Source organism: Geosporobacter subterraneus DSM 17957 (genome assembly GCF_900142145.1).
GTDB lineage: Bacteria > Bacillota > Clostridia > Peptostreptococcales > Thermotaleaceae > Geosporobacter > Geosporobacter subterraneus.
Genome location: NZ_FQZV01000025.1, coordinates 1 through 57,671 on the forward strand (window position 1 = coordinate 1; position 57,671 = coordinate 57,671).

Below are 57,671 nucleotides of genomic sequence, written 5' to 3' on the forward strand. Positions count from 1 at the left end.
TAAATACCTAGATTTTGTACAAACAAGACCATAGCATTTTCCTAAGTTTACCATGGCAACATTACCAAAAAACAACTAAAGGTGAGAATACCCCGCCCATAGAAGTATTTTTTATCCAAAAAAAACTCTAAGAAAGGCGGTATCTCACCTATGAAAAGTATATCATTCAAACTAGATGAGAATAAAGTGGTAAATACTTCTGCGTGGCTTGTTTCCTTAATTCAATTTGCTAATAAACTTAACTTCTTTGATGCTTTTAAATATTTCAACCTAAAAATGAAAAGCGTCAACTATACAAATCTGAACAGATTACAAACACTAGTAGCTTCCATTGTAATGGGGTGCAACTACACTAGTGATATCAATGAAAAATTAGTTCCTGATACAACGGCTGCTAAACTCCTAGGAATGAATAAGTTTCCTGATCAATCTCAAATTAATCGTTTCTTGAGTAGGTTTGATGAGACTAATATAGATCAACTAGAATTCATTCATCACAACTTCTTTATGGAAAATGCCCTAGCTCTATCAAGTAAAGATCCTGTCATTGTAGACTTTGACATGAGTGGCCTTGTAGCTTCTGGCAGAACCTATGAATTAGCTGAAAAAGGCTACTTTCCTAGAAAAAGAGGCGAAAAGGGCTATCAACTATCTACTGCTTTTGTAGGGGATACAGGTGAAACCGTATCTATGTTCCTTGACCCAGGTAATACCTCCTGCACCAGTAGATTTGAAGATTTATTAAAATCAACTACCCTTAAATTCAGGGAACATGTATCTAAAGATAACTTGATTATTCGAGCTGATTCAGGCTATGGCTCCTTTGAAAATATCCAATTACTTAAAGCTACAGGAGCCAAATTTGTAGTAAAGGGCTTTTCAACTCAGCAATCTAAAAACCTTGCAAAATCAGTGCAAAAACACCAGTGGCAAAAAATTAATATCCAAGTACACGTTGCAGAAATCCCTAGCTCTACAGGTTTAAGAATTATTGTTTGTGAATTCGTTGGTAAGGATGGAAAAATTAAATACTCTCATTTACTCACCAACATAGGCTCTGAAGAAATGGATGCTATTGAACTATTTCACTTTTACAATGAACGACAAACCATAGAAGCCTTCTTTAGAACCTGTAAAGAAGTATACGGCATTAAGAATTTAAGAACATCTAAATTTTATGGAATCTACGGATTTTTGTGGTTAGTATTCATCAGTCATAACTTGATTACTTTGATGAAAAATACAGCCTTTAGCACTTCTAAGCTTAAGGATATGGGTATTAATTCACTGATAAAAAAACTAGGGACAATTTCTGCTAAGGTAATAGAATTAAAAAATCATGTTGAGATTATTATACCTAGCCTATCAGAACTGGCAAAATTATTTGTTGAAGCATTACAGCCTAAGTATGTTCAATTAAGTTTCCATGATTTTCTAAATACAGCTTAGTTATTTGTACAAAACTTAGGTAAATAAACCTAAACTTTTGTTCCATCGAAAGTAACATTTTTTTAAAAAAAATAACCGAAATAAGTCTGAGTAGGATTCGAAGTGTATATAGGGGTAGTGGGAGCATCCTTGCAGTTATCTATACTCTGAGAAAATACTGCAAATATTCTCTTAGGATATAGATAAATGCACCTGCCTCCTTGTTGTTATAAGCAATGGATTTCATATAGCAGATGATCTGGTTCTATTGTGAGAAAGCGAATATGCTTTACTCGATAAAATTGATTGTAAGCTACGTGCTCATCAGGACTGTATTGGGCAGAGATTTCCTCCGTTATCCCAAAATGATTTTCAAAACGCATTGGGGTTCCAGGTGCTGTGGCGATATAGATATTTACCCCATAGCCTGCCGGAGTTTGAGCAGCATTAGCAGTGTAACTCAATATGAAATGAATCTTGTATTCTTCCAGCTGTTCTTTTTTTTCCGCACCAGCAAAAACGATACTGCTATTGAAGAGCTTGTTATTTGAGTGAAGAAGCTCATGGCCTATGAAAGCTTCTTTAACCCATATATTTTGGTTTTGTTTCATAAAAATTCCCCCTTATAGAAAATAGTCTATTTAGGGGGATTGAATTTATTCATTCGTAAATATTATGATTTTCTATACAGGAATAGGCTTTTTATATAGCTTGACCTATTTTCTTGCACACTCTGACGCGGAGCCCTTTAGAATTTCCAAACCGTGAGCGATGTGGGGGATGATATATTCCAAGCTTTCACGAACCGCCTTGGGGCTGCCCGGTAAATTGATAATAAGCGTATCCTTGCGGATGCCGGATATAGCCCGGGAGAGCATGGCTCTCGGCGTAATTTTGAGACTATTATAGCGGATGGCCTCTGAGATGCCTGGGGTTAATCTTTCTACTACGGTGAGGGTAGCCTCCGGAGTGATATCCCTTTTAGAGAAACCGGTACCTCCTGAGGTTAAAAGCAAATCTACTTTCAGCTCATCAGCCATGTGAATCATCTCCGCTGCCAGCAATTCCTTTTCATCTGGCAGAATTGTGTATTTCTTAAGAATATAACCCTGTTGCTCCATCATTTCCTGTATCACTCTACCGCTTTCATCTGCCCGCTCTCCTTTAGAACCCTTATCGCTGGAGATGAGAATACCTAGTGTAAACATAAAAGACCTCCCTTGTATAAATCTATAATTCGATGATTTCATATTCCTGTTCTAGGGTGTTGATAAATAGAATCTTTCTTCTCAGCAGTTCACCGCGGCCAATGATCACCTTTATGGCTTCGCTAACCTGGATGGAGGCAACCAAGGCCGGTGTAAAGGAAGGGTTGCCTAATTCCTTTTCCAACCCTTTTGCCTGGCGGTCAGGATATAGAAAGTTTAGGGTTTTGTCTCCTGGAAAAATTGTACTTACCTGACCGTACCAACCGGCAATCGCTCCGTGGATCAACGGAATATTCAATTGTTCAGCAGCTTCCTGCAGAACAAATCGGCTTTCAATATTATCCAGGGCATCCATAATCAACTCATGACCCTTTAGAATAGCTATTGCATTCTCGGAATCCAGTCTTTGCACGAAAGGTTCTACGTGGACAAAAGGATTCACTAAAGCCATTCTTTCCTTGGCTTTAACTGCCTTTGGTTGACCAAGAGAGGGTACATCAGATAGAATCTGGCGATTTAGATTAGATTCTTCAAAAACATCTCCATCTACAGCCGTAATGGTGCCTATCCCTATTCTGCCTAACATTTCGATAATGTGCCCTCCAAGACCGCCGCAGCCTACCACGCATATGCGAACTCTATTCAAGCCTTCGTTTTCAGCGTGAGAAAGCATGGACATATTTCTACTATATCTTTTCAAATCAACAACCTCCTATTTTCCCAGGATTTGTTCTGGTTTGCTTAAAACAGTAGTTTTAGAAGGGAACCACATTACCCAATTGAGGTGGTTCCGCAGTAGAAAGCTGATCTAGATCAGAACAGTCAATGCCATATTTCTCAATTTTTCTGTATAAAGTGTTCCTGCCGATGCCTAGTGCATCCGCAGTAAGGGAAATATTTCCTTTATATTTTTTGATTACTTTTAAAATATGCTGGTGCTCTACCTGATCCAGGGTGAAGATACTTTCTTTCACTGGCGCAATCGGAATCTTTTTGTGGTCCTGACCTGCTGCTATATCAAGGGGAATATATTCTGTATTAATAATTAGCTCAATGAGATTCTCTAACTCACGGATATTTCCCGGCCATGGATGGTGGATAAAATGATCCATATAAGCTGGCGGTATTTCAACAGGTCTCTTATTTAGGCGTCTGGATAAGGTTTCCATAAAGTATTCAATGAGCAGGGGAATATCATCCTTCCTTTCCCGAAGGGGTGAGAGATATATGGGCAGTACGTGAAGACGATAATAGAGATCCTTTCTGAAATGGCCTTTTTCCACCTCCTGGCGCAGATCCTTGTTCGTAGCGGCAATAATCCGGACATTTACCGGAATTTGTTTGGAACCTCCAACACGAATGACAGTACTCTCCTCGATAACCCGAAGTAAATTCGTCTGCATATCGAGAGGCATTTCTCCAATTTCATCTAGAAAAATCGTTCCTCCATCGGCCATTTCAAATTTACCTGCATTTCCTCCTTTTCTGGCTCCTGTAAAAGCTCCCTCTTCATACCCGAAAAGCTCAGATTCGATCAGGTTTCTCGGTATTGCACCGCAATTCACAGCAATAAAAGGTTCTTCCTTGCGGTTACTGTAATTGTGAATAGACTGTGCAAAAATTTCTTTGCCTGTTCCGCTTTCACCCATAATAAGAATTGTGGATTTACTGTCTGCGATTTTTTTTGCATATTCAATGGTCTGTATAAAGCGTTCATTTTTCCCGATAATTTTATCAAAGGTATAAATGGCCTGCCTGCCGATAATTTTGGTAGCTAGCTTGCGGGCTCTTTTTACTTCCTTGAATACATATGTGATTTCCCGCAAGATTCCTTCGCTGTCAAAAATTGGATATGCGCTGAGATTGAGTTGGAGTTTGTTTTTACGGGCATTTACATAAACATCTTCATCAATAAAGCTGCTCTTTCCCAAAAGATTGTCTTTTACTTGGGTCCAGCCTTCGAATAAATGCCATATCTTCATTTGATGCATTTCTTTTTCGTCGTAGCCAAAGATTTCAGTGACAGACTTATTAATAGCTTTGATTTTACCGTTCAGATCAGAGGTGAGTATGCCGGCAGGAATAGAATCAATGATGGTTTCAATATGCTTCTTTGCTATGGTAAGTTCATCGTTATAGCTTTTTGCCTCCAGCATTTTTTCAATTGCATTAGCGGCTGCTACTACCATGCCCAGGGTGTGAGAATGTACGAGATCACTATAGCCTGTCAAATCTAAGGTGCCGATGATCTCTCCCTGGGGATTGCGGATAGGCGCGGCAGAGCAAGTCCAGCGGTGATAGGCACGAATGTAATGCTCCTTGCCGGAAACCTGCACCGGCATTCCCTCTGCAATCGCTGTACCCATAGCGTTGGTACCGATATGCGCTTCAGCCATAGATGCCCCGGGGATCATTTCTAATTCAAAGGCTTCTGATAAAATCTCCTCATCACCGATAACGCTGAGAATACAGCCCTCTCCATCAGTCAAAATGGCAAAAAAGTTAGAGCCCTTTACAAAATTATATAATTGGTTCATGAATGGTTCTGCACTGAGAATCAGATTTCTGTTTTCTGCAAGTTTCTTCTGCAGAAAATCATCGGTGAGAACTCTGCTGCTGTAGATACGCGAATATTCAATACCCATCTGTCTGCACCGATGGTGAGAACGCTCAATATAGGATTTTTCAAATATAAAATTTGCATTGTTTCTCAAGGACAACGCCTCCAAAGATCATTGTAGGTTTTGTTTGATTCCATTATATCATTTTTATTGAATAGATCACAAAACAAAATCAAGCAGCTCATAGAATATATAAAATTTTCCTAAGAATTCGATAAAAATACTAAGCAGGCAGGAAATTTAAATGATATAATAAGGTTGATGCTTGTCAAATATATATCAATTTAAAGCAGAATATGAATAAAGAGGAGTATTTTACCATAAGGGGGAGGTACCATGGGTAGAGAAATTTTGACGCAGGAAAACTATTCAAGGCTGAATGAAATTATTCTTCAGCATAAGGGGAAAAAGGGAGCATTAATGCCGATTCTTCACGAAGGGCAGAAAATTTTCGGATGTCTTCCCCTGGAGGTCCAGAAAAGAATTTCTGAGGAGTTAAATGTGCCAATGGCTGAAATCTATGGGGTGGTTACATTTTATTCACAGTTTACCCTAGAGCCAAAAGGGGAGTATACCATTGGGGTATGTCTGGGAACAGCTTGTTATGTAAAAGGGGCACAGAAGATAATTGATAAGATTAAACGGGAGGTCAATGTAGAAATTGGAGCCACCTCACCGGATGGAAAGTTTTCATTAGAAGCAACGCGATGTATCGGAGCATGTGGATTGGCACCGGTTTTGACTGTAAATGAGGATGTATATGGACGACTGGTAGAAGGAGACGTACCAGGAATTATTGCAAAATACTAGGGGGAAGTCATTTTTAAAGAGGAGGGATTGGGAATGAAGTCATTAGAAGAATTAGAAAAGATCAGGGAAGAAGCTTTGAAAAAGGTAGATATCCGCCATGATCGGGAAGGGACGAGAATTGTAGTAGGAATGGCTACCTGTGGAATTTCTGCAGGTGCAAGGCCTGTTTTAATGGCCTTAGTGGAGGAAGTCAAGAAAAGAAATTTGAAGGAAGTGGTGGTCAGCCAAACCGGATGTATCGGCGTTTGCAGATTAGAGCCAATCGTAGAGGTTTATCGGCCGGGCCATGAGAAAGTAACCTATGTAGAAATGACTGTTGATAAAGCGAAGAGAGTGCTCCTAGAGCATATCGTCAACGGCAATGTAATAGATGAATATACCATTGGAGCAGTAAAATAACCAGTAAGAAATCACAGGACGAGGGAGGGTGAAACATGGAATTATATCGATCACACGTTTTAATCTGTGGTGGTACAGGATGTACTTCCTCAGGTTCTAAAAATATTGAAGAGGTTTTTCGTGCTGAGTTAAGCAAATATAATCTGACAAATGAAGTAAAACTCGTTCGAACAGGCTGCTTTGGTCTTTGCGAAGCAGGCCCCATCGTAATCATCTATCCGGAAGGAGCATTCTACAGCCATGTAAAGGTGAAAGATGTGACACGGATTACAGAGGAACATTTGCTGAAGGGCAGAATCGTTACGGATTTATTGTTCAAAGAGTCTGTAGTAGATAGTAAAGTCCGCTCCATCAATGAAGTAGACTTTTATAAAAAGCAGCAGCGGGTTGCTTTAAGAAACTGCGGGGTCATCAACCCGGAGGATATCACTGAATACATCGCCTTTGACGGGTATAGGGCATTAGGTAAAGTACTAACAGAGCTGCAGCCCGAAGATGTTATTGAGATTGTCAAGAAATCCGGTCTGAGAGGCCGCGGGGGCGGAGGGTTTCCTACAGGCTTAAAATGGGAATTCACTTATCGGGCACAGGGAGACCAAAAATATGTAGCCTGTAATGCCGATGAGGGAGACCCTGGTGCATTCATGGACCGTTCAGTACTGGAGGGAGACCCCCATGCTGTGATAGAGGCGATGGCCATCGCAGGCTATGCGGTAGGAGCCGATCAGGGATACATATATGTAAGAGCAGAATATCCTATTGCAGTCCATAGGCTTCAAATTGCCATTGATCAGGCAAAAGAATATGGGCTCTTGGGAAAAAATATTTTTGGCACCGAATTTAGTTTTGATTTGGAGATTCGCCTAGGAGCAGGGGCTTTTGTGTGTGGGGAAGAAACTGCCTTATTAAATTCCATAGAAGGAAAAAGAGGAATGCCAAGACCCCGACCGCCTTTTCCGGCAGTGAAGGGATTGTGGCAAAAACCCACACTGTTAAATAACGTAGAAACCTATGCCAACATTCCTCAGATCATACTCAAAGGACCTGAGTGGTTTGCCGGCATCGGTACAGAAAAGTCAAAAGGGACAAAGGTATTCGCATTGGGAGGCAAAATTAATAATACAGGCCTTTTAGAGATTCCTATGGGAACGACCCTTAGAGAGGTAATTTTTGAAGTGGGCGGAGGCATTCCGGATGGAAAAGCCTTTAAAGCCGTTCAGACAGGGGGACCTTCCGGCGGATGTATCACAGCAGATTATCTGGATACCCCTATAGATTATGATAATTTGATTGCATTAGGATCCATGATGGGTTCAGGTGGAATGATCGTCATGGATGAAGATAATTGTATGGTTGATATCGCCAGGTTTTTCCTGGATTTTACCGTAGATGAATCCTGCGGCAAATGTACTCCTTGCCGTGAAGGCACCAAACGGATGCTGGAGATCCTGGAAAAAATTACAGAGGGAAAAGGAACTCCTGCGGATATAGAAAAACTGGAAAGTCTGGCCAATACCATTAAATCTTCCTCTTTATGTGGATTAGGACAGACTGCACCAAATCCGGTATTATCTACTTTAAGATATTTTAGAAATGAATATGATGCCCATGTCCATGAGAAAAGATGTCCCGCCGGGGTTTGTCAAGCGCTGTTGTCTTATTTAATAATACCTGAAGCCTGTAAAAAATGTGGGATTTGTGCAAATAAATGTCCTGTTGGCTGTATTGACGGTGTTAAGGGAAAAGAGGCATATAAGATCAGACAGGAACAGTGTATCAAGTGTGGTGCCTGTATGGAGGCATGTCCTTTTAAGGCCATTGAAAGAAAATAAACAGAGGCGTGAGCAAACAATTCTTTCATAACGAAAAATATTGAAAAGGGGAAGCGCAGATGATTACCATAACCATAAATGATCAGAAGGTTCAAGTGGAAAATAGCTCCACAATCCTTCAAGCTGCTGAGCAACTTGGAATCCGGATTCCTACCTTCTGCCACGACAAAAGATTAGTACCTCATGGAGCGTGCAGAATCTGTGTTGTGGAGGTAGAAGGAGCACGCAACCTAATGACGGCCTGTACCACTCCTGTAGCTGAAGGAATGGTGCTGTACACCGATAGCGATAAGGTTGCTAAAACCAGAAAAGAAATTCTGGAACTGATGATAGAAAATCATCCGTTGGATTGTTTAACCTGTGAGAAGGCAGGGGATTGTAAACTCCAGGATTATTGCTACCAGTATGATGTTAAGGAAGGACCCTTTCATGGGGTAAAGAAAAGCTATAAGGTAGACGATACGAATCTGTTCTATACCAACAATCAAAATAAATGTATTTTATGCGGCAAGTGTGTGAGAGTATGCAATGAGCTCCAATGTACAGGGGCCATCGGTCAATTTGAAAGAGGCTTTGATACCCATGTAGGAGCACCTTTTGATAAGGGGATGGAACACTCTAATTGCGTATCCTGTGGCAATTGTGTATCTGTCTGTCCTGTTGGGGCACTGATGCCAAAGAGCAAGGAAAGATTTAGATATTGGGAAACGCAGAAAGTGAGAACCACCTGCTCCTACTGTGGTGTAGGCTGCCAAATGGATTTAGTGGTAAAAGACAATAAAATCGTAGACGTTAAGCCTGCAGAAGGTCCAGCAAATGACGGACTGTTATGTGTAAAAGGGAAATTCGGGTACAATTTTGTAAATCATCCCGATCGTCTGAAGACACCGTTGATTAAGAAAAATGGGAGATTTAAGGAAGCTACCTGGGATGAAGCTTATGCCTTGATTGTAGACAAAATAAAGAATACAAAAGACAGATATGGAGCAGATGCATTGGCAGGCCTCAGTTCTGCCCGATGTACCAATGAAGAAAACTATTTGATGCAGAAGCTGTTTAGAGCAGTAATCGGCACAAACAATATAGACCACTGTGCCCGCCTCTGACATGCAGCTACGGTTGCAGGTCTTGCAACAACACTAGGCAGCGGTGCCATGACAAACAGCATTAACGAGGTACTGGATACGAATGTAATATTTGTTACAGGTTCTAATACCACAGAGAGTCACCCGGTCATCGGGGCAAAAATCCGGCAGGCTGTTCAAAGAGGCGCAAAGCTGATTGTGGCTGAACCAAGGAAAATTGATCTGGCTAAGGATGCAGAGGTTTTTATACAGATTAAGCCGGGAACCAATGTTGCCCTTTTCAACGGAATGATGCATGTCATTTTGGAAGAAGGACTGCATAATAAAGATTTTATAGCAGAAAGAACAGAGAATTTCGAAGCGCTGGAGAAAATGCTAAAAGCCTATACACCGGAAAGAGCAGCGGAGATCTGCGAGGTTGATGCAGAAGATATCCGAAGAGCTGCCAGATTATATGCTCAGGCGGATAAGGCGAGCATCTTCTACTGCATGGGAATCACACAGCATACTAACGGCGTGAACAATGTTATGTCTATATCTAACCTTGCCATGCTGTGCGGACAGATTGGAAGAGAATCTACGGGTGTAAACCCATTAAGAGGACAAAATAATGTGCAGGGAGCCTGCGACATGGGCGCACTGCCCAATGTATACCCTGGATATCAACCAGTGAATAAACCGGAAATCACTGAAAAGTTTGAAAAGGCATGGGGTACTGGTTTATCTGAAAAGCCGGGACTAACCGTGTCAGAGATCATGAATGCCGCCGGCCACGGAGACATTAAATTCCTGTATATCATGGGTGAAAATCCTATGGTATCGGATCCCGATACAACCCATGTGAAGCATGCTCTGGAACACACAGAGTTTTTAGTGGTACAGGATATCTTTATGACAGAGACTGCACAGTTTGCCCATGTAGTATTACCGGCAGCCGCCTTTGCAGAAAAGGATGGAACCTTCAGCAATACAGAAAGAAGAGTGCAAAGAGTTCGTAAGGCTGTGGAACCCGTAGGTCATGCAAAGCCTGATTGGAAGATATTGATGGAATTGATGAATCACCTGGGATACCAGAAGATGTATAGACATCCCGAAGAAATAATGGAAGAAATTGCTTCTGTTACACCTTCCTACGGTGGTATCACCTATGAGCGTATCGATGAAAAAGGAATCCAATGGCCCTGTCCTACCCCGGATCATCCGGGAACCAAGTTCCTGCACAAGGGGAGTTTTGCCCGTGGCAAGGGACAATTTATGTCATTAGAGCATAAGCCATCTGCGGAAGAGGTGGATCCAGATTATCCGTTGCTTCTAACTACTGGACGAATCCTATATCATTATCATACGAGAACCATGACCGGCAAGGTGGATGGTTTAAACAGAATTGCACCGGAAAGTTTTATAGAGATTCATCCCCACACTGCTGCAGGGTTGAAAATCCAAAACGGCGAGTATGTGCGGGTATCTTCCAGGAGAGGCAGCATTGTTACAAAGGTTAAAGTTGTAGATACCATTGAGAAAAAGGTAGTATTTATGCCTTTCCATTATGCAATAGGCGCTGCCAATATGTTGACCAATACGGCACTAGATCCTACTTGTAAGACGCCGGAACTAAAGGTTTGTGCAGTAGTGGTAGAAAAGCTGTCCCAGACAGAACTGGATAGTTTGAGAAGCTACGCTGCAGCCGGGTTTATAGGCTAACATGATTGAGATGTCCAAAAGGACATCTCAAATTTTATCCGGTTGTCTTCTTTTGACGTAAATAAAGGGGTTTTGGTAAAATAAAGACAAGAACAACGAGGGGGTACCCTATGAAAACAACGGATACAGCCATTATTTTAGCAGGGGGAAAAAGCACTAGAATGGGCTTTGACAAACAACTGTTAAGGTTTGGAGAACAGCCATTAATCGTGATGCAAATAGAAATGCTGAAAAGAATTTTCCAGGAAATCATTATCGTTACGAATACCCCTGAGCAGTATAGACATCAATCCTGTATTGTCATAGAAGATGAGAAAAAGAACTTTGGCCCATTGGGAGGAATACATGCAGGACTAAAGGCCTCCAGCAATCAGTACAGCTATGTCATCGCCTGTGATATGCCTCATATTCACATAGAGTATATACAATATATGAAAACCTTAATCCATACAGCTGAAAAGGATCTTGAAGCTGTAGTGACAATGCTGGGTGAATGGCTGGAGCCTTTCAATGGGTTTTACGGCAAATATCTGATCCCTAAAATAGAAGAAAAGATTCAGCAGAAGGAACATAGAATTTTTAATTTGCTAAATGGAGCTGAGGTTTTATATATCCCAGAAGCTATAGCCCGAAGATTTAGTCCAAAATGGGAAATGTTTATGAATCTAAACACTGCTGAAGATGTTAAACGTTATGCAGCAGCTACAGAGGGGGATAGACCTGAATGGAGTGTACAAAAAAAGTTGAGTTGAATCGATATGATGGAGGATCGGCAGCCAGGATAGTGGATGAAGTGATCACTGAATATCCATTCACGGTTTTTGTTAATGGAGAAGAGCTGATTACTTTGCTATGTTCACCAAAAGCATTAGATTACTTGGCCATAGGCTTTTTACTGTCCGAAGGGCTTATTCATCAGAAAACTGATCTGGTACGATGGCAGGTGGATGAAGAAAAAGGAAGAATTGAAATTGAGGCTCTTGGCACAAGCTCCCTAGTCAAAGAACTTCTGGGAAAGAGAACCCTGACTACCGGTTGCGGCAAGGGCACCATTTTTTATAATGTAGTAGATTCCTTCCAAAGCAAGGGAATCCATTGTAATCTGCAGTTCTCTGCTTCTGACCTCTTACAGCTGATGAATCGATTTAACAAGGATTCAGAGCTCTTTTTAAAAACCGGCGGGGTACACAGCACCGCTTTAAGCGATGGAAAAGAGTTTTTGTTGTTTCATGAAGATGTTGGGAGGCACAATGCACTGGATAAGATGATCGGAGAAGCTTTTTTAAAGGAGATTAGCCTAAAAGATAAGATTGTACTGACCAGCGGCAGGATATCCTCAGAGATGCTGATTAAGGCCGCAAAAAGGGAAATACCTGTTATCCTATCCCGATCAGCTCCTACAGACCTGTCCATAGCCCTTGGGGAAACCTTGGGAATAACAGTGATTGGCTTTGCCCGGGGCGGGAAAATGAACGTCTATACAGGGACTCAAAGGATAGTCTTTGATGGGGTTAACAGAAAGTAATGGTTTTTTTTATAGGAGCATGTTATAATTTTCTAAAGAATCAAATAACTGAATGATTGAAATTTCCGAGTTATATCTTCTAAAGCAGAAGCCATGGAGATATAGCCGATGGGTGTAAGGAGAAATTTTTACGCCTCCCGTGATTGGAAAGGAAAACACTTTGATTATCTTATAATTATAACAATCCTTTCCAGGGTTGTTTTTTATTTTTCAGGCAGCTGATAGATTGGAGGAAGGAAAATGAAGTCTTGGAGAAGAAAAGGGAGGGTATTGACTTTAGTTGCTGTGTTTGTAGTTATTGCCGTGATAGGGTGTACAAAGCCTGCTGTTGCTCCTGGACACCTGGCAGAGCAGGAAAAGTCAGGGAAGGAAGCCGGCGGCAGTTTGATTATGGCTACCACTACCAGTACGGAGAACAGCGGGCTTTTAACTTTCCTACTTCCCAAATTTAAAGAAGATACAGGCATCGATGTGAAAGTGGTTGCAGTTGGTACGGGGCAGGCCTTGAAACTAGGAGAAGACGGAGAGGCTGACGTATTATTGGTGCATGCTAAGAGTGCGGAGGAGGATTTTGTAAAAGCCGGGCACGGCCTAGAACGGTTTGATGTGATGTACAACGATTTTGTTCTCATTGGACCAGAGGAAGATCCGCTGCAGATTAAAGAACTGGCTGGCAGAGACATCGCTGCAGCATTTCAACGGATTTATGAAGAAAAAGGAAAGTTTTTATCCAGAGGAGATGATTCGGGTACCCACAAAGCGGAGCTAAAGCTCTGGAAGGAAATAAATGTGGAACCTGCTGGAGATTGGTATTTTTCCGTAGGAAGAGGTATGGGAGAAGTCATACAAATGTCTGACGAAGTTAGGGGGTATAGCTTATCTGATAGGGCTACTTATCTATCCATGCGGGATAAGCTAGACTTAGATATTCTTGTGGAAGGGGACAGCAAACTGTTTAATCAATATGGTGTAATCGCTGTAAACCCCAATAAAAATGATAAAATCAATAAGGAAGGTGCTCAGGCTTTCATAGAATGGATTCTTTCAGAGAAGGGGCAAAATCTTATTGCTGAATTTGGAAAAGTGCAGTATGGTCAATCTCTATTTATACCTAACGCAAATAAATGATTGGAGTGAACCAGGTGAGCCAAATGTGGTTAGGATTAAAGCAGGCTTTGAACTTATTATTCTCTTTGGATCAAGAAGTATATAAAATTATCATGCTTTCTCTTTCTGTTTCCCTTACGGCCACTTTTATATCATCAATTATAGGAGCACCCCTAGGCATTTTTATCGGAATTAAGAATTTTCCCTTTAAGAGAATTTTGGTGAGGCTTCTTTATACCATGATGAGTATACCTCCTGTGATTGCAGGTCTGGTAGTGTTTCTCATTATTTCCAGAAAAGGCCCCTTTGGTTATCTGGGATTGGTATATACACCTGCTGCCATGATTATTGCACAAAGCTGTCTGATAACGCCTATTATCATGGGCATAGTCTACAATGGCACCAAAGAAAGAGGCAGTCTTATAAAGGCTTTAGGAAAAACCTTAGGTGCCAGTTCTGGGCAGGCCATGCTGCTGTTAATCCGGGAGCTGCGCACTAATATACTGTCCGCAGTAGTAACCGGCTATGGCAGGGCGGTTTCAGAAGTAGGTGCAGTGATGATTGTAGGAGGCAATATCAAGGGACATACACGGGTAATGACAACTACTATAGCCATGCTCCAGAGTATGGGAGATTATTCTACGGCTATTGCCATTGGAATTGTTTTATTGGGTATATCTTTTTTGATCAATTCCATACTATATCATTTTCAACAGGGAGCGTAGAATATGAATGTGTTACTTCGTAATATTGTAAAGGTTTACGAACAATTTCCGGCTTTAGAGATTGAGGAGTGGTCCATCAAAAGCGGAGCCCTATGGGGGCTAATAGGACCTAACGGAGCAGGAAAGAGTACCTTATCAAAAATTATTGGAAGACTGGAAGCAGCAACCGCTGGTGAAATTAGCTATGACGGCAATCCCTACACAACACAGCTTCAGAAAGAGATGACAGTGGTTTTCCAAAAGCCTTATCTATTGCGTACTACCGTTTGGGAAAACATTGCCTATCCCTTAAAAATAAGGGGCTATGGCACTAAAGAGATCAAAAATGCTGTAGAAGATATCCTATACCAGATGGAAATTGGACCAATCATGCATCAAAAATCCTGGACCTTATCCGGTGGGGAAGCACAGAAAGTAGCATTGGCTAGAGCCTTAGTATTTAAGCCAAGGCTGTTAATACTGGATGAACCAACGGCCAATATAGACCCTGCAGCAGTTGCGGTGATGGAAAAAATGATTCGACGTGCTAATGAGGAGGCGCAAATAACGGTCCTTATGGTTACCCACAGCCTGCAGCAAGCTAAACGCCTGTGCAAGGAGGTTGCTTTCATGCATAGAGGCAAGATTGTAGAAGCTGGACCAACAGAACAAATATTATATCATCCCAGCAGTGCGCTGACGAAAAAATTTGTGCAGGGAGAACTGCTGATTGACTAGGGGGAAGAGGCTATGAAGCTGTTAAAGGTAGATTCAGTTGAAGAGACGAAACGAAAAATGGATCATTATTTTGAGGGAATCAGCCTAGATGTAGAGTGGATTGATATTGCCCAAGCATTAGGAAGAATCGCTGCTGAAAATCTTTATGCGCAACGGGAAGTCCCAGAATTTCCACGGTCAACCGTAGATGGGTATGCAGTTATGGCGAAGGATACCTATGGGGCCAGTGAGAGTCTTCCTACTTTCCTTCAGCTTGAGGGGAATGTAGAAATGGGTGAAGCGGCTGCTCAGAAAATTGTGCCCGGTAAAGGGGTATATGTTCCTACGGGAGGAATGCTACCGAATGGAGCTGATGCCATGGTGATGATCGAATATGTGGAAAGTCTGGATGGGGATACCATCGCGGTTTATAAAGCCGTTGCACCGGGAGAGGGTATCATGCAACAAGGAGAAGATATTCAAAAAGGGGAGCCTGTTGTAGCAAAAGGGAAAAAACTAAAACCTCAAGATATAGGAATGTTAGCTGCTGCTGGGATCTTCAGTATTAAAGTCTTTAAAAAACCCAGAGTTTTCGTTATCTCTACTGGGGATGAACTGGTACATCCCAAAGAAGAAACAAAGCTGGGGCAGGTCCGCGATATCAATACTTATACCCTGTCTGCCATGGCATTGGCCTGCAATGCAGAAGTAGTAGGGCAGGTTATTGTTAGAGATGATTTTCAACTCTTACAGAATACCGTAAAGCATGCTATCGAAAAGAGTGACGTGGTGGTGGTCTCAGGAGGCAGTTCTGTTGGAAAAAAGGACGTGACAGCAAAAGTGATTGACAGCTTAGGGGAGCCAGGTGTTTTTATTCATGGGGTAGCTGTAAAGCCAGGCAAGCCTACCATTATTGGCAGGGTTGGCGATACAGCAGTTTTTGGCCTTCCGGGGCACCCCGTTTCAGCCATGATTATCTATAAGGTGTTTGTGGAATATATCTTAAGACGCCTGCAACAGCTTGAGGAAGCTCAGGAAGTAGTGATTTATGGAATCTGCGATGCCAATATCCATTCATCGCCGGGAAAGGAAACCTACCAGATGGTTCAACTGGAAGAGCGGGATCATCAATGGATTGTAAAACCCATATATGGAAAATCTGGAGCGATCTCATTGATGACAAAGGCTCATGGATATATTAAAATCCGGGAAAATCAAGAAGGGATTCACAAAGGTGAAGGCGTAGAGGTCATATTATTATAAAGAAGCGGGGGATGAGGCTTTGAGAAAGGACGATAGAAACTTATACTTATCTAATGTTGCTGTAGAAGAAGCACTGGGATTGTTTTTTCAAAAAATAAGACAAAGCAATGAACTGGTCAAAATAGAATATATTGAAGCAATAGCTGCTTTAGGAAGAGTGACTGCATTACCGGTTTTCGCCCGATTATCTTCACCGAACTACAATGCCTCTGCTATGGATGGCATTGCTGTAAGAGCAGAAGCAACCTATGGGGCATCTGAAAGAAATCCCTTGCAATTGAAAAAACATCAGGACTACATTACGGTAGATACGGGGGATCCCATATTTGAACCCTACACAGCAGTGATCATGATAGAAGACGTGGTGGAGATCGATGAGGAAACAGTGGAGATTATTCAGGCAGCAGCCCCATGGCAGCATATAAGGCCCATTGGAGAAGACATTGTTGCCAAAGAAATGATTCTTCCCGCAAAGCATAGAATTCGTCCTATGGACATTGGGGCTCTCCTCAGCGGAGGGATTACGGAAATAGCGGTATATAGGAAGCCCACAGTAGGTATTATGCCCACGGGCAGTGAAATCATAGAACCCTATGAGACCATGGAGATCGGCAAAATTATTGAGTCCAATTCACGAATTTTTGAAGGTCTCGTCATTGAGCTTGGGGGAAGGCCTAAAAGATACAGGCCGGTTCCCGATGATTATGGGTCCCTGAAAAATCAAATCCTAGAGGCAATTGCAGAGAATGATATACTGATTGTCAATGCCGGGTCCTCGGCAGGATCAGAGGATTATACAGTGAAGCTGATCCGGGAACTTGGCGAGGTACTGGTTCATGGGATTGCTACAAAGCCTGGAAAACCAACAATTCTTGGATTCATTCAAGGAAAGCCGGTTCTAGGGATTCCGGGCTATCCGGTATCTGCCTATTTTGTGTTTGATACCTTTGCTAAACCTTTGATTCATTATTACTTAGGACAGCCGCTGCCAGTGAGACCATCTGTAAAGGCTGTTCTATCAAAGCGGACTGTATCTTCCTTGAAGCACAGGGAGTACATTCAGGTAAAGCTGGGGCAGGTAGAGGGTCAATTTATCGCTACGCCCTTAAATAGAGGTGCAGGTGTTACCATGTCTTTGGTTAGGGCTGACGGAATATTGGTGATTCCTCAGAACAGTGAAGGGGTAGAGGCTGGAGAGGCTGTAAATATTGAACTGCTTAAACCCCTGGAAGTCATTGAGCGCACTTTGGTATCCATTGGCAGCCATGATTTAATTATGGATTTGATCGCCAATCATATGCATGACCGGGAAGATGGTTACGATTTGTCTTCAGCCCATGTGGGAAGCCTTGGGGGTATTATGGCAATAAAACGAGGAGAAGCCCATCTGGCGCCCATTCATTTATTAGATGAAAGCACCGGTGAATATAATGTTTCTTTTGTTAAGAGATACTTGCCTGGCGGAAAAATGAGCCTAATCAAAGGTGTAAAGAGAATCCAAGGATTTATTGTACAAAAGGGCAATCCCAAAAACATAAAGGATTTTACGGATCTGCAGCGAGCAGATATTCAATTCGTCAACCGGCAGCGTGGGGCCGGTACGAGAATATTGACAGATTACGAACTAAGCAAGAGAAATATAGAACCTGAAAGCATATCGGGATATGACCGGGAAATGACAACCCATATGGCTGTAGCTGCAGCTGTGGCTTCTGGTACAGCACATGTGGGAGTGGGCGTGCTGTCAGCTGCTCAAGCACTGGACTTAGATTTTATTCCTATCGGGGAAGAGGCCTATGATTTCGTAACTTATAGCAAATACCTAAATACACCAGGAGTTAGAACCTTTATTCAGGTCCTCCAATCGAAAGCACTGCAGGAAGAACTGGCGGTACTGGGTGGATATAAATTTGAAGATACGGGCAAGGTTATTGAGATATTATAGCGATGAAAACCTATGGTACGGGTCGAGGAGAGGATAAAAGTGGAAGATACCCTGGGAAGAAGTATAAACTATTTACGAATATCTGTAACGGATTTATGCAATATGCGCTGTAGATACTGCATGCCGGAAGAAGGTATAAGAAAAAAGGAACAGAATGAGATTTTATCTCTTGAGGAGATATTTCAAGTAGTAAAGGCCGCCTCTGAGTTGGGGGTTAACAAGGTGCGCATTACAGGCGGTGAACCTCTGGTTCGAAAGGATCTGCTAAAGCTCATTGAGAATATTGCATCTCTAGATGCAGTGAAAGATTTGGCATTGACTACCAATGGAACGATGCTCAAAAAATATGCCCGAGATTTAAAAGAGGCTGGTTTAAAGAGAGTAAATGTCAGTTTAGATACGCTTGATGAAGGAAAGTACAGAGAGATCACCAGAGGAGGTCATCTAAGCAATGTGCTGGAGGGTTTAGAGGAAGTCAAAAGGGTAGGTCTGCTTCCGTTGAAAATCAATGTGGTCCTTATTGGAGGGTTCAATGATAGTGAAATTAGGGAATTTGTTCAATGGACAGCAGAAGAACCAATAGATGTTCGATTTATTGAACTAATGCCCATTGGACAAGCGGCAGGCTGGGCAAAAACCAACTTTATATCCAACAATACAGTAAAGGATCGCATACCAGAATTGATGCCAATTTATACGGGGGATAAATCCAGCCCGGCGAAGTACTATCGATTGCCTAATGGAAAGGGAAAGGTAGGCCTCATCAACCCCATCAGCAGTCATTTTTGCAAATACTGCAATCGTATGCGGCTGACCGCCGATGGCCGACTAAAGCCATGTCTTCACTCCAATGAAGAAATCGATGTTAAACTGGCACTGAGAAATGGCGTAAGAGATTTAAAACAGCTTATGGAACAGGCCATTTTAGAAAAGCCGGCCCAGCATACCTTGAACGACCAGGACAATAAACCGATCTACCGCGATATGTTTCGAATAGGAGGATAGAACATGCTTACCCATATGGATGAAAAAGGAAGAGCTAGAATGGTAGAAGTAGGACATAAAGAAGAAACAAAAAGGGTAGCTGTAGCCAGAGGATCTATCCAAATGGATACTGTTACACTGGAACGAATTCAGGAAGGAAAGATCGCCAAGGGAGATGTGCTGGCGGTAGCACAGGTGGCCGGGATCATGGGAGCTAAGAAAACCAGTGATTTGATTCCCATGTGTCATAATATTTTTATTACCGGTGTAGATATGGACTTCATCATCGATATTCCCAATAATAAAATTCATATCGAGGCTGCTGTGAAGACTACTGGGAAAACCGGGGTAGAAATGGAGGCCCTACAAGCCGTATCAATTGCTGCCTTAACCATATATGATATGTGTAAGGCAATAGATAAAAACATGGTCATTTCAGACATTCGTTTAGTAAAAAAAACCGGCGGAAAATCCGGGATCTATATGAGGGAGGGTGAAGCCATTGACGGGTAAAGTAATTGCCATCAATATTAGCGAGAAGAAGGGTGTACCTAAAAGGACGATCGAGGAAGGATTTTTTGAAATTGACCACGGATTGGTAGGAGATGCTCATGCCGGCAATTGGCATAGACAGGTTAGTTTATTAGGGAATGAGAGCATCGAAAAAATGAAGGCTATAGGCATTGAAGGATTATGTACGGGAAAATTTGCAGAAAACTTAACTACAGAGGGAATTGATCTATGGAAGCTTCCAGTAGGAACAAAGCTGGAGATCGGAGAAACCTTGCAGGAGGTAACACAAATCGGAAAGGAATGCCATACAAAATGTGCGATCTTTCATCAGGTAGGTAACTGTGTAATGCCTACGGAAGGCATTTTTACAAAGGTGCTCAAAGCAGGAAAAATAAAGATAAATGACCTAATAAAAGTGATTGAAGAATAAAGAATTTAGCAGTATAATGGATAAGGTATGTCTTAAATAGACAGCCTTATCCATTTTAATTTTAATCGTAATAGATATAAACTATAGGAGGGGGACAATGTTAAGAAGGGTTCTACAGCATAATAAAAAATTTGTGGAACAGAGAAAGGACCAAGGAGACAATCAATGGATCAGTGGCCATGCTCAAAAAGAAGTGATGATCTTTACATGTATGGACACTCGATTGGTTGACCTTGTGGAGCCAGCCATGGGTTTTAAAAGGGGAGATATTAAAATCCTAAAAAATGCTGGAAATACCATCCGTGAAAACTGTGACGAAATCATTCGTTGTATTTCGCTAGGGGCAATCACAATGGGCATCAAGGAGGTTTTTGTTGTTGGGCACAAGGACTGCGGCATGTGTAAGCTAACGGAAGATGAGCTTCGGGAAAAAATGCTTAGCAGAGGCATCTCCGAGGAAGTTATCCGAGGTGTCAATCTCAAAGAGTGGGCAGGGCTTGTGACAGATGAAGCAGAGAACATAAAGAAGGCCGTAGATAAGATACATGATTCACCCTTTATACCAAAGGACGTGATTGTTCATGGTCTGATCATGGACCCCTATAGCGCAATGTTAGAAGTGATTGTGGATGGGAATCAAGGAAACCCGTCAGTACATATTGTTCCTATGGGTGCGTAAGTAGAATAGGACGACACCCTAAGACAATAGAAAGCAATTTAAACCTATAATTAGCAGAAATAATCTTATAAGCTGCAATGATGAAAGAAAGCTTGAAAGGAGCAGGAAATGGAAAAAAGAATGTTAGTTCCCAAAGAAATTGCTGAGGCAACGATCGCAACCGGAATAGTTAAATCAAAATTAACTATCCTTCAAATGCTGGTGCTAAGTATTTTTGCTGGTGCCTTTATCTCATTTGGAGCACATGGGGCGATTGTAATTTCTCAGACGTTAGCATCAATCGATGCAGGATTGGCAAAGTTTGCCTTTGCAGCTACTTTTCCCGTCGGTCTGATGATGGTTGTCATCTGTGGGGCAGAATTGTTTACAGGCAATACTTTAATGACTTTAGGCGTTCTGGATGGAAAATGCAGTTTCAGCTGTGTATTAAAAAACTGGATTACTGTATATCTTGGAAACTTTATAGGATCTATTCTTGTAGTAATCATGATCTATTACTCCGGGTTGATGACAGGACATGTGGCAGAAAAAGCAGTGGCGATCGCTGCGGCTAAGACCGCAATTCCTCTCGGTCCTATATTGATTCGAGGGATTTTGTGCAATATCATTGTTGTACTAGCTGTATGGATGGCAACGGGAGCAAAGGATGTGATCAGCAAGCTTTTTGCCTGTTGGTTTCCGATCACCCTGTTCGTATTATCCGGATATGAGCACAGTATTGCCAATATGTATTTTATTCCACTAGGCAAACTGCTGGGAGCAAATGTAACCTGGGGGCAAATGTGGATCAACAATATCATTCCTGTAACCATAGGGAACCTGATCGGTGGAGCAGTAATTGTACCATTGGTCTACTATCTGGCCTATATAAGATCTGCCAGTACAGCTGTATCGGCTCCGTCGCCAGCCCCGATCCTAAAGACATTTGCAAAAAATATATAGACAAAAAACCACCTTTTTTCAAAAGGTGGTTTTTTGTCGATTATACAGATCTTAGAATATATTTCTATAGAAGATGTGCAATCAAAGAAAGACTATCAAAGTTAAACCTAAATAAATGTAAACAAAAAAACAATAAATTACTTTTAAAAAAAGTTTGATTATTATATAAATTGTGATACAATTACATTATAAACTGGAAACGTTTCCGGTAACGATACCGAGATCGTTTCCTATGGAGGATGAATTATGGCAAACGCAAATATTAAAGATATAGCAGAGATTGCAGGTGTTGCAATCAGTACAGTTTCTAGGGTAATCAATAATCATCCCGATGTAAGTGAAGAGACAAGAAAAAAAGTAATGGAGATTATTGAGGAGATCAATTATATACCCAATAATAGTGCCAGAAATCTTAAAAGAAGCAATTCTACAGATATTGGCGTTTTGGTCAAGGGTATATACAACCCCTTTTTTGCTAAAATCGTGCAATCGATTGAAGAAGAGGTGGCTGCCCGCGGATACACAATGATTCTGCACTATAATAACGATCATGCCAACGATATTGAGGCAGCAATTGAATTTGTAAAGGAGAAAAAATTAAAGGGACTCATTTGCCTTGGGGGCAATTTCAGTAATCTGCAGGAAGCTCATTTAGAGGATTTGGATACACCTCTTGTTTTGGCCTCAACGGACCTGGAGGAGGACCGCAAAAGACCCTTCTTCTCTAGCGTTACTATTGAAAATGAAAAGGCGGCCTATGAGGCAGTAGATTATCTGTGCAGACTTGGCCACAAAAAAATAGGAATCATTACTACTGGGGAAGAGGATCAATGCGTAGGAAATCTAAGACTAAAAGGTTTCAGGAAGGCAATCGCTCATCACGGAATCTCATATGATGAGAACTATAAGGAAATCGGGGAATATACCTTTGAATCCGGGTTTGATGCACTCAATCGATTGGTTGATAGAGTTGGAGATCTGACGGCAATATTTGTTACCTCAGATATTATGGCTATCGGTGCGGCAAAGGCTATTTTAAACAGGGGGTTGAGGATACCGGAGGATATATCCGTAATGGGATTTGATGGAATTGATTATGCAAAGTTTTTTCACCCCTCGCTTACAACAGTGAATCAGCCTGGAGAATATATGGGTAAAAAGAGTGCAGATATACTCTTCGATATTATTATGAATAATAAAGCCCATCAACATATTATTTTAAAGACAGAACTACTGGAAAGCGAGTCTTGTAAAAAATTGGTATAGGAGGATGGCTATGGCAAAGGTTGTTTTGAGTCAGGTGGAAAAGGTTTACCCCAACGGGTTTAAGGCTGTCCACGGAGTCGATCTGGAAATAAAAGACGGGGAGTTTATGGTACTGGTAGGACCCTCAGGATGTGCCAAATCTACAACCTTGCGGATGATTGCAGGATTGGAAGATATCAGCGGCGGAAAGATTTTCATTGGTGATAGAGAGGTAAACGATATCCCGCCAAAGGACAGAGGCATAGCAATGGTATTTCAGAACTATGCCCTTTACCCTCACATGACAGTATATGAAAATATGGGATTTTCCTTGAAAATTAAGAAGCTGCCCAAGGACCAGATTGATAAGAAGGTGAAGGAAACAGCAAAAATCCTGGGTATAGAGGACCTGCTGCAGCGCAGGCCCAAGGAGCTTTCAGGAGGACAGCGGCAGAGAGTTGCAGTGGGTAGAGCGATCGTCAGAGATCCGGATGTATTTTTATTTGACGAACCTTTATCAAACTTGGATGCAAAACTAAGAGTGCATATGCGGGTACAGCTGTCGCAATTGCACAAAAGATTAAAAACAACCATGATTTATGTCACCCACGATCAGGTTGAGGCAATGACGATGGGAGACAGAATAGCTGTCATGCATTTAGGAAAGGTAATGCAGGTAGACTCGCCATTAAATCTTTATCATTATCCTGCAAATAAGTTTGTAGCTGGGTTTATTGGTTCTCCTTCAATGAATCTCATCGAAGGAGAATTAATTAATAAAAATAACCGTATTGCATTCAAAATGGGGGGGATTGAGCTTACATTACCGGACAGCAAGGGAGAACGCATCAAAGACCATGTTGGAAAGAAAGTTTGGTTTGGAATTCGCCCGGAGCATATTGACTTTACAGAGAGAGAAGAGACCGTACCGCTAAAGGGTAAAATTAGTGTGGTTGAACACATGGGGAATGAATCCTTTGTGCACTTTAGCCTAGGAGATATGCAAATCACAGCAAAACTGGACTCTATGGACTCTATGGGTCTTAGCTACGATGATGAAAAGCACTTTTGCTTCCACATGGATAAGTGTCATATCTTTGATTATGACAATGAATTAAATCTAAGTTTATAAGGATCATAAGAGGGGGATTTCAATGAAAACAACAAAAAGAATAATTGCATTCAGTATGATGGTGATTTTTGTATTGTCCGCTTTCTTACTATCTGCCTGCACTCCAAAGGAGCCGACGCCGCCTGCAGCAGGTGATCAGCCTCCTGCAGCTGAAGAGGTAACACTTAATATCTTCCAATTTAAAGTAGAAATTGCTAAGGAATTAGATGAAGCTGCCAGAGCTTATGAAGCAGAGCATCCAAATGTAAAGATCAATATCCAGACCGTTGGGGGCGGGGATGATTATGGTGCTGCTTTAAGGGCTAAGGTTCAGTCCGGGGAAGAGCCAAATATTTTCAATATCGGCGGACCGCAGGATGTGGAAGATTGGATGACAAGACTCGAAGACTTATCAGACCAGCCTTGGGTAGGGCAGGCACTGGAAGGGGTATTATCCGGAGTAACAGTTGACGGAAAAGTATATGCACTTCCTTTCAACATAGAAGGCTATGGATTTGTATACAATAAGGCAATCTTCGAAGCTGCTGGTATTAATGCTGCGGATATTAAAGATTTCGCAAGCTTAGAAGCTGCCGTAAAGACATTGGATGGTAAGATTAAAGCTGGGGAGTTAAAGGATAAATTCCCGAACTTAAAAGCAGCTTTTGAAGTAGCAGCAAGAGAGACATGGGTAACAGGTTTGCATGCATCCAATACAGCCTTCTCACAAGAATTTCCTAGTTCCCTGGATGCTTATGCAGCTAAGAGTATTGAGTTTAAACATGCAGATGCATTGAAGGCATTATTGGATCTGCAAGCAGATCATTCACCAAATGCAAAATCTAAAGCTAAGTTAAATGCTGTAGACTATGCGACGCAGGTTGATCAGGGAATCGCCATTGAACGCGTAGCAATTATTCAGCAGGGCAACTGGATTTATGGGGGTGTAAAGGCCGTCGATGAAACAGTAGCTAATAATCTTGATATTTTACCAATGCCTGTAAAGGGTGTTAAGGAAGATTCAATCCCAGTGGGAGTACCTATGTATTGGGCAGTAAACAATAAAGGGTCCGAGGCTCAAAAGGCAGCTGCAAAGGACTTCTTAAACTGGCTCTATACCTCTGAAAAAGGTAAGGATTTTATTGTAAATAAGTTTTTCTTTATTCCTCCCCTAAAAGGATATGAAGGCTTAGAGCCTAAAGATCCACTGGGTCAAGCAGTGAAGCGATATGCAGAAGCCGGAAGAACTATGCCTTGGGTTTTCATGGGATACCCAACGGGATGGGGAATGGAAGTGCTGGGTACAGAAATCCAAAAATACTTATCTGGAGATATAAAGTGGGAAGATGCAGTGAAAAATGCTAAAAATCAATGGACTGAAATGAGAAAATAGAAAAGTAATAAATTGGGGGGGGAGCAAAGCCCTCCTCAACCTTTATCATAGGGAGATTATGAGCGGATTATGGCAATAGGAGGATATTATGAAGAATTCAAAATACTGGTTTGGCTTTTTTGTTGGACCGATATTGATTGCATTCTTGATGGTGGTGATTATACCCGCACTATTGGGAATTTATTATTCCTTTACTGACTGGAACGGGATTGTAAACGATGCCAACTGGGTAGGATTGAGGAATTATATTGATATTTTTACAAAGGATAAGGATTTTTTAAATGCATTTTTATTTACAGCAAAGTTTGCTTTTGTATCTGTCATCACCATCAATATAATGGGCTTTGGATTAGCACTCCTTGTGACAAAGGGCATGAAAATGAGCAATGTACTGCGGAGTATTTTCTTTATGCCTAATCTAATCGGAGGATTGATACTTGGATTTGTATGGCAGTTCATTTTTACGAAGGCTTTTGACACGGTAGGTGTAAACTATGGTATAGCTTTCTTAGAAGGGTGGCTTTCCACACCAGCCACGGGTTTCTGGGGTTTGGTGATTCTGATGTCCTGGCAGCTGGCCGGCTATATGATGGTCATTTATATTGCAGCCTTAGAAAATGTACCGGAATCCTTAAAGGAGGCTGCTGAGATTGATGGTGCTTCGCCTTGGCAAAAACTGTTTCATATCACGATTCCTTTAGTGACACCGGCATTTACTGTAGGAATGTTTTTAACCTTATCTAACTCCTTTAAGCTATTTGATCAAAATCTGGCATTGACTAATGGAGGTCCGTTTAAGTCAACTCAGATGCTAGCCCTCAATATTTATTCCACCGCCTTTACTTTTAACCGATTGGGCTTGGCACAGGCAAAGGCAGTAATCTTTTTAATTACAGTGGCAGTGATTACCTTAACACAGCTAAGTTATAACAAAAAGAGGGAGGTAGAAATGTAATGAAGCGCAAGTTCCAGATAGGATGGCCCGTATTAGGTACTTTGTTAGGTGTTTTGTTTTTATCTCCCTTTTATATCGTATTTACAAATTCTCTAAAGACTCAAAAAGGTATTTTTGTGAACGTAATGGGACTTCCTACTAAAGAGTATTTTACTTTCAAAAACTATGTTCAAGCCTTTATCGAACTTGATTTTATAAGATCTTTTTTGAACTCCCTATTGATTACTGTTTCAAGCACTTTGCTGATTGTCATTTTTGCATCCATGGCTGCTTGGATGCTGGTAAGAACAAAGTCCAGATTTAGCACCTTCCTATTCTTTTTCTTTGCAGCAGCAATGCTGATCCCTTTTCAGTCCGTCATGCTGCCGCTGATTAACCTGATGGGAAAATTAGGTCTGTTAAATCGTGTAGGAATCGTCTTTATGTATCTTGGCTTTGGCTCCAGCTTATCTATTATGTTGTATCACGGCTTTATTAAAAGTATACCGGTAGAACTGGAGGAGGCAGCCATCATAGACGGCTGCAATATGTTTCAGGTGTTTTGGTATATCATTTTCCCGCTGCTGAAGCCGATTACCGTTACTGTTTGTATTTTAAACACCATGTGGATTTGGAATGACTTTTTATTACCCCAGCTGGTGATCAACAGACCGGGCTGGCATACGATTCCGCTGAAAATGTTCTACTTTTTCGGACAATATTCGAAACGATGGGATTTAGCTCTGGCTGGACTGGTGATTGCGATGATACCCATTATTCTATTCTACTTTGCAGCCCAAAAGCATATTGTAAAGGGCGTTACACAAGGATCTATAAAATAAAATGAAGGTGAAGGTTATGAAGACATTTAAGATCAATGAGAATATCAAAAAATATCGGTTTGGGAACCCTTTCGAAACCTATAGTGTAGTGCTTGAGGGGATACCAATGCATCAGGATGATATGGATAGACTGATCATTGGGGAGGGTGATCTATTGAGCATAAAATATGAAATGGGAAAAGAGGATATCATATGGGGTCTGGGAGAAAATCAGCGGGGGATGAATAAACGGGGGGGGTTATTTGAGTCCTATTGTGCCGATGACCCTCGTCATACGCCAGATAAGAAATCTTTATACGGAGCCCATAATTTTATCATCATAGACAGTCAAAAGCCCTTTGGACTCTACATTGACTTTCCGGGAAAAATAATTTTCGATATCGGCTTTACCCATAAAGATATTTTACAAATAGAGATGGAAGGAAAGGATGCAGATATCTATATTATAGAAGGCAGCGGTCTTCGTGAGATCAGCAGAGCCTTCTTAAAGCTGATTGGCGAAAGCTATGTTCCCCCAAAGTGGGCCTTTGGATATCAGCAATCCCGGTGGAGCTATCCTGATGAAAAAGCAGTTGAGGAGTTGGCCGATGCTTTTGATCAATACGACATTCCCTGCGATGCTATTTACTTAGATATAGATTACATGGAGAATTTTAAGGATTTTACTATTGATGCTGACAAATTCCCTAATTTTAAGCACTTTGTCCAAAAACTGCGAAAAAAGGGATTTCGTCTGGTACCGATCATTGATGCCGGTGTTAAAATTGAGGCTGGCTATGAGATTTATGAGGAAGGGGTAAAAAAAGAATACTTTTGTGTGGATGAAGAGGATAACCCCTTTGTTGCGGCAGTTTGGCCCGGTCGGGTACACTTTCCAGACTTTCTGAATCCCGCTGCAAGAAAATGGTTTGGGCTTCAATACAAAATACTGACAGATTGCGGCATAGAAGGTTTTTGGAATGATATGAACGAGCCTGCCATCTTCTATACGGAAAGAGGGCTGCAGCAGGCCCTAGAACAGGCAAAGCTGTCTGAAAATCAGAACCTGGATATCTACTCCTTTTTCGCTTTAAAAGATGCCTTCATCCATTTATCCAATCATCCTCTGGACTATCAGAGCTTTTATCACAAGGTTGATGGTAAGCGCATCAACCATCATCAGGTCCATAATCTATACGGTTACAACATGACAAAGGCAGCAGCAGAGGGACTAAAGGAGATCGCCCCCCATAAGCGATTTCTGTTATTCTCTAGAGCTTCCTATATTGGTATGCACCGATACGGGGGAATCTGGACAGGAGATAATCACTCCTGGTGGGAACACATTTTGCTAAATCTAAAGATGCTGCCTGCTCTTAATTTATGTGGATTTCTATATATCGGTGCAGATACGGGAGGCTTTAGCGGGGATACCAATGCACAAATGCTGATCCGCTGGATGCAGCTAAGTCTGTTTACGCCATTATTCCGGAATCATTCGGCAATGGGCACGAGAAGACAGGAGCCCTTTGCCTTTGACGAAGAGAGTATGGAAACCATGCGCAAAATCATTCAATTAAGATATGCACTGATTCCCTATATCTATGGGGAGTATATGAAAGCTGCGCGCCATAAGGATTTATATTTTACTGCCTTAGCCTTTGAATATGAAGATGAGTTTTCTAGAAGGGTGGAAGATCAACTCTTAGTGGGAGAATCAATAATGATTGCTCCCCTTTATCAGGAAAATGCCATAGGAAGATATATATGGCTTCCTGAGGATATGCTTCAATGGCATTTTGATCGGCAGGGTGCGGAGCAGTACGAGATGAAGCACAGGGGACATCATTACATTGAGGCTGACCTAAAGGAGATCCCTATATTTATACGCAAAAACAAGATTTTGGTCATGGGCAGTCACGGAAAAAACATAGATGCCCTAGATCATACCCAGCTTCGTTGTATCGGATTTGTAGAGGATCAGGCCAGCTACTGCTATTATGATGATGACGGTGAGACGGATGAATATAAAAGTGGTATTTACGATGAAATAAGGATCAACATAAAGAAAAAGCATGATGATTATGATATTCATATTGAGAAGAAAGGAAATCCAAGGGTTGAAAAAATCCTATTGGATATTGTGGATCAACAGGGGAGAATTGTGGAAAAAAATGTGATATTGATGTAGATATCTGAATGAAAATGTAGGGGGAAAAATGAAGATGAAAAGAAGCAGTGGTATTTTAATGCATATTACCTCCCTGCCGAGTCCCTATGGAATCGGAACTCTAGGTAAGGATGCCTATGAATTTGTAGATTTTCTGGAAAGGGCTGGACAAAAATTTTGGCAACTGTTACCCTTAGGGCCAACAAGCTATGGAGACTCGCCTTATCAATCCTTCTCTTCCTTTGCGGGGAATCCATACCTAATAGATTTAGATTTGCTGGTACAGGAAGGACTGTTGCAAAAAGAAGATTTTCAGTTTATTCATTTTGGCGAAGATCTAGAAAAAGTAGATTACGAGAAAATATATTTTAGAAAGCTTCCTATATTAAAGAAGGCCTATGAAAAGGGTAAAGAAATATTGGATGATGAGATGGATGCATTTCGCCAGGGACAGGGAAACTGGGTTGAGGATTATGCCCTATATATGGCTGTCAAAAACCATTTTAAGATGAAGCCTTGGAAGGATTGGGGTGATGAAATAAAGAAAAGGGATGAAAAGGCCCTTGACCATTATCGGAGATTATTAAAGGAAGAAATTAATTACTGGGTTTTTTTGCAATATATTTTTTTCAAACAGTGGACGGCATTAAAGGCATATGCCAATAAAAAAGGGATTCGTGTGATTGGAGATATCCCGATTTACGTAGCTGAAGATAGTGCAGACGCATGGGCAAACAGTGAAATATTATACTTGGATGAAGAAAAAAATCCTATCAGTGTAGCAGGATGCCCACCAGATTTTTTCTCTGAGACCGGTCAGCTATGGGGGAACCCTATCTATCGATGGGATGTGTTGGAGAAGAGAAACTATGATTGGTGGATTGAAAGGATTCGTGAAAATCTGAAGCTGTATGATGTGATTCGTATTGATCATTTTAGAGGCTTCGAATCCTATTGGGAAATCCCCTACGGCAGTAAAACTGCTGCCCCAGGACGCTGGGTAAAGGGTCCGGCCATGAAGCTTTTTGATGCAGTAAAGGCTCAATTGGGTAATGTGGACATTATTGCGGAAGACTTGGGCTTTTTAACAGACGAAGTTCTCCAGTTTAGGGTGGATTCAGGATATCCGGGGATGAAGGTATTGCAGTTTGCCTTTGATACTAGGGAAGAAAGCGACTATTTGCCTCACAATTACGATAAAAACTGTGTAGTCTATACTGGAACCCATGACAATGATACGATCATTGGCTGGATGGAAACAGCTTCAAAAGCGGATGTTGCCTATGCGGTGGACTATTTGCATCTAACGGCGGCAGAAGGTTATCATTGGGGATTTATCCGTGGTGCGTGGAGCTCAGTAGGTCAATTGGCTATCGCTCCAATGCAAGACTTCCTAGGGTTAGGCAGCCAGCATCGGATGAATATCCCATCTACGGTAGGGGGAAATTGGCTGTGGCGTGCTAAGAAGGAAGCCTTCACAGAAGAATTGGCAGATAAGATTTATCAATTAACGAAACGATATGGAAGGTAGGGTACGTAGGAATGAATAAAAGAAACTTTATGGATATGGTTGACACCATGCTGAGGGCTGACTTTGGGAAAGGTATAGAAAAGGCATCTAAACAAGAGAAATACTATGCTGTTGCAAAAACCGTGATGACACTGATTGCTGATGATTGGAATCGTACAGAAACTGCATATAAGCAAGGCAAGCAAGCCTGTTATTTGTCTGCTGAATTCTTAATGGGAAGAGCCTTAGGCAACAATCTAATAAATCTTGGCATCTATGAAAATGTAAAAGAAGCCTTAGATAAGTTAGGAATTGATATCCGAGATTTGGAGTCAGCAGAAGAAGACGCGGGATTGGGCAATGGGGGGCTTGGAAGATTGGCTGCTTGTTTCCTGGACTCCTGTGCCACTTTAAACCTGCCGGTAACAGGATATGGTATCCGCTATCGGTACGGAATTTTTAAACAGAGATTTGAAAAGGGATTTCAGGTGGAGGAGGGCGATCACTGGCTTCGCTGGGGAGATCCGTGGTCAGTACCTAGAACAGAGGATCGCGTAGTGGTTGAATTTTCCGATGGAAAGGTGCAGGCAATTCCTTATGATATGCCTATCCTAGGATATGACACAAAAAATATTAATACGCTCCGGCTCTGGCAGGCAGAGCCGATAACAGAATTCGACTTTCAGCTCTTTAATAATCAGAAATACGATCAGGCTGTAAGGGAGAAAAATAGGGCAGAGGATATATCACGAGTATTATACCCCAATGACTCAGAGAAAGAAGGTAAAATATTAAGGTTAAAGCAGCAGTACTTTTTTGTCTCAGCTTCTCTGCAGGATATGATTCGGAGATATAAACAGAATCATGGAAAAGATTTTAGAGAATTTGCACAGTTTCACGCAGTGCAGTTGAATGATACCCATCCGGTGGTTGCTATACCGGAGTTAATGCGCTTACTCACGGACCAGGAGGGAATGCTGTGGGATGAGGCATGGAAGGTTACTGTAAAAACCTTTGCATATACAAATCATACCATTTTGGCGGAGGCTTTGGAACAGTGGGATAGTGCACTATACCGCAAGCTGCTGCCAAGGATATATCAAATCATCCAGCAAATTGACAAACAGTTTGTCAACGAATTAAAAGAGAAAGGCTATAGCAAAGAGCAGATTGAAAAAATGAGAATCATGTCCAAAAATCGCATTCGAATGGCATGGCTGGCTATTTATGGCTGTCATACCACCAATGGAGTTGCGGCTCTGCATACGAAGATTCTCATTGAGTGTGAATTGAAGGATTGGTATGAGCTGTATCCTGAAAGGTTTCAGAATAAGACCAATGGAGTTACTCCCAGAAGATGGCTGTTATTAAGCAATCCAGAGCTGGCTGACTTGATCACAGAGCTCTTGGGAACAAAGGCCTGGATTAAAGATCTAAGTAGGTTAAAAGAATTGGAAAAATATACGGACAATCAGGAAGTATTGGAGCGTTTTATGAAGATTAAGGCTGTAAAGAAAAGACAGCTGGCAGCATATATTCATGATCATGAGGGTATTCTCATTGACCCCAATTCCATTTTTGATATTCAGATTAAGCGGCTCCATGAGTACAAGCGGCAGCTGCTGAACGCTTTCCATATTTTAGATCTCTATTATCGATTAAAGGAAAACCCGGAATTGGAAATTGTGCCACGAACTTTTATTTTCGGAGCTAAGGCGGCCCCAGGATATTACCGGGCTAAGGCGGTCATCAAATTCATTAATGAAATAGCTGTGCTTGTCAACGGCGACCCAGAAATTCATGGTAAGATTAAAGTTGTATTTGTACAGAATTATGGGGTTTCTTATGCAGAAAAATTATTTCCTGCTGCAGATGTATCTGAGCAGATTTCGACTGCGGGGAAGGAAGCCTCCGGTACGGGGAATATGAAGTTTATGCTGAATGGAACGCCTACCCTAGGCACCTACGATGGAGCAAATGTAGAAATCGTTGAGGAAGCAGGCGAAGCAAACAACTTTATTTTTGGTGCCAGAGTGGAAGAACTGGTGGAAATCCAGGATCATTATAACCCAAAGGTTTACTATGAGCAGGTGCCGGGATTAAAGCGCGTAATCGATGCACTGACCGATGGAACCTTTGATGATGGTGGAACCGGTATGTTTCAAGAACTGCATCAATCGATTCTGGAAGGGGCTGCTTGGCATAAAGCGGACAATTATTTTATCTGCAGAGATTTTGAAGACTATCGAAAAGCGCAACAGGCGGTCGATCTTGCGTATCGGCAGCCTCTGGAGTGGGCGAAAAAGTGTTGGTTGAATTTAGTTAATTCAGGTAAGTTTAGCACCGATCGTACTATTGATGAATATGCTAAAAAAATATGGCATATTGAACCAAATAAGATATAGATCGTAGTTTCTCTCCCATACCCTTAGCGGCAATGCTGCTGGGGGTATTCCTTTTCAGAAAGTTGTTGTGCATATCGATACCCTCTGTCTAATAAAATAGAGTAGGAGGTGGAGGGAATGCAGAACAGGAAGGTTGGACCTTTTGCTCTTTTTTTTATGCTGCTATTATGGGCCTTTGTAGTTTTCGGACCTATCTATTTTTTACTATGCAAACCAATACCAGATTATATGGTTGATCATAAAGAAGTCAGTCCATGGAAAGGCGTTATTACTTTATGGGATTATCCGCGATTGGATGCTTCAACCGGCAGTCGGTACGGGTGGATCAGCGGGAAAATAAAGGCATTTGAGAAAGCAAATCCAGGGGTATACATAGAGCTGACACCTATTGATTTTGCATCTGGACCCATTCAATTGGAGACTGCCGTCAGCACTGGGGAAGTACCGGATATTGCACCTGTGGCAGCTGATTATGGCATTGTTTCAAGAAAACTGCTGGAGCCTGTAGATAGTTTTCTGACGAGAGAGGAACAGGATGATTATAAAACCCAGGCGATTGCAGCTGTTCGTTATGAGGGGAAAACTTGGGGTTTTCCCTGGATGATGACTACCTATACGATGCTTTTGAACAATGATTTGTTTCGTGAAAAGGGAGTAGAACTTCCCAGGGATGGAAACTGGACCTATGATGAATTTGTTGATGCATTAAAAGCACTGACTTTTGACAGAGATGGAAATGGGAAAATGGATTGTTATGGTTTTAATAGCTTTATCGATACCTATGCTTATAATTTGTGGGGAATTCTGCTGGGTGACGGGGCTGAAATCTTTGATGAAGAGAATCTGATTTATCGCTTTGATGATGACCGTGCAAAAAAAGGGTTGCAAAAGCTGGTAGATCTCAAGCAGCTACATAAAGTTACACCAGACAACTTTGGAGAAAACACGGAAAACCAAGCATGGTTGACTTTCTATAGAGATAAATCGGTGGCTGTATATCCTGCCGGAACCTGGACCGTAAATACGCTAAACCGGCTTAGACAGCAGGGTGCAGGCTTTGAATTTTCAGTAGCTAACTATCCTATCGGTGAGAAAGGGCTTCCTGTATCGGTTTCTGCCAATGTGTCGGCCTACGGAATTTTTAGGCAGGAAGACCCGGCAAAACTGGAGATGTGTGTTAAGTTTTTAAAATTCATTACTGATGAAAAAAGTCAGCAAGAACTCCATCGACTGGGGGTTTTTCCGGTGAAAAAGAGCGCAGGAAATATCTATGAAAATGACCCGATGATGTCTACCATAGAGAAGAGTCTTCCCTATACGCAAAATCTGCCTAGACATCCCTACTGGACGACCATTGACGGAATTCTTCAGAGTCAGATTCGACAAGCGGTATTAGGAAAGAAAACTGTAGAGGAGGCAATCGCAGATGCCAAATTTAAAATAGATGCTTTTTTAGAAATGAAGCGAAAAGAAGGACAGGGACACCGATAAAAAAGCGAGTTTTCCTTGTATTTCATTAGGTAAAGAGGTATACTAAATGTGATTCATTCAAAGATTAAAAAAGAAATGATGAGGAGTGGAATCAGTGAACATAGAAATCATTCAACAGAAGCTTCTGGAGAAAGTTCATATAGATCATCTGCGTATTAATGAGTATATGTCTAAGCATACATCTTTTAAAATCGGAGGGCCTGCGGATATTATGGTGCTGCCGGCTACACTAGAGGAGCTAAGACACGCTCTGGTCACCTGCAAGGAATACAGCATACCTTATCAGATCATCGGAAACGGCAGTAATCTTCTTGTGAGGGATAAAGGAATCCGCGGTGTAGTTATCAAGATAGCAGAAAACTTTAATGCTGTAAAAATAGAAGGTAATATTGTTAAAGCTCAGGCGGGAATTTTATTATCCACATTGTCAAAGAAAATCATGGAATATGCCTTAGAAGGCTTTGAATTTGCCAGTGGCATACCTGGAACTCTTGGGGGTGCAGTTGCCATGAATGCCGGTGCCTATGGCGGAGAAATGAAGGATGTGCTTCGTGGAGCCGCCCTAATGGATGATAGAGGAAATGTAGTATATTTAGATAAGGATGCCTTAGAATTAGACTATAGAAACAGCATTGTTTTAAAGAAGGGCTATATTGTACTGGAGGCGGAAATCGCATTGCAGCCGGGAGATATAAAAAAGGTTAAAGAAATAACCGATGACTTGACCTATAAGCGTACCTCCAAGCAGCCGCTGCATCTGCCTAGTGCGGGCAGTACATTTAAAAGACCTCCTGGATATTTTGCAGGCAAGCTGATCGAGGATTCCGGACTAAAGGGTGTCCGGGTCGGGGATGCACAGGTATCGGATTTGCATTCCGGCTTCATCGTCAATGTAGGAAAAGCAACTGCAGAGGATGTATTAAATCTTGTAGGCTTAGTACAAAAAGTGGTACGGGATAAATTTGGTGTTGACCTGCATCCTGAAGTAAGAATCATTGGAGAAGAGTAAGGGAATTTTTTAGGGGGAAATCTATGAATTGGAGTGAAACCAATGAAGATTGTTGCAGATTATCATACCCATACGAAGTATAGTCATGGTAAAGGGACTATCGAAGAAAACGTTCAGGTAGCTATCCGGAAAGGATTAAAAGAGGTTGCCATTGCCGATCATGGGCCAAAGCATATAGGCTTTGGAATTAAGAAAAAAGATCTGGAAAAGATGCGTAAAGAGATTGACCAGATCAACAGAAGCACAGATAAAATCAAAGTAAAGTTAGGTATTGAGGCAAATATTATCGGCCTTGATGGAAAAATAGATGTAGATCAGGAGATGCTGAAGCATTTGGATATTCTACTGGCAGGCTACCACTTTGGGGCACTGCCGGAAAATCTAATAGATGGTACAAAAATCCATGCTTACAACCTATTGGCCAAGCACCTTCCTTCTATTGTGAATAAGTCTAAGATTCTAAATACCAAGGCTGTGGTAGCAGCAGTGCACAATAATGCTATTGATGTAATTACCCATCCTGGAGCAAAAGCTCACATCGATACGAAGGAATTGGCAAAAGCAGCTGCTGCGAGAAATACCGCCTTAGAGATTAATAGCAGTCATGGTCACCTGACCATTGAATATATTAAGGTGGCTATGAAGGAAGGCGTAAAATTTGTGGTCAGCAGCGATGCTCACAGGCCTGAGGATGTGGGAAATACAAAGCCTGGCTTGGATCGTGCCATTGCTGCCGGTGTACCTGTTCATCAAATCTTAAACGCAGAGGAATAATAAAAGGGGGATTCTATGAAATTTGTAATTATTACGGGATTGTCAGGTGCAGGGAAAAGTCAGGCTATGAAAAGCATGGAAGACCTAGGATTCTATTGTGTAGATAACCTGCCCGCATCCCTAATCCCGAAGTTTACAGAGTTATGTTTACATGCCCAAGGAGATATTGATAAGGTTGCTCTGGTAATCGATATCCGCGGCGGACGTTTTTTTGATGATCTATTTGAAAATCTGGACATGCTTAGACGTGTTGGGTATGAGTATGAAATCCTGTTTTTGGAGACTTCTGATGAGGTGTTGATCAAGAGGTTTAAGGAATCCCGACGAGACCACCCCCTAAGTCCTGGAGATCGGATCATCGAAGGTATTACTGCTGAAAGAAAGAAACTGGCAAGGTTGAAGGAAATGGCCCATTATATCATTGATACTTCCAAACTGACTCCTGCTAACCTAAAGGAAGAAATCAACCAAATCTTTATGCAGGGCATCAAATCCAGTAACTTAACCATATCTATCCTTTCCTTTGGGTTTAAAAAAGGCATTCCATTGGACGCGGATTTAGTTTTTGATGTGCGCTTTCTGCCCAATCCCCATTATATAGATGAGCTGCGGGACTATACAGGAGATGATCAAAACGTTCGGGACTATGTTATGAAGTGGCCTGAGAGCATTTCCTTTGTGGAAAAGCTGAAGGATATGATCGATTTTCTCATACCCCTATATATTAAAGAGGGCAAATCACAATTGGTAATAGCCATTGGCTGTACAGGCGGAAAACATCGATCTGTGACCATTGCCAACATATTGTATGAAACCCTGAAAGAGAAAGGGCATAGGGCCATGATCAACCACAGGGATTCAGTAAGAACGGTAGGGAGTAACTAGATATGAACCTTACGGATTGGTTAAAGCCGGGGTTGAAAATAAAACGATGGATTGCATTAGGGGTAATGGGAATTTTTTTAGTGTCTATGGGAATATATCCCATCATAAGTTATGTATTAGGTGAAAAAACACTATCTAGCCATGCTTTGGGCATGTTGTTTCTAGGCAGCTTGTTTGTAGGTATTGCAGTAAAGCGAGGCCTTCTGTCTGTTTTGAACATCCTGGATATTCCGGGGGAAGGAACCAGCTATCGGAGCCGCATCGACAAAAAACTTTACGATAAACGGGTTCTGATGAGGGGGCCTAAGGTCGTAGTAGTCGGCGGGGGCACAGGACTCTCTATCCTATTACGGGGTATTAAAAAATACACCCTAAATATCACGGCCATTGTTACAGTGGCAGATGATGGTGGTGGCTCTGGGAAGCTAAGAGAAGATTTAGGCATGCTTCCACCGGGGGATATCCGCAACTGTATACTTGCTCTGGCAGATACAGAGCCGATTATGGAGCAGCTGCTGCAATATCGGTTTTCTGAAGGAAGCTTGAAAGGACAAAGCTTTGGAAATTTATTAATAGCTGCCATGAATGGCATATCAGATAATTTTGAAGAAGCTATCGGAAAAATTAATGATGTTCTGGCTGTTACAGGGAAAGTATTGCCCGTCACTACCGAGGATATTATCCTATATGGAAAACTAAAAAACGGTAAAGTGATCAAAGGTGAATCCCAAATTCCAGTAAAAGCAAGGGAGTATGAGAGTGAAATCGATCAGGTTTTTATAAAACCGGATCATGTAAAACCATTAAAGGAAGCAATAGAGGCTATAAAAAATGCAGATGTGGTGATTTTAGGACCGGGAAGCCTTTACACCAGTGTCATTCCCAATCTCTTAGTCAGGGATATTGCCGAGGCAATAAGAAAGACCTCTGCCATGCGGGTTTATGTGGCCAATGTGATGACTCAGCCCGGTGAAACCGACGGCTATGGTGTCTGGAAGCACTTAGAAGCTATTGAGGCTCACATGAAAGGGCAGGTCATAGATTATGTGTTTATAAACAATGAGGCAGTACCTCTGGAAGTGCTGGAAAAGTATGAAAAAGACGGGGCTACGCCTGTTTTGCTCAATCAGGAGGACCGGGACCGGATCATGAAGGCGGGCATTCGTATTCAGGAAGGCAGATTCCTTGAGGTAAAAAAACAGTATATACGACATGATACCGACAGACTTTCAGAGCAGATCATCAAGCTGGCGCTAGAAGAAAAATATGCTACAGATAAGATCCGGATTTTGGATTATTATTTTTTTCATGATAAATTGAAAAAAGTAAGCAGAAATTAGGAGATCACTGAAAAGTCCAGGTTTTGTCATTCTGAATGAAACGTAGTGAAATGAAGAATCTTTGAAGTGGCTTAAATGCTTAGATTCTTCGCTGTGCTCGGAATGAAAATCCTGTGAACACAAGGTATTATTTGATTTTTTCAGCAGTCTCGAAATTAGTCTTCAAAATTTAACCATTATATGTTATGACTTGGTTTTTCAAAACAAGAACTTATGAAATCAATGATTTCATAAGTTTTTTTCTGAGAACCTACACATAATATAAGAAAAGATTATAAAAGCAAGAGGATTTTTATATAGAAGGTAGAATAATATAGGAGATACAAAAAAATTTTAAGCAATAAAATTAATTTATAACACCTGAGGACAGTAATTTATAACTAAGGGAGGTTTATAGAATGAGCATTAGAAAGGCTGAACCATTCAAAATTAAAATGGTTGAACCCATCCGTATGATTTCTAGGGAGGAAAGGGAGAGGGCGCTGATTGAAGCTGGATATAACCCTTTTGCCTTGAAAGCGGAAGATGTATATATCGACCTGTTAACTGACAGTGGTACCGGTGCCATGAGCGATGCACAATGGGCGGGGATGATGATTGCCGATGAATCCTATGCAGGCAGTAAAAGCTTCTATAAGCTGGAGGCATCGGTACAGGACATTATTGGGTATAAGTATGTGATTCCAGCCCACCAGGGAAGAGGAGCAGAGCAGGTAGTATTTCCGAGCTTAATTAAAAACAAGGGTGATTATGTATTAGGAAATATGCACTTTGATACTACCAAGGCCCATATAGAAATAGCCGGCGGCAGGGCCATCAACATGATCGCCGAAAAAGCCTTTGATACTACAACCTATGACGATTTTAAAGGAGATTTTGATCTTGAAAAGCTGGAGGATTTTATTAAGACCCATGGGGCTGAAAAGATTGGCTTAATCGTTGTTACGGTAACCTGCAACTCTGCCGGCGGGCAGCCGGTTTCTATGGCAAATATCCGTGGTGTAAAGAGTATAGCGGATAAGTACGGTATAAAAGTAATCATTGACGCAGCACGATACGCTGAAAATGCTTATTTTATCAAGATGCGTGAGTCCGGCTATCAAGACAAGTCCATAAGGGAAATTGTAAAAGAAATGTTCAGCTATGCCGATGGGTTTACAATGAGTGCTAAAAAAGATGGATTAGTAAATATGGGTGGATTGATCGGCATCAAGGAAGATGAGGAGCTTTATACGCTTTGTCGATCTACTATCGTTCCTATGGAAGGTTTCCCAACCTACGGGGGCTTATCCGGAAGAGATATGGAAGCATTAGCGGTGGGAATGCAGGAAGGTGTAGAGTTGGATTATCTGGAATACCGAATTGAGCAGGTGAAATATTTAGGGGATCGATTGATGGAGGCGGGTGTACCGATCCAATATCCAACAGGAGGCCATGCGGTTTTCGTAGATTGTAAAAAAATCTGTCCCCATATCCCCTATGACCAGTTTCCCGCCCAGGCAGTCTGCAATGCCGTATATTTGGAGGCTGGTGTAAGACCTGTAGAAATTGGATCTTTCCTTCTGGGAAGAGATCCGGATACGGGAGAAAATTTGGAATCACCCCTGGAATTGATGCGGCTTACTATTCCTCGAAGGGTATATACCAATCGTCATATGGATGTAGTAGCCGACGCGGTCATTGAAGTATTTAAGAATGCAGATAAACTGGTAGGATTGACTTTCCAATATGAGCCAAAGGTGTTGAGACATTTTACAGCCAAGCTAAGACCAGTGAAGTAAATCAAAAAACAAGCGGCATATTAGTGCCGCTTATATTTTTCATCCAGCATTTTAGATATCAATTCTCCAGCGGTCCGCTTGGTTAAATTTTCTAAGTTAACTGATATTCCAAGTGTTCCAGAAAGCTTTTTAATCGTATCCAGCTGTCTTTGTGTAGGTGGGTCCTCAGATACAGGGGGCTCTATAGATGGATTCGGTAATTCCCCGCCGATACCGGTATCCTCTAGGTCCTTCAGGTCAAGCTCCTCAATAGCTGTCATTCCGATATTCGTAAAGTCCCTTAAAGCCCTAGCCTTTGCCCTCGTAGACGCCATGCGAATGATGTGGGGCGTTAAGGTGCTGCGCACAGAATTGGGACTGGCATCCCCAAAATCGGTAAAAACTTTATCCTTTGTTTTCACCGTGGCTTTACATACCGCTGTATAGGCATTATCTTGTGAAGGAAGCTGAACCAGGTCTACGGTTATGGATTCCAGATCCTGTTGGTGGGCCAAGTCCAGGAGGCCCTCATAGGTTACAAAGTTTTTGCCCTGAAGATTAATAATAAATCTTTCGTGAATAGACATTTTTTCACCTGCTTTTTATTCTAATTCTTATTATTATTTTTTCTAAGAAATACAGGAATAACCGAGGGCAAATGTGTATAATAAGATGCAGTCTAACAAATTTGGTTTTTTTTAGGTGCAAGGAAATTTAAAACTTTTTCATGTAATTTAACATTGAAAGGCATAGGGGATTATGGTAATTTATTATATATAGACATTTGGCAGGAAAATAGGCCTAGACGAAGAATCGAATAAAAGAACAAAAGATTGTTTCAAATAGAAGGAGTGGACGTTGTGAGGGAAGAGATCAGCTCAGGAGGTGTCGTTGTTTTCGGAAATGCCATTTTACTGCTCAGAAAATATAATGGAGACTGGGTTTTACCTAAGGGTAAGGTAGAAATTGATGAGGAAACCAGTAATGCAGCTGTGAGAGAGGTATTTGAAGAAGGCGGTGTAAAGGCCGAGGTGCTGAGATATTTGGGAAAGATCAACTATTCTTTTAAAAATAGTTGGCAGGACCACGAAACGGTAAATAAGACGGTTCATTGGTATTTAATGAAAGCACGCAATATGGAATGTATACCTTTAAAAGATGAAGGATTTATTGAAGCAAAATTCGTGCATATGAACCGGGCAATTGAGCTGGCAAAATACGATGATGAGCGGGAAATTATTGAAAAAGCCATAAAACAGATAGAGAAAGACCTCACCGGCCGGTGAGGTCTGCTTATTATACGTTGCTACTGAGGAATGAAGGTTGAGCATAAAGCATCGTCGCTATTATGAGCCATATCTCTGTGTTTAGGGTTAACCTCAATTTTATCTGCATGGCAATAATCATTTTTGTAAAAACGGCAGTTTTCTACATGACACATTACTTCCATTCTAGGATGTTGTCCTCCTTGCATTCTTTTACACCTCCTCGTTGGTTTCATATATATTTTGTGTCTTTTAAAAAAAAATATTTCATACAAATATTACACAAAATAATAAACAAAGGATTTGTATTCTTAATAAAAAATTAATAGAAAAATTTTTAGATTGTGTTATAATATATGAAATATATAATATTGTAGTAAATAAACGATAAAAGCATCATTGTTCATAAAGCAGGTGATTAGATGTCCTTTTCCATGAAGACGAAAAACGAATTGGCAAGAATTATTCCCGAGGAATCCTGCTGTCAATTGGCTCAATTGGCTGCAATGATCCGTATGAGCGGTACAATCCAGCTGGCGGGATTTCAAAAAGTAAATATAAAGATTGCAACAGAGAATGCGGCGGTTGCACGAACAATCTTTAAACTTTTGAAAAAATCCTTCGGAATTCATACGGAACTGATGGTTAAAAAGAATAAGCTGCTAAAGAAGAATAATCACTATATGATGACCATAAACAGTGATGCAGGGGCAAACGATATCCTTAAAACGGTGAAAATACTACAGTTGAGTGATGAACAGTTTACCATTGAGCATGGAGTACCGTGGGAGCTGGTAGAATCCAGGTGTTGCAAACGCGCCTATTTACGGGGTGCTTTTCTGGGAGCAGGATCTGTCAGTGACCCAGAAAAGGCTTATCATTTGGAGTTTGTGACCGCCAGCGAGGAACATAGCGAGGGCTTAAAAAACCTCATCAATGAATTTGAGCTAGGCGCAAAAATTATACAGAGAAAGCAGAGCTATGTAGTATACTTGAAAGAAGGGGATCAGATTGTAGATTTGCTAAATATTATGGGTGCCTATTCTGCTCTGCTGAATCTAGAAAATATACGAATCTATAAACAGGTACGCAATAATGTGAATCGCATCGTAAACTGTGAAACTGCAAATCTTAGTAAGATTGTAAATGCATCCTTGCGTCAGATTGAAAATATTGAATACATTCAAAAAACAGAGGGTTTTCGAATTTTGCCGGAAGGACTCCGGGAGATTGCAGAACTAAGACTGCATTATCAGGATGCCAGTTTAAAAGAACTGGGCAACATGTTAACACCACCTGTAGGAAAATCGGGTGTAAATCACAGATTAAGAAAAATAGATAAAATTGCTGAAAAATTGAAGCATAAAAAGGGGGATATGTAAATGGTGAATCAAGAGGTTATAGTAATCAATAAACTTGGACTACATGCAAGACCGGCAGCATTGTTTGTACAGACTGCAAACAAGTTCGCATCAGATATCATGATTGAAAAAGGTACGAAAAAAATCAATGCAAAAAGTATCATGGGTGTGATGTCTCTCGGCGTTGGAAAAGGTGAAAAAATTGTTATTCAAGTTGACGGACCTGACGAGAGTGAAGCTTTGAGTGCTTTAGTCCATCTTGTAGAGGTAACGCTGGCAGATATGTAAGCTGCTCCAATAGGGAGCAGCTTTTTTTGTAAAAATAGTAGAAAAGTCCTTATAATAAATAATAAATATGAAAAGGATTATTTATAGTTTTGTCGAAATCTATGTAAATAATAGCAATTGGTGTAAGTTATTACAGAATTGGTACGAATGATGACAGAATAGCGGAGGGCATCATGCGAAAGCTCAAGGTGGATTACATAAGGCAGGGAATGATGGTAGCAAAGAACATCTACGATAAAGAGGGACAGATATTGCTTTCCTCCGGAATGCCTTTGAGACCATCCTATATCATTAAACTAAAGGACGCTGGGATTAATGAAATATATGTGATGTCTGAAACGGAAGAAGATACAATTTTTCAGGATGTCATCAGTGAACAGACCAGAGTAGATGCAAAAAAGCTAGTGCGGGAAACTATGGGAAAAGTAAGCATAGGGCAAGAGCTTCAGATGGAGAAAGTATTGGTGATGGTAGAGGAACTGCTGGAAGAGCTTCTAAACCAAAAAGATATCATGCTGAGTTTATCGGAGATCAGGTCTGTAGATGAATATACTTTTGGACATTCAGTAAATGTGTGCGTCCTATCAGTGATTACAGGAATTGCCTTAGGATATCCTAGGGAAAAACTAAAAATCTTAGGGATTGGTGCGCTGCTTCACGACATAGGAAAAACGTTAATTCCTTTAGAGATATTGAATAAGCCTGGAGCGCTGACTTCAGAAGAATATAGCATTATTAAGGGCCATTCGAGGCTGGGATACGAAGTTTTGCGGAAGTGCCCGCAAATCAGTGAGGAAGCTGCCTTCATTGCATTGACCCATCATGAACGCTATGATGGCATGGGGTATCCCAAAGGTATAAAGGGAGAAGGACTTTCGGAGTATGCTAAGATTGTGGCTATAACCGACGTATACGATGCCATGACCTCAGATCGCGTCTATAAAGCAAAAATGAAACCCCATCAGGCCATTGAATACCTTATTTCTATGGGGAATCACCAGTTTGATTATGAGATCGTCAAAACATTTACCCGACATGTGGCCAGTTATCCCATTGGGACCATGGTGATGCTAAACAATGGCTATAAAGGTATTGTTTCAAGTATTGATAAAAACTTTCCCCACCGTCCGCAGATTCGCTATGTATTTGATCCCTCCGGTATCAGGTGTAGGGAAAAGAGCATATTGAATCTAGCCCAAAATCCGTCAATTACTATTGTAGATATATTAGAGAATCTTGAATAAGTTTGGTATAATAATAGGTATGAAGGAACTTTCATATCTATTTTTTTACTGCACGGGAGAATGAATATGACTAAAAATGAACAAATATTAGAATATATTCGAAGTATTGCCATAGGCACTAAGATTTCTGTTCGCCAGATCGCAACGGATATGGGGGTAAGTGAAGGCACCGCTTATAAAGCTATCAAAGACGCAGAATTGCTGCAGTTGGTTAGTACTATGCCTAGAGTTGGAACCATTCGGGTCGAAAAGATAGAAAAAAAAGGTATTCAAAAGCTTACCTTCGCAGAAGTGCTGCATATTGTAGAAGGCACCGTTCTAGGCGGCCATGAGGGGATCTATAAGACCTTTAATAAGTTTGTTATCGGGGCTATGGCCATTGACGAGATTAAGCGCTATCTTTCTGACGGGGATATGCTGATTGTAGGGAATCGTGATGATGCTCATAAGCTGGCTTTGGACAAGGATTGTGCTGTACTGATCACTGGCGGCTTTTCCTGTAGAGATGAGATCAAGAGAATTGCCAATGAAAAAAAACTTCCGATTATCTCTACTAGTCATGATACCTTTTCTGTAACCTCCATTCTTAACAGAGACATTCATGAACGGCTGATTCGCAAGGAAATCCTCATGGCAGAGGATATTATGCCAAAGGATCTGTACTACATTGAAGGTACCCAAAGTGTAGGGGACTTGAAAAAAAAGATTCGGGACACAGGACACAGCCGTTTTCCAGTAGTAGATAGCAATAGACAGGTTATCGGTATTGTGACGCCAAGAGATATAGCGGAAGCAAAGGACCATGATTTAATTAAAAACCTCATGACCCAGGAGCCTATCATCATTTCCAAAGATACCCCTGTTGCCTATATCTCCCATGTGATGATCTGGGAAGGCATTGAAATGATTCCATTGGTAGAAGGAAAAAGGCTTGTGGGAGTGATCACGCGACAAGATGTCATTCGCGGACTAAAATACATCAGAAGTCAGCCCCATTTAGGAGAAACCTTTGAGGACACGCTGCTCCATCACTTTAAAATCGAAGAAACAGAAAAGGGGATTCGATTGGTAGGAGATATAACCCCGATGATGCTTAATGAATTGGGTATAGCCAGTGCCGGTGTTTTGGTTATGCTGATGTCAGCAGCCGGTTCCTTTGCAATTAAAAAAGAAAAACAGCTAGATAGCGTTATCGACAGCTTTATGATCTATTTTATCCGTCCGCTGCAAATGGAAAATACTATAGAGATCTATGCTGAGATCATCAATGTAGGTAGAAAGTTCTATAAAGTAGATATATTTGTAAAACATCAGAAGGAGATTGTATCTAAGGCTATGATGTCTGCTAAAATACTTAAAAAATAATCAAGAAAGGAGGCTGCCTATGGGAGAGTTTGTTCATTTGCATGTTCATACAGAGTACAGCTTATTGGATGGTTTTGCTAGAATTAAAGACCTGGCTGCAATGACAAAGGATATGGGAATGAAGGCGATTGCCATTACCGATCATGGCTCCATGTTTGGTGTCATTGATTTTTATAAGGAAGCAAAAAAGCATGGCATCAAGCCAATCATTGGCTGTGAGGTATATACTGCGGCAAGAAGAATGATAGACCGAGACCCGGTAAAGGACAAAAACCAAGGTCATTTGGTTTTGCTTGCAAAGGATATGACCGGCTATAAGAATATCATGAAGATCGTTTCATTAGGCTATACAGAGGGCTTCTATTATAAACCCCGTATTGACCTGGAGGTTTTGGAACGGTATAGTGAAGGAATCATTGCCTTAAGCGCTTGCCTGGCTGGACAGGTACAGCGGGAACTCCTAAATGGCAGCTTTAGGGCAGCAAAAGAAACGGCTCTTAGACTGGAAGACATTTTTGGAAAAGGCAATTTTTATTTAGAACTGCAGGATCATGGATTGGAAGAACAAAAAACTGTCAACCGGGAATTAATCAAATTAAGTCAAGAGACAAAAATTCCTTTAGCTGCTACCAATGATGTCCATTATCTAAGAAGAGAAGATGCAGACAGCCATGACATTTTGCTGTGCATTCAAACAGGAAAAACCCTGCAGGATAAGGAGAGATTAAAATTCCCCACCGATGCCTTTTATCTGAAATCCCCTGAAGAAATGGAAGCTCTTTTTTCATATGTACCGGAGGCATTGAAGAATACGGTTAAAATAGCGGAAATGTGCCAGGTAGACTTTGATTTCAATCAGATCCATCTTCCAAAGTATGATGTACCGGAAGGGGAAGAGCCAAAGGAATATCTCTATCATCTTTGTCATAGGGGTTTGAGAGAACGATACGGGGAAAGGGCAGAGGATCTTAAAGAAAGATTGGACTATGAGCTTAATACGATCGTTGATATGGGGTACGTAGAATATTTTCTGATTGTATGGGATTTTATACGGTATGCAAAAGAAAACAACATCATGGTAGGTCCGGGGAGAGGCTCCGCAGCAGGAAGTATTGTAGCTTATGTGCTGGGTATCACAGATATAGACCCCATCAAATATAATCTGATTTTTGAAAGGTTTTTAAATCCTGAACGGATCAGTATGCCGGATATTGATATTGACTTCTGCTTTGAACGAAGGCAGGAAGTCATTGACTATGTTATTCAAAAGTACGGACAGGATAAGGTAGCTCAGATTATCACCTTTGGAACCATGGCTGCCCGGGCAGCTATACGGGATGTAGGAAGGGCTGTCAACCTTCCCTATGCAGAGGTAGATGTGATTGCAAAACAAATTCCTATGCAGCTGGGGATGACCATTGACAAAGCCTTGGAAGTGAGCCGATCCCTTAAAGACCTGTATCAGGAGGATGAGCAGGCCAAATACCTCATCGATGTGGCCAGAGCATTGGAGGGGATGCCTCGCCATGCTTCAACCCATGCGGCAGGAGTGGTGATTTCTAAGGAAGCGATAGATGAGTATGTACCTCTGTACATGCATGAGGAGAGTATTACCACCCAGTTTACTATGGGTACCCTGGAAGAATTAGGTCTCTTAAAAATGGATTTCCTGGGACTAAGGAACCTGACAGTAATACGGGATGCACTGGACTTAATTGAAAAAAACCAAGGAGTCAAGCTTGATTTTTCCAACAGCAATTATGACGATCCCAGGGTTTATGAGCTGATCAGCCGGGGAGATACCCTAGGAGTATTTCAGCTGGAAAGTGCAGGGATGCGTCAGTTTATGAAGGATTTAAAACCCGATAATTTTGAAGATATCATTGCAGGAATTTCACTCTTTCGTCCCGGCCCTATGGAATCTATTCCCCGATATATAAAGTATAAAAATAATCCTCAGTTAATCCAATACCTGCACCCCAAACTGGAGCCGATCCTCAATGTGACCTACGGATGCCTGGTATATCAAGAGCAGGTTATGCAAGTAGTAAGAGATCTAGGTGGTTACAGCTATGGCCGCAGTGACCTGGTGCGCAGGGCTATGGGCAAGAAGAAAATGGATGTTATGGAGCAGGAGCGAAAGTACTTTATTTACGGCAAAACCGATGAGCAAGGAAACATCGAGATTGCTGGGTGCATACGCAACGGGGTGCCTGAGGAAGTGGCCAGCCGGATTTATGATGAGATGATTGACTTTGCAAAATATGCCTTTAATAAATCCCATGCTGCAGCCTACGCAGTTTTAGGTTATCAGACCGCTTATTTGAAGTGCTATTATCCGGTGGAGTTTATGGCGGCACTGCTGACCAGCGTAATGGGTAATACTTCTAAAGTGGCCCAATATATACAGGACTGTAAAAAAATGAACATTCAGATCCTCCCTCCAAGCATTAATGAGAGTGAGGCTAAATTCACTGTAGAAAAGGGAAAAATCCGGTTTGGGTTAATGGCTGTTAAAAATGTTGGTTTGGGGATCATCGATGCCATCGTGCAGGCAAGAAGGGCAAAGGGACGGTTTATCAGCTTTATGGATTTTTGTGAGAAGGTGGACTCCAAAGAGGTCAATAAAAGGGCTATTGAGAGTCTCATTCGCTGCGGTGCCTTTGACCACATCGGTGCCAACCGGGCCCAGCTGCTGGCTATCTTTGACAGAGTAATTGATGGAATTCAACAGGACCGCAGGAGGAATATTGAGGGCCAAGTTTCATTGTTTTCTAACTTTGATGAGGTTTTACCAGAAACAGTAAAAGAAGATGTGCTGCCAAATGTAGCAGAATTTCCGCCGAAGATGCTTTTAGCCATGGAAAAGGAAACCACAGGACTATACATTACAGGACATCCTTTGGCAGAGTTTGAAGAAGAGATCCTCCGGCTCTCCACCGTAAATACAGGAGAATTAATTGAATTAAAAGAAAACGATGAAAACAGCGATCTGCGGGATGGTGCCTACGTCCGTCTGGCAGGATTGATTATCCATCGTATCAATAAGACTACCAAAAACAATAAGCTGATGGCATTTATTACTTTGGAGGATTTATATGGTACCGTTGAAGTATTAGTCTTCCCCAATGTGTATGATAAGTCAGCGAATTTGCTCTATGAGGATCAGGCAGTGATCATAGAAGGCAGAATTACCATGAAGGAAGAGGAAGAACCTAAACTGATTGCAGAAAAAATACTGCCCCTGGTAAAAATGGAGAATTCTTATAATGGCCTGTCTCTTACCATATCCAGGGAAAAGGGACTTCAAGTGATCGAAAAACTAAAGCCAATACTTCATCAATCGAAAGGTAATGTGCCTGTATATATCTATATTGAAGAACAAAATAAAAAACTAAAAGCTAATTCAGACCTATGGGTGCAAATCAACAGCGGATTGATAGAAGAATTGAGAAAGATACTTGGAACCGATTGCGTAAAGGTCTCTTAAGTCTGTACTATACATGAAAAAGAAGGTAAAAGAAAATAATATTTAGGAAGAAATCTGATTTCATCGCCAGATGTATTGAAATTTGACAAAAATTGAATTAAAATAGTAAGAAAAATCAAGTACTTCAAAAGGGAGGGCCAGTCAATGTGGACAGTAGTATATATGGCTCATAACCAAGCAGATGGTGAAAAGATAAAGGATCTTTTAGGCAGTGAAGGGTTTTTAGTAAAAATCAGAGCAATCGGAAAAGAAGATGACAGGGTCTATGAGGTTTTGGTTCCCAATGGGGAAGTACAGGAAGCACATGATGTATTGGTGGATTTAGGATATTAGCAATTATGATATCATAAGGGAAAGTCTCATCAAGAGGGGCTTTCCCTTAAGAAATATGTAGGCATTTATCATATTTTATTCAAATTTGATGCAAGGAGGGATACAATGCAAAAAATCGGGGTTCTTACCAGTGGTGGGGATTCACCGGGAATGAATGCTGCTATTCGAGCAGTTGTACGAGCAGCTATTTATAATGGTCTAAAAGTTGTGGGGATCAAAAGAGGCTATGAAGGTTTGATCAATGGAGACATAGAGAACATGAGCCTTTCTTCAGTAGCTGATATCATTCACCGGGGTGGGACAATGCTGCGTACTGCACGCAGTGAGGAATTCAAAACAGAAAAAGGGTTCAACAAGGCTTTAAATGTAATCAACATCTTTGGAATTGATGGTATTGTAGTCATAGGAGGAGATGGATCTTTCAAAGGAGCAGAAAAGCTGAGTCAAGCTGGGATTCCTACTATTGGGTTACCTGGAACCATAGACAATGATCTGGCTTATACAGAATATACTATAGGTTTTGATACAGCTGTAAACACAGTATTAAATGCCATAAGCAATATTAGAGATACCTCCACTTCTCATGGTAGAGCGAATATTATCGAGGTAATGGGCAGACACTGCGGGGATATCGCCCTGTATGCAGGGTTAGCTGGAGGTGCGGAGAGTATCATCGTACCGGAAGAGAATTTTTCCAGCGATGAAATCTGCAAACGGCTGATTCAGGGACGCAATAGAGGGAAATTACATAGCATCATTATTCTTGCAGAAGGTGTTGTAAAGAACTCTTATGAACTGGCTGAAGAAATCGAAGAGAAAACAGGTATAGAGACGAAGCTGACTATTTTAGGCCACATACAAAGAGGGGGAAGCCCTACCGCCTTTGATAGAATATTGGCCAGTCGTATGGCTGGAAGAGCCGTAGAACTGATGCTGCAAAATAAGAGCAGCAGAGTAATCGGCATCAAAGGCAGCGAAATTATTGATATGGATATTTCAGAGGCATTGACCATTGAGAAGAAGCTAAACCAAGATATGTATCGATTAGCAAAAGTATTGTCTATATAAAAGGGGGTACATGGTAATGAGAAAAACGAAAATCGTTTGTACGATTGGCCCGGCCAGCGAGAAGCCTGAGGTTTTGAAACAGTTGATTGATCATGGTATGAACGTTGTAAGATTAAATTTTTCCCACGGAAGCCATGAAGAGCATTTGGGCAGAATCAACACAGTTAAAGCAGTAAGAAGAGAGATGAACGTACCTGTAGCGATATTGTTGGATACAAAGGGACCGGAAATAAGAACCGGTAAATTTAAAGATCCGGAAGTATTGCTGGAACAGGGTAAAGAATATATCTTAACCACTAGAGATATACTTGGAGATGCCACAATTAGTAACATCAGCTACGAAGGTTTGCCGGCAGATGTTGTGCCTGGAGATAGAATTCTGATTGATGATGGTCTTGTTGAGTTGGAAGTGCTAGAGGTTGTTAATGATACAGATATTCGTTGTCACATAAATAATTCGGGTACGATAAAGAACCACAAGGGCGTAAATGTTCCCGGGGTAAAAATCAATTTGCCCGCTATCACCAAAAAAGATGCAGATGATATTATTTTCGGTATCCAAAACGGAATTGACTTTATTGCAGCATCCTTTGTAAGAAAACCCCAGGATGTATATGAGATCCGTAGAATTTTAGAAGAACATAATGCTGCGGATATACAGATTATTTCAAAAATAGAAAATCAGGAGGGTGTCGATAATATCGACGATATTATTGAGGTTTCTGATGGTATCATGGTCGCGAGAGGAGACCTGGGGGTAGAGATCCCAACAGAGCAAATCCCCCTTGTTCAAAAAATGATCATCAAGAAATGTAACGCTGTGGGAAAACCTGTTATAACTGCCACACAAATGCTTGACTCTATGATCCGCAATCCTAGACCGACCCGGGCAGAAGTTACTGATGTTGCCAATGCAATCTTTGATGGTACTGATGCGATCATGCTGTCAGGAGAAACTGCAGCAGGAAAGTATCCATTAGAATCTGTAAAGACCATGGCCAATATCGCCAAGACTACAGAGGACTCTTTGGATTATAGAAGCATACTGAAAGAAAAGGGTGTAGGTAAAGAGAAGAGCATCACCGATGCAGTGAGCCATGCAACTTGTACCAGTGCACAGGATTTGGGTGCTTCAGCTATCATTACTTCTACATCATCAGGTTTTACCGCCAGAATGGTATCTAAGTTCCGGCCAAAGGCACCGATCATTGCAACTACTACAAGTCACCGTGTAGCGAGACAACTGGCATTGACCTGGAATACTTACCCAATCGTCACGGGAGAAGGCGAATCAACAGATGAGGTGTTTGATCTAGCTATCAAAGAAGCTCTAAAGCATAAATATATCAAATGTGGAGATTTGATTGTGATCACTGCCGGGGTTCCTGTTGGTGTAGCAGGTACAACCAATACTATTAAGGTACAAATTGTGGGAGAGGTACTGCTGAAAGGAATGGGCATTGGAAAGAAAGCTGCCATTGGTAAGGTTTGCGTGGTAAAAGATGCCAAAGAAGCAGCAGAGAAATTTGAAGAAGGCAATATACTGGTAACTGCAGCTACTGATAGTGACATGGTGCCGTTTATGGAAAAGTCTGCTGCTATTATTGTTGAAGAGGGCGGCTTGACTTCCCATGCCGCCATTGTAGGCTTACATTTAGGGAAACCTACAATTGTTGGAGCAGCAGATGCAACATCAATCCTTAAGGATGGTGGAACCATAACGGTAGACAGCATTAGAGGATTGGCTTATAGAGGAAAAGCAAATGTACTATAATATACCAAAATAACCGGGGGTCTCTCCGGTTATTCTTTTATAGATGCAGAATGAAGGAAAAACAAATTGATATGCAGAATAATGATTAGACATACTATTATTGACAAGGAATAAGGAGGATTTTTAATGCATATCAATGATGCAAGAGTTCGCGTTCGATATAAGGAAACAGACCAAATGGGCGTTGTATATCACGGAAACTATTATACATGGTTTGAAGTAGGAAGAGCAGAGTTCTTCCGGTCCTTAGGCTACACCTATAAAAAGTTGGAGAAGGAGGGCATTATCATGCCTGTCATTGAAAGCCAATGCTTTTATAGGGATCCTGCCAAATATGACGATGAGCTGATGATTCGTACGAGGATCAAGAAATTAAAAGGAGTACGGCTGGAGTTTGCCTATCAAATTATCAGAAGAGTGGATGAAGAGATTTTGGCCGAAGGAAAGACGGTTCATGCCTTTGTAGATAGGCAGTTAAAGCCAGTAAATTTTAAAAAAGTCAATCCAAGCATGTGGAAGCTGTTGCAAGAATGTATAGAGGAGTGATCAGAAATGTTTATGCGTTTGCTGCTGATGTTTACCTTAGTACCCTTGATAGAGCTGTATATTTTACTGAAATTAAATAAATATATTGGTTTAGGATATACCTTCGCTATTGTGATCCTCACAGGGATTGCAGGAGCGTATCTGGCTAAATCTCAAGGAAGACAAATCTGGTTTCGCTTGCGTTATGAGATGAATGAGGGCAGAATGCCGGGAGAAGAGCTGATCAATGGTCTATGTGTACTAGTGGGCGGAGCGATGCTCCTGACACCGGGAATTTTGACCGACAGCCTTGGATTTATCCTGGTTATACCTGGGACCCGGGAATTGGTAAAGATATTTATTAGAAAGAAACTACAACAGATGATGGAAAGTGGAAACAATACTATTTATTTTAGAAGATTTTAAATAAAAAATTTCAGTGCTTTAACAAACTTTAACTGGTATAAAATTCAAATTTATGTATAATAATCTATAATAGCTTTTTGATAACTAAAAAAGGTGATAACTGATTCTTCTATTTATTTTTGAATGGCACAGGCTACAGGTGCCTTATTTTTTGTCAAAAATAAGGCCTGAGGGATTCACAAGCCAATAAAACAATATCCTTAAAACGCAGTATAATTGTAGAGAACAGCCCCTGTGACTTTTCTAAAAGAAAAAGAGCAGACTTAAGCCTGCCCTAATAATACATCTGTAGGGAACGACGACCCTGGAGACCACTGAAAAAGTCCTGGTTTTTGTCATTCTGAATGTAACGAAGTGAAATAAAGAATCTTTGAAGTGGCTTAAATGCTAAGATTTTTCGCTGCACGCAGAATGACAATCATATGGATATAAGGTATTATTTGACTTTTTAGTGACCTCCGACCCTGTCGTCCCGTAAATATAAACTTTATTTCTCAGGGTTAATAAATAGTGGTCTTTTTATTGCCTGGGAAAGATTAATCCCCGCAAAGGAATCTACTGCATTTCCATCGACCTTGATCTGTATTCTGTCAATCCCTTCGATGCTGGTAAAGCTATAAGCCATTGCATCAATCATCATTCTTTGCAAATCTACACGGTTGGGGTAGGCGCTTAAAAACTCTTTGTTTAAATTCAGCACCAGAACTTTGTTTTGAACGGTAAAGTCGAGAAGTTCAATTTTATCGGGAATAACAGCTTTTAAATTTGGAACGACGGTTCCTTGTACTTCAGCAGTTTTTAAGCCTGAGAGCATCTCCTGAATAAGAACATTTCTATCCTTTGACTGCATTGGATACGGAACAAGCATCATTCGTTCTTTTTGATTGTCATAAGCCAGATACGTTTTTGGTGCCTTGCTCGCAGTAAGGATTGTACGGGTACCTATGCCATGGAACAATTCGTCAGATTCTTTACCATCTACCAAAAACTTAACTCGATTAATACCAGAGATAGCAGTCAAAGATTCAATCAGGCTGTCAGCAGAGAGACTTGCAATACTTGAGCCTTGAACAGCTTGAACAGCATTGGCGGCCCAGTTAATCGTCAGAAGATCCTTGCTGACACTAAGCTTCTTTAACTCTGGAACAGGCAGAGCTGCCAGTCCTAAAGATTGATCAGGACCTTTACGCAATTGATCAATTACTGTACGCAGTACTGCACGATCATATGGAACAATACGAGTGATAGGGACTAGATAATAGTATTGATCGCTCTCGGCAAAATGCAGATTTAATGCCATGGTACCCTTAGCCAACTCGTTAACCGCCGGGATATATTTTGCAATAGAGACATAGGATACATTTATTATAAGTGGTTTGACCTTTTTAGCTTGCTCTGCCAGAGAACGAATATGGAAAACATACTGCCCGTTTGGTAAGTTAAGTTTCTGTTGGGACAGATCTATGGTATAAATTAATTTTTCTTCCATGGCACTTGAAGTTTCATTGGAGGCTGTAATCAGACTAGTGCCGTCTATTGCTGCAATCTGCTGATTGTCTTGAAATATCTCTATGGATAGCCTCTGTTCCCCTTGGTAAGTAAGGTCCGTTGGTTTAACACCATGAATTTCAAACAGAAATGTTGAAGGATTTTCTAAGCTATCGCTATTTAAATCCGTAACATATGATATACTTGTATTCGTAGATGGGAGTGGGATGGAGAAGTTGTATGCATCTACATTTACAGGGATACCAGAAGCTGTAATACAAATAATAAAGACGAGAAACAGATTAAAAACGGATCTAAGCATGTAATCACTCCTTTGTCCATTGGAGCTTGTCCCGCAAGCACTCTTATTATCATTATAAGGCATAAAGACAAAAGGGAAAAGTATTACCCTCTAACATATTTAACCAATAACAGATAATTTAGAGCAAAAACCCAAAGGGTTCGACAAATCAATAGATCAATATATGAGGTGAATAGAATATGAGCATTAAACTGCTAAAGAAGAATGAAAAGCATCTGATTACTATAGAAGATATTGGCCATAACGGGGAAGGCATCGGGCGTATCGAAGGAATGACTGTATTTGTGGAGGGTGGTGTACCCGGCGATCTGCTAAAGATTAAGATTATCGAGGTGAAAAAGAACTATGCAAAAGGAGAGCTTATAAAGGTTGTTAAGCCTTCGGAGCATAGGATTCAGCCTGTCTGTCCTATAGCAGAAATCTGCGGAGGCTGTCAGATTCAACAGATTGATTATAGTGCTCAGTTAGAGTTAAAGACCAACAGAGTGCGGGCCAACATCGAAAGAATCGGAAAGCTGGAGAATGTAATCATACATAATACCATCGGCATGGAGACACCTGCCCGTTATCGAAATAAGGCTCAGTTTCCCATAGGCAGATCAGGACAACAGGCAGTTATCGGATTTTATAAGAAAGGCAGCCATGAGATCATAGACACAGAGAGTTGCTACATACAGCATGAAATCAACGATCAGCTAATATCTCTTATGAAGGCATATATTGAAAAACACCAGGTCTCTACTTATGATGAAAAAACTGGACAGGGTCTGCTGCGACACGTTCTCACAAAGGTAGGCTTTTCCACAGGAGAAATAATGGTCATCCTGGTAACCAACGGAAAAGAGCTGCCAGGAAAAGATGCATTGATTGAGGATTTGACTGCAAACATACCCGGGCTTAAGAGCGTTGTACAAAATATTAATACCAAGAAGGGAAACACAATCCTAGGACAAGAATGCATCACCCTCTATGGCAGTGATCAGATTGTAGATACATTAGGAAAGTTGAAATTTAATATTTCGCCCTTATCTTTCTTCCAGGTCAATCCTATGCAGACGGAGATACTCTACGGCAAAGCACTGGAGTATGCCGGGTTGACTGGAGCAGAGCGGGTTTTCGATGTCTACTGTGGTATCGGCACCATCTCGTTATTCTTAGCCAAAAAGGCCAAGCATGTCTATGGCATTGAGGTAGTAGAAGCTGCCATTGAGGACGCAAAGGAAAATGCGCGAATCAATGGCATTGAAAATGTCACCTTTTATGCAGGGGAGGCAGAGGAAGTGGTGCCAAAGCTGTATAAAGAGGGAATAGAGGCAGATGTGGTAGTAGTGGATCCGCCGAGAAAGGGATGCGATGAGAAGGTATTGGATACTATCGTAAGGATGAATCCAGAGAGAGTAGTTTATGTATCTTGCAATCCAGCCACACTTGCAAGGGATCTGAGATATCTGGAGGATTGGGGGTATCATACTGTAGAGGTACAGCCGGTGGATATGTTTCCTCATACACCTCATACAGAATGTGTTTGTCTAATAGTGAGGAATGACAAGGGTTTCAAGGATTTATAAAATAAAAAGAGGGTGGTTTTTCCACCTTCTTTCCACCATAATTTTATTGTGGGTGGCAAATTTTTTCGAATATATCAACCGTATTCTTTGACATTTTTTCTGTTGCGTGTGTGTAGGTTTCCATTGTGGTTACAAGCCTGGAATGACCAAGCCTTTTCTGAACATCCTTCATGTTTGCACCATTTTCAATTAACAGGGTGGCATGAGTATGCCGCAAAGCATGGAAGTTGAATTGAATCATCAATTCATAATTTATTACCCTGCTGCAATATTTAATGCTTTCAGGTGTTACCAAACCGCCGCTTTCATTAGTACAGATAAAATGAACTTGGGCATCAGTAGTTTTATAATCCTTTGTTCCATCAACAAAATAAATTCTGTCATTCTTATCAACATAATAAAAATTATAGAAT

General features: G+C 41.2%; 51 protein-coding genes and 1 riboswitch (1 of these 52 running past the window's edge). Of the genes, 43 read left to right on the plus strand and 8 right to left on the minus strand.

Annotation, left to right across the window (positions count from 1 at the left end):
• Positions 1–150: 150 nt before the first annotated feature.
• The gene (locus tag BUB56_RS10150; RefSeq protein WP_110941041.1) at positions 151–1,449 is read left to right on the plus strand and encodes a transposase; all 1,299 of its coding nucleotides are present in this window, start codon (positions 151–153) and stop codon (positions 1,447–1,449) included.
• 206 nt (positions 1,450–1,655) lie between these two features.
• On the opposite strand, the gene BUB56_RS10155 is transcribed toward BUB56_RS10150, so the two are convergent.
• From BUB56_RS10155 to BUB56_RS10170, 4 genes are all read right to left on the minus strand, one after another.
• On the minus strand, positions 1,656–2,039 hold the full coding sequence (locus tag BUB56_RS10155) for a hypothetical protein (protein WP_110941209.1): 384 nt from the start codon (positions 2,037–2,039) through the stop codon (positions 1,656–1,658).
• Between the two features lie 105 nt (positions 2,040–2,144).
• Positions 2,145–2,636, minus strand: coding sequence for a MogA/MoaB family molybdenum cofactor biosynthesis protein (locus BUB56_RS10160; protein WP_110941210.1), 492 nt, complete (start codon positions 2,634–2,636; stop codon positions 2,145–2,147).
• Between the two features lie 22 nt (positions 2,637–2,658).
• Positions 2,659–3,336, minus strand: a complete 678-nt coding sequence (locus BUB56_RS10165) for a HesA/MoeB/ThiF family protein (protein WP_110941211.1) — start codon at positions 3,334–3,336, stop codon at positions 2,659–2,661.
• Positions 3,337–3,391: 55 nt separating this feature from the next.
• On the minus strand, positions 3,392–5,350 hold the full coding sequence (locus BUB56_RS10170) for a sigma-54-dependent Fis family transcriptional regulator (RefSeq protein ID WP_330392608.1): 1,959 nt from the start codon (positions 5,348–5,350) through the stop codon (positions 3,392–3,394).
• Positions 5,351–5,593: 243 nt separating this feature from the next.
• On the opposite strand from BUB56_RS10170, the gene BUB56_RS10175 reads away from it, so the two are divergent.
• From BUB56_RS10175 to BUB56_RS10320, 30 genes are all read left to right on the plus strand, one after another.
• A complete protein-coding gene (locus BUB56_RS10175; RefSeq protein ID WP_110941212.1) occupies positions 5,594–6,067 on the plus strand; it encodes an NADH-quinone oxidoreductase subunit NuoE family protein in 474 nt (157 codons plus the stop codon).
• Positions 6,068–6,100: 33 nt separating this feature from the next.
• Positions 6,101–6,466 (plus strand): (2Fe-2S) ferredoxin domain-containing protein, encoded by a 366-nt coding sequence (locus BUB56_RS10180; protein ID WP_110941213.1) that lies wholly within the window; start codon positions 6,101–6,103, stop codon positions 6,464–6,466.
• 35 nt (positions 6,467–6,501) lie between these two features.
• Positions 6,502–8,298: an NADH-quinone oxidoreductase subunit NuoF gene (gene nuoF, locus BUB56_RS10185; protein WP_110941214.1), complete on the plus strand. Its 1,797-nt coding sequence runs from the start codon at positions 6,502–6,504 to the stop codon at positions 8,296–8,298.
• Positions 8,299–8,357: 59 nt separating this feature from the next.
• Complete coding sequence (gene fdhF, locus BUB56_RS10190; RefSeq protein WP_110941215.1) at positions 8,358–11,084, plus strand: formate dehydrogenase subunit alpha; 2,727 nt, start codon at positions 8,358–8,360, stop codon at positions 11,082–11,084.
• A 110-nt stretch (positions 11,085–11,194) separates the two neighbouring features.
• Positions 11,195–11,836: a molybdenum cofactor guanylyltransferase gene (mobA, locus tag BUB56_RS10195; RefSeq protein ID WP_110941216.1), complete on the plus strand. Its 642-nt coding sequence runs from the start codon at positions 11,195–11,197 to the stop codon at positions 11,834–11,836.
• On the plus strand, positions 11,809–12,609 hold the full coding sequence (gene fdhD / locus BUB56_RS10200; protein ID WP_110941217.1) for a formate dehydrogenase accessory sulfurtransferase FdhD: 801 nt from the start codon (positions 11,809–11,811) through the stop codon (positions 12,607–12,609). Before mobA ends, fdhD begins: the two co-directional genes overlap by 28 nt.
• Before the next feature lie 51 nt (positions 12,610–12,660).
• Positions 12,661–12,779, plus strand: a riboswitch (molybdenum cofactor riboswitch).
• A 70-nt stretch (positions 12,780–12,849) separates the two neighbouring features.
• Positions 12,850–13,737 (plus strand): ABC transporter substrate-binding protein, encoded by an 888-nt coding sequence (locus BUB56_RS10205; RefSeq protein WP_110941218.1) that lies wholly within the window; start codon positions 12,850–12,852, stop codon positions 13,735–13,737.
• A gap of 23 nt (positions 13,738–13,760) precedes the next feature.
• A complete protein-coding gene (locus BUB56_RS10210) occupies positions 13,761–14,441 on the plus strand; it encodes an ABC transporter permease (RefSeq protein ID WP_242946287.1) in 681 nt (226 codons plus the stop codon).
• Positions 14,442–14,444: 3 nt separating this feature from the next.
• Positions 14,445–15,158 carry an ATP-binding cassette domain-containing protein gene (locus tag BUB56_RS10215; RefSeq protein ID WP_110941220.1) on the plus strand — a complete coding sequence of 238 codons (714 nt, stop codon included), beginning with the start codon at positions 14,445–14,447 and terminating at the stop codon, positions 15,156–15,158.
• 12 nt (positions 15,159–15,170) lie between these two features.
• Positions 15,171–16,400, plus strand: coding sequence for a molybdopterin molybdotransferase MoeA (locus BUB56_RS10220; protein ID WP_110941221.1), 1,230 nt, complete (start codon positions 15,171–15,173; stop codon positions 16,398–16,400).
• 19 nt (positions 16,401–16,419) lie between these two features.
• Positions 16,420–18,345: a molybdopterin biosynthesis protein gene (locus BUB56_RS10225; RefSeq protein WP_110941222.1), complete on the plus strand. Its 1,926-nt coding sequence runs from the start codon at positions 16,420–16,422 to the stop codon at positions 18,343–18,345.
• 39 nt (positions 18,346–18,384) lie between these two features.
• Positions 18,385–19,350 (plus strand): GTP 3',8-cyclase MoaA, encoded by a 966-nt coding sequence (gene moaA, locus BUB56_RS10230; RefSeq protein ID WP_110941223.1) that lies wholly within the window; start codon positions 18,385–18,387, stop codon positions 19,348–19,350.
• A gap of 3 nt (positions 19,351–19,353) precedes the next feature.
• A complete protein-coding gene (gene moaC / locus BUB56_RS10235; RefSeq protein ID WP_110941224.1) occupies positions 19,354–19,842 on the plus strand; it encodes a cyclic pyranopterin monophosphate synthase MoaC in 489 nt (162 codons plus the stop codon).
• The gene (locus BUB56_RS10240; protein ID WP_110941225.1) at positions 19,832–20,272 is read left to right on the plus strand and encodes an MOSC domain-containing protein; all 441 of its coding nucleotides are present in this window, start codon (positions 19,832–19,834) and stop codon (positions 20,270–20,272) included. The genes moaC and BUB56_RS10240 overlap by 11 nt, the downstream gene beginning before the upstream one ends.
• Before the next feature lie 97 nt (positions 20,273–20,369).
• Positions 20,370–20,951 (plus strand): beta-class carbonic anhydrase, encoded by a 582-nt coding sequence (locus BUB56_RS10245; protein WP_110941226.1) that lies wholly within the window; start codon positions 20,370–20,372, stop codon positions 20,949–20,951.
• A 108-nt stretch (positions 20,952–21,059) separates the two neighbouring features.
• On the plus strand, positions 21,060–21,893 hold the full coding sequence (locus tag BUB56_RS10250) for a formate/nitrite transporter family protein (protein WP_110941227.1): 834 nt from the start codon (positions 21,060–21,062) through the stop codon (positions 21,891–21,893).
• 246 nt (positions 21,894–22,139) lie between these two features.
• Positions 22,140–23,159, plus strand: coding sequence for a LacI family DNA-binding transcriptional regulator (locus tag BUB56_RS10255; RefSeq protein WP_110941228.1), 1,020 nt, complete (start codon positions 22,140–22,142; stop codon positions 23,157–23,159).
• A gap of 10 nt (positions 23,160–23,169) precedes the next feature.
• On the plus strand, positions 23,170–24,270 hold the full coding sequence (locus tag BUB56_RS10260) for an ABC transporter ATP-binding protein (protein WP_110941229.1): 1,101 nt from the start codon (positions 23,170–23,172) through the stop codon (positions 24,268–24,270).
• Positions 24,271–24,292: 22 nt separating this feature from the next.
• Positions 24,293–25,642, plus strand: a complete 1,350-nt coding sequence (locus tag BUB56_RS10265; RefSeq protein WP_110941230.1) for an ABC transporter substrate-binding protein — start codon at positions 24,293–24,295, stop codon at positions 25,640–25,642.
• A gap of 88 nt (positions 25,643–25,730) precedes the next feature.
• Positions 25,731–26,597: a carbohydrate ABC transporter permease gene (locus tag BUB56_RS10270; protein ID WP_110941231.1), complete on the plus strand. Its 867-nt coding sequence runs from the start codon at positions 25,731–25,733 to the stop codon at positions 26,595–26,597.
• Entirely contained in the window at positions 26,597–27,418 is an 822-nt protein-coding gene (locus BUB56_RS10275) for a carbohydrate ABC transporter permease (protein WP_110941232.1), read from the plus strand. Before BUB56_RS10270 ends, BUB56_RS10275 begins: the two co-directional genes overlap by 1 nt.
• 16 nt (positions 27,419–27,434) lie before the next feature.
• Positions 27,435–29,588, plus strand: coding sequence for a TIM-barrel domain-containing protein (locus tag BUB56_RS10280; protein WP_110941257.1), 2,154 nt, complete (start codon positions 27,435–27,437; stop codon positions 29,586–29,588).
• Between the two features lie 34 nt (positions 29,589–29,622).
• Complete coding sequence (gene malQ / locus BUB56_RS10285; protein ID WP_110941233.1) at positions 29,623–31,098, plus strand: 4-alpha-glucanotransferase; 1,476 nt, start codon at positions 29,623–29,625, stop codon at positions 31,096–31,098.
• Between the two features lie 11 nt (positions 31,099–31,109).
• On the plus strand, positions 31,110–33,482 hold the full coding sequence (locus tag BUB56_RS10290) for a glycogen/starch/alpha-glucan phosphorylase (RefSeq protein ID WP_110941234.1): 2,373 nt from the start codon (positions 31,110–31,112) through the stop codon (positions 33,480–33,482).
• Positions 33,483–33,599: 117 nt separating this feature from the next.
• Complete coding sequence (locus BUB56_RS10295) at positions 33,600–34,973, plus strand: ABC transporter substrate-binding protein (RefSeq protein WP_207650426.1); 1,374 nt, start codon at positions 33,600–33,602, stop codon at positions 34,971–34,973.
• 94 nt (positions 34,974–35,067) lie between these two features.
• Positions 35,068–35,982 (plus strand): UDP-N-acetylmuramate dehydrogenase, encoded by a 915-nt coding sequence (murB, locus tag BUB56_RS10300; RefSeq protein WP_110941235.1) that lies wholly within the window; start codon positions 35,068–35,070, stop codon positions 35,980–35,982.
• 42 nt (positions 35,983–36,024) lie between these two features.
• Positions 36,025–36,756 (plus strand): PHP domain-containing protein, encoded by a 732-nt coding sequence (locus BUB56_RS10305; protein WP_110941236.1) that lies wholly within the window; start codon positions 36,025–36,027, stop codon positions 36,754–36,756.
• Between the two features lie 15 nt (positions 36,757–36,771).
• Positions 36,772–37,641 (plus strand): RNase adapter RapZ, encoded by an 870-nt coding sequence (gene rapZ, locus BUB56_RS10310; protein ID WP_110941237.1) that lies wholly within the window; start codon positions 36,772–36,774, stop codon positions 37,639–37,641.
• A gap of 2 nt (positions 37,642–37,643) precedes the next feature.
• Positions 37,644–38,981 (plus strand): gluconeogenesis factor YvcK family protein, encoded by a 1,338-nt coding sequence (locus BUB56_RS10315; RefSeq protein WP_110941238.1) that lies wholly within the window; start codon positions 37,644–37,646, stop codon positions 38,979–38,981.
• A gap of 398 nt (positions 38,982–39,379) precedes the next feature.
• The gene (locus tag BUB56_RS10320) at positions 39,380–40,762 is read left to right on the plus strand and encodes a tryptophanase (protein WP_110941239.1); all 1,383 of its coding nucleotides are present in this window, start codon (positions 39,380–39,382) and stop codon (positions 40,760–40,762) included.
• A 20-nt stretch (positions 40,763–40,782) separates the two neighbouring features.
• Here the strand turns inward: BUB56_RS10320 and BUB56_RS10325 are convergent, their stop codons facing one another.
• A complete protein-coding gene (locus BUB56_RS10325; protein ID WP_110941240.1) occupies positions 40,783–41,328 on the minus strand; it encodes a hypothetical protein in 546 nt (181 codons plus the stop codon).
• Between the two features lie 273 nt (positions 41,329–41,601).
• Between BUB56_RS10325 and BUB56_RS10330 the strand changes: the two genes are divergently transcribed.
• A complete protein-coding gene (locus BUB56_RS10330) occupies positions 41,602–42,027 on the plus strand; it encodes an NUDIX hydrolase (RefSeq protein ID WP_110941241.1) in 426 nt (141 codons plus the stop codon).
• A gap of 20 nt (positions 42,028–42,047) precedes the next feature.
• Here BUB56_RS10330 and BUB56_RS10335 read toward each other — a convergent pair whose 3' ends face one another.
• On the minus strand, positions 42,048–42,215 hold the full coding sequence (locus BUB56_RS10335; RefSeq protein WP_110941242.1) for a DUF1540 domain-containing protein: 168 nt from the start codon (positions 42,213–42,215) through the stop codon (positions 42,048–42,050).
• A gap of 213 nt (positions 42,216–42,428) precedes the next feature.
• Between BUB56_RS10335 and whiA the strand changes: the two genes are divergently transcribed.
• The 10 genes from whiA (at position 42,429) to BUB56_RS10385 (ending at position 53,880) form a co-directional block, all read left to right on the plus strand.
• Positions 42,429–43,388 carry a DNA-binding protein WhiA gene (gene whiA / locus BUB56_RS10340; RefSeq protein ID WP_110941243.1) on the plus strand — a complete coding sequence of 320 codons (960 nt, stop codon included), beginning with the start codon at positions 42,429–42,431 and terminating at the stop codon, positions 43,386–43,388.
• On the plus strand, positions 43,389–43,655 hold the full coding sequence (locus BUB56_RS10345; RefSeq protein ID WP_110941244.1) for an HPr family phosphocarrier protein: 267 nt from the start codon (positions 43,389–43,391) through the stop codon (positions 43,653–43,655).
• A gap of 173 nt (positions 43,656–43,828) precedes the next feature.
• A complete protein-coding gene (locus tag BUB56_RS10350) occupies positions 43,829–44,899 on the plus strand; it encodes an HD-GYP domain-containing protein (RefSeq protein WP_110941245.1) in 1,071 nt (356 codons plus the stop codon).
• 66 nt (positions 44,900–44,965) lie between these two features.
• Positions 44,966–46,264: a DRTGG domain-containing protein gene (locus BUB56_RS10355; protein WP_110941246.1), complete on the plus strand. Its 1,299-nt coding sequence runs from the start codon at positions 44,966–44,968 to the stop codon at positions 46,262–46,264.
• A gap of 19 nt (positions 46,265–46,283) precedes the next feature.
• Positions 46,284–49,754: a DNA polymerase III subunit alpha gene (locus tag BUB56_RS10360; RefSeq protein WP_110941247.1), complete on the plus strand. Its 3,471-nt coding sequence runs from the start codon at positions 46,284–46,286 to the stop codon at positions 49,752–49,754.
• A 144-nt stretch (positions 49,755–49,898) separates the two neighbouring features.
• On the plus strand, positions 49,899–50,087 hold the full coding sequence (locus BUB56_RS10365; protein WP_110941248.1) for a hypothetical protein: 189 nt from the start codon (positions 49,899–49,901) through the stop codon (positions 50,085–50,087).
• Between the two features lie 105 nt (positions 50,088–50,192).
• A complete protein-coding gene (pfkA, locus tag BUB56_RS10370; protein WP_110941249.1) occupies positions 50,193–51,155 on the plus strand; it encodes a 6-phosphofructokinase in 963 nt (320 codons plus the stop codon).
• 16 nt (positions 51,156–51,171) lie between these two features.
• The gene (gene pyk, locus BUB56_RS10375) at positions 51,172–52,929 is read left to right on the plus strand and encodes a pyruvate kinase (RefSeq protein WP_110941250.1); all 1,758 of its coding nucleotides are present in this window, start codon (positions 51,172–51,174) and stop codon (positions 52,927–52,929) included.
• Positions 52,930–53,055: 126 nt separating this feature from the next.
• Positions 53,056–53,475, plus strand: a complete 420-nt coding sequence (locus tag BUB56_RS10380) for an acyl-CoA thioesterase (RefSeq protein WP_110941251.1) — start codon at positions 53,056–53,058, stop codon at positions 53,473–53,475.
• Positions 53,476–53,481: 6 nt separating this feature from the next.
• The gene (locus tag BUB56_RS10385) at positions 53,482–53,880 is read left to right on the plus strand and encodes an FxsA family protein (protein ID WP_110941252.1); all 399 of its coding nucleotides are present in this window, start codon (positions 53,482–53,484) and stop codon (positions 53,878–53,880) included.
• Between the two features lie 487 nt (positions 53,881–54,367).
• Here BUB56_RS10385 and BUB56_RS10390 read toward each other — a convergent pair whose 3' ends face one another.
• Positions 54,368–55,690: a GerMN domain-containing protein gene (locus BUB56_RS10390; RefSeq protein WP_190014398.1), complete on the minus strand. Its 1,323-nt coding sequence runs from the start codon at positions 55,688–55,690 to the stop codon at positions 54,368–54,370.
• A gap of 191 nt (positions 55,691–55,881) precedes the next feature.
• Here BUB56_RS10390 and rlmD point away from each other — a divergent pair, with 191 nt between their 5' ends.
• Positions 55,882–57,258, plus strand: a complete 1,377-nt coding sequence (gene rlmD / locus BUB56_RS10395) for a 23S rRNA (uracil(1939)-C(5))-methyltransferase RlmD (RefSeq protein WP_408606954.1) — start codon at positions 55,882–55,884, stop codon at positions 57,256–57,258.
• Between the two features lie 43 nt (positions 57,259–57,301).
• On the opposite strand, the gene BUB56_RS10400 is transcribed toward rlmD, so the two are convergent.
• Positions 57,302–57,671, minus strand: partial view of a site-specific integrase gene (locus BUB56_RS10400; protein WP_110941254.1) — the end only. 836 nt of this gene lie beyond the right edge of the window; 370 of the gene's 1,206 nt are visible here — the last part of the coding sequence; the start codon falls outside the window, past its right edge; the stop codon is at positions 57,302–57,304.

Excerpts from the sequence above, each read along its gene's own strand:
- BUB56_RS10265 (WP_110941230.1), top strand. The coding sequence starts at position 24,293 with ATGAAAACAACAAAAAGAATAATTGCATTCAGTATGATGGTGATTTTT.
- BUB56_RS10380 (WP_110941251.1), top strand. The coding sequence starts at position 53,056 with ATGCATATCAATGATGCAAGAGTTCGCGTTCGATATAAGGAAACAGAC.
- BUB56_RS10360 (WP_110941247.1), top strand. The coding sequence starts at position 46,284 with ATGGGAGAGTTTGTTCATTTGCATGTTCATACAGAGTACAGCTTATTG.
- BUB56_RS10210 (WP_242946287.1), top strand. The coding sequence starts at position 13,761 with ATGTGGTTAGGATTAAAGCAGGCTTTGAACTTATTATTCTCTTTGGAT.
- BUB56_RS10275 (WP_110941232.1), top strand. The coding sequence starts at position 26,597 with ATGAAGCGCAAGTTCCAGATAGGATGGCCCGTATTAGGTACTTTGTTA.
- BUB56_RS10175 (WP_110941212.1), top strand. The coding sequence starts at position 5,594 with ATGGGTAGAGAAATTTTGACGCAGGAAAACTATTCAAGGCTGAATGAA.
- BUB56_RS10250 (WP_110941227.1), top strand. The coding sequence starts at position 21,060 with ATGGAAAAAAGAATGTTAGTTCCCAAAGAAATTGCTGAGGCAACGATC.
- BUB56_RS10205 (WP_110941218.1), top strand. The coding sequence starts at position 12,850 with ATGAAGTCTTGGAGAAGAAAAGGGAGGGTATTGACTTTAGTTGCTGTG.
- malQ (WP_110941233.1), top strand. The coding sequence starts at position 29,623 with ATGAAAAGAAGCAGTGGTATTTTAATGCATATTACCTCCCTGCCGAGT.
- BUB56_RS10260 (WP_110941229.1), top strand. The coding sequence starts at position 23,170 with ATGGCAAAGGTTGTTTTGAGTCAGGTGGAAAAGGTTTACCCCAACGGG.
- BUB56_RS10245 (WP_110941226.1), top strand. The coding sequence starts at position 20,370 with ATGTTAAGAAGGGTTCTACAGCATAATAAAAAATTTGTGGAACAGAGA.
- nuoF (WP_110941214.1), top strand. The coding sequence starts at position 6,502 with ATGGAATTATATCGATCACACGTTTTAATCTGTGGTGGTACAGGATGT.
- mobA (WP_110941216.1), top strand. The coding sequence starts at position 11,195 with ATGAAAACAACGGATACAGCCATTATTTTAGCAGGGGGAAAAAGCACT.
- BUB56_RS10220 (WP_110941221.1), top strand. The coding sequence starts at position 15,171 with ATGAAGCTGTTAAAGGTAGATTCAGTTGAAGAGACGAAACGAAAAATG.
- BUB56_RS10390 (WP_190014398.1), bottom strand. The coding sequence starts at position 55,690 with ATGCTTAGATCCGTTTTTAATCTGTTTCTCGTCTTTATTATTTGTATT.
- pfkA (WP_110941249.1), top strand. The coding sequence starts at position 50,193 with ATGCAAAAAATCGGGGTTCTTACCAGTGGTGGGGATTCACCGGGAATG.
- fdhD (WP_110941217.1), top strand. The coding sequence starts at position 11,809 with ATGGAGTGTACAAAAAAAGTTGAGTTGAATCGATATGATGGAGGATCG.
- BUB56_RS10385 (WP_110941252.1), top strand. The coding sequence starts at position 53,482 with ATGTTTATGCGTTTGCTGCTGATGTTTACCTTAGTACCCTTGATAGAG.
- BUB56_RS10150 (WP_110941041.1), top strand. The coding sequence starts at position 151 with ATGAAAAGTATATCATTCAAACTAGATGAGAATAAAGTGGTAAATACT.
- BUB56_RS10215 (WP_110941220.1), top strand. The coding sequence starts at position 14,445 with ATGAATGTGTTACTTCGTAATATTGTAAAGGTTTACGAACAATTTCCG.
- BUB56_RS10305 (WP_110941236.1), top strand. The coding sequence starts at position 36,025 with ATGAAGATTGTTGCAGATTATCATACCCATACGAAGTATAGTCATGGT.
- BUB56_RS10180 (WP_110941213.1), top strand. The coding sequence starts at position 6,101 with ATGAAGTCATTAGAAGAATTAGAAAAGATCAGGGAAGAAGCTTTGAAA.
- BUB56_RS10350 (WP_110941245.1), top strand. The coding sequence starts at position 43,829 with ATGCGAAAGCTCAAGGTGGATTACATAAGGCAGGGAATGATGGTAGCA.
- BUB56_RS10365 (WP_110941248.1), top strand. The coding sequence starts at position 49,899 with ATGTGGACAGTAGTATATATGGCTCATAACCAAGCAGATGGTGAAAAG.
- BUB56_RS10155 (WP_110941209.1), bottom strand. The coding sequence starts at position 2,039 with ATGAAACAAAACCAAAATATATGGGTTAAAGAAGCTTTCATAGGCCAT.
- BUB56_RS10320 (WP_110941239.1), top strand. The coding sequence starts at position 39,380 with ATGAGCATTAGAAAGGCTGAACCATTCAAAATTAAAATGGTTGAACCC.
- BUB56_RS10255 (WP_110941228.1), top strand. The coding sequence starts at position 22,140 with ATGGCAAACGCAAATATTAAAGATATAGCAGAGATTGCAGGTGTTGCA.
- BUB56_RS10345 (WP_110941244.1), top strand. The coding sequence starts at position 43,389 with ATGGTGAATCAAGAGGTTATAGTAATCAATAAACTTGGACTACATGCA.
- BUB56_RS10290 (WP_110941234.1), top strand. The coding sequence starts at position 31,110 with ATGAATAAAAGAAACTTTATGGATATGGTTGACACCATGCTGAGGGCT.
- moaC (WP_110941224.1), top strand. The coding sequence starts at position 19,354 with ATGCTTACCCATATGGATGAAAAAGGAAGAGCTAGAATGGTAGAAGTA.
- BUB56_RS10160 (WP_110941210.1), bottom strand. The coding sequence starts at position 2,636 with ATGTTTACACTAGGTATTCTCATCTCCAGCGATAAGGGTTCTAAAGGA.
- BUB56_RS10355 (WP_110941246.1), top strand. The coding sequence starts at position 44,966 with ATGACTAAAAATGAACAAATATTAGAATATATTCGAAGTATTGCCATA.
- rapZ (WP_110941237.1), top strand. The coding sequence starts at position 36,772 with ATGAAATTTGTAATTATTACGGGATTGTCAGGTGCAGGGAAAAGTCAG.
- whiA (WP_110941243.1), top strand. The coding sequence starts at position 42,429 with ATGTCCTTTTCCATGAAGACGAAAAACGAATTGGCAAGAATTATTCCC.
- BUB56_RS10315 (WP_110941238.1), top strand. The coding sequence starts at position 37,644 with ATGAACCTTACGGATTGGTTAAAGCCGGGGTTGAAAATAAAACGATGG.
- BUB56_RS10270 (WP_110941231.1), top strand. The coding sequence starts at position 25,731 with ATGAAGAATTCAAAATACTGGTTTGGCTTTTTTGTTGGACCGATATTG.
- BUB56_RS10280 (WP_110941257.1), top strand. The coding sequence starts at position 27,435 with ATGAAGACATTTAAGATCAATGAGAATATCAAAAAATATCGGTTTGGG.
- BUB56_RS10335 (WP_110941242.1), bottom strand. The coding sequence starts at position 42,215 with ATGCAAGGAGGACAACATCCTAGAATGGAAGTAATGTGTCATGTAGAA.
- pyk (WP_110941250.1), top strand. The coding sequence starts at position 51,172 with ATGAGAAAAACGAAAATCGTTTGTACGATTGGCCCGGCCAGCGAGAAG.
- BUB56_RS10295 (WP_207650426.1), top strand. The coding sequence starts at position 33,600 with ATGCAGAACAGGAAGGTTGGACCTTTTGCTCTTTTTTTTATGCTGCTA.
- BUB56_RS10325 (WP_110941240.1), bottom strand. The coding sequence starts at position 41,328 with ATGTCTATTCACGAAAGATTTATTATTAATCTTCAGGGCAAAAACTTT.